Raw genomic sequence first — 56,080 nt, 5'->3', positions numbered from 1 at the left:
TTGGTACAAAGCTGCGGCAGATCAAGGTTTATCGGCTGCGCAATTAAATGTAGGTCGTATGTTGGCAGATGGTATTGGCACGAAAAAAGACGAAGTCTTAGCACGTCAATATTTTGAAAAGGCGGCTAGCCGTGGTGATAACCGTGCCAGCTTTAACCTTGCCATGATGGAAGAACAAAAGAAAAACTATATGGGTGCGTATCAGTGGTATGAGTTATCTACCCGTGATGGCATGCTCGACAATAAAGTAATTTCTTTGTCTGAAGGTAAGAAAACCGCTTTGGCAGCTAACTTAACTCAAGAACAAATTCGTCAAGCACGTGACCGCGCAGACCAATGGATTCAAGCGCAATAAATTTAACTACGTTTGAAGTGATCTCAAAGCACCTTCGGGTGCTTTTTGTTTTATCCGAAATAAACTGCCTGCATGGCCTGTAGCAGTTCAGGACTGAATTCTTCTACTGCAGCAGAACCTAATACCGCATCTATACCACAATGCGGACAAATTGCGGTTTGCTCATCATCACACCAATCTTCAATTTCGCTATAAGCAAAAGTTTCCAGACAGTAAAAACAGCCAGAACGCTCACTTTGCTGCAATAATGTACGGTGCTGACTCGAATAACGGTAGATCTCTGAAATTTTGCTCATCATGATTCCCCTATTTTTTATATCTCAGCATAATTGGTATGTATTAAAACAAATCTATCTAAGATTAAACTTTTAAGTCTGCAAAATCCGTTAAAATATCCAAGATTATTTTGAATTAAGATCTGAATTATGGCTGCAACTGATTGGCGTGCTCAAGGTACTTTGGTTTTAGCAAGCAATAACAAGGGAAAAATTGCAGAATTTGAAACCCTGTTTGCGCAATTAGACTTGCCTGTGCAAGTGATTCCGCAAGGTCAACTAAATATTGAAGATGCTGTTGAAGATGGTTTGAGCTTTGTTGAAAATGCCATTTTAAAAGCACGCCATGCCGCAAAAATTTCAGGAAAGCCTGCCATTGCAGATGACTCTGGTTTATGTGTGCCTATTTTAGGCGGCGCACCGGGGATTTATTCTGCACGTTTTGCAGGCGAACATGGCAATGATGCAGCCAACAATGAAAAACTTTTGAATAAACTCAAACCACTACGTCAAGACGGCGCAGCAATTGAAGGTATGTTTGTTTGTGTTTTGGCTTTGGTTGAACATGCCGATGATCCATTACCACAAATTTTCCAAGGTATTTGGAAAGGCGAGATTTTAGCAGAAGCTCGTGGTGAAAATGGTTTTGGCTATGACCCGCTCTTTTGGTTTCCTGAATTGGGAGTGTCGAGCGCAGAAATGTCGAAAGCAGAAAAGAATAAAATCAGTCACCGTGGTCAGGCGATGCAACTGTTTAAGGCAAGTTTACAAGCTTAGATTTAACAGATGTGATTGATCTTACAGCCCGTTTTCAAACACGGGCTGTTTTATTTTCAAGCTTTACAAATCAGGTCAAACATCCCTTGTCGTCAAATCGCAACACATTCGTCACCGCATTGTCATACAGACCTGTTGAGATAGGCTCAACTATTGAGAGGTCTAAATCATGGCAGGATTATCTATTTGGCACGTGCTAATTTTTGCAATTGTGGTCATTTTATTATTTGGTACATCTAAGCTTAAAAACTTAGGTAAAGATGTAGGTGGCGCGGTCAAAGATTTTAAAAAATCAATAAAAGATGATGAGGCAGAAGCGGCGCAACTGAAAGAACCTCGTACGATTGAACATCAAGCCAATAGCAGTGATGTAAATTCGACTGTAAAGCATTAAGGCTGAGGGTTTGAGATTATGCTCAATATTGGAATGACGGAACTGCTGATTTTCGGCATCATTGCATTATTGGTGCTGGGTCCTGAAAAACTCCCTGAAGCAGCGCGTTTTGTCGGCAAGTGGTACGCTAAAATTAAACGTATGGTCAGTAATGTTCAAAATGACATTGACCGCGAATTGCGTTTATCTGAATTACGCGAGCAAATGCAGCAAGAAATGGCGCGTATTCAGGAACTTGAAGCAAAGATGCAAGCACAAATGCATGAAATGCAGCAAGAAAAAATATTTGAAGATACAACTGCAAAAAGCACACATTCCCCGCATGCCGTATCAAAAAATACCTTACAACAGCATCATTACACCTTGGTTTTAAATACTGAAAAAACCTCTGCGGTGTTACTCCCTAAAACTAAAATGACATCACATTCAAATTTATCTGCGCTACAACATACTACAGCGCCCTATACTGAAATGAAGGTTGCAGTATGAGCCAATCAAACGCTTCTGAGCTTTCACATTTGCCTGTGAAGGCAGAGCAAGCCGCATTAGAAGAAATGCCAATTACCAAGCACTTGATGGTGCTGCGTAATCATCTTTTTAAAATTGTAGGGCTTATTCTTGCCTTATTCTTCTGTTTATTGCCCTTTGCCAATAAAACTTATCAAGTATTGTCGGAACCATTACGTGCACAGTTGCCACATACATCAACCATGATTGCGACTGATGTTACCGCAACCTTTATGGCGCCGTTTAAACTAAACTTTTTTGTCGCGCTGTTCATTGCGATGCCATTTATTTTGTATCAGATTTGGGCATTCGTAAAACCAGCGTTATATGAAAAAGAAAAAAGTTTGGCGCTGCCTTTGCTGATCGGCAGTATTTGCTTGTTCTATATCGGAATTAGCTTTGCTTACTTTGTCGCCTTGCCATCCATTCTGCACTTTTTCATTAGCGTTTCCCCTGAAACAGTCGCCCCGATGACCGACATTAATAGCTATCTTACGTTTTGTTTGAAGCTGTTTTTGGTTTTTGGTTTTACCTTTGAGATTCCAATTGTCACACTTTTGCTGATTATGATTGGTGTCGTGTCTACGCAAACTTTGGTTGAAAAACGTCGCTTTATTATTGTTGGCTGTTTTTTTGTGGCCATGTTTGTCACACCGCCAGACGCTTTATCGATGATCATGCTTGCCATTCCGATGTGGATGCTGTTTGAAATTGGTTTGTTTTTTGGCAAATTAATTGAGAAGCGCCGAGTCAGTCACAGCTAATCTAAAATATTGAATTTTAAAAAGAAGCACATGGTTGCTTCTTTTTTTGTGCGTGTAGATCACAACTGAACGGATTTAATCAGTTTGACACATAAGCTTAACCCGCATGTCATGTTTAGCCACTAATTTACATATAACTTTCAAACGACTAAGCAATTTGCTAGGAAAAAAAATGACTGATTTTATGCCTTACAATGAAGATCAAGAGTTGGATAATAACACTTCAGACAATATGCACTTTCGTGACATTCTAGAACAACGCATGAGCCGTCGCAGTTTAATTAAAAAAACTGCAAGCGGTGCAGCAGCTTTAGCTTTAGCTTCTTCTTTATCTGCATGTAGTGATGATGATGAAGATACAAATGTAACACCACCAACAAGTAAAGAAGAACCCAATACCAAGCCTGAAACATTAACATTTAAAGCTGTAGATAAAAATTTAAATGATATTGTTACTGTTCCTGAAGGTTACCAAGCAACTGTATTATATGCTTTAGGTGACTCAATCAATCCTTCTTATAGCAATTGGAATGCAGATGCAGATGTTCCATCTGGCCCAAGTTTCCAATTCCGCTCTGGTGACTGTCACGATGGCATGAGCTATTTTGGCTTAAGTACTAAAACTGGTCGTTATGATGAAAATGCATCAGATCATGGCTTATTGGTTTTGAACCACGAATATATCAACCAAACCTTCTTACATCCAAAAGGCGCAACTAAAAAGGATGGACGTCGCCCAGAAGATGAAGTGATTCGTGAAGTAAATGCACACGGTATTTCAGTCGTTCATATTAAGAAAAATGCTGAAACTCAAGCTGTAGAGATTGTGAAGTCATCACCATTTAACCGTCGTATTACAGCTTCGACTGTCATGGATTTTGCAGGGCCTGTAGCTGGTTCTCCATTACTGCACACAGCATTCTCTCCCGCTGGTCGTCAAACTCGAGGCACACAAAATAACTGTGGTAATGGTTATACACCATGGGGCACTTATTTAACTGCTGAAGAAAATTTTATTGGTTATTTCCAACGCTCAGGTACAGACCAATACTCAGCCCGTAGTGAAGCTGAAAAAATAGCACTTAAACGCTATGGCTTAGGCTTAGAGATCTCTTATCAAACTGAAAAAAATGCAGACGGTAGTGTTAAACGTGATGCGAAAAACAACATCATTTATATTTTAGATGCTGATGGTAAAAAAATTCCAGAACGCGATGAGCAAGATCGCATCGTGTATTTGAATAAATCTTCACGCTATGGTTGGGAAACAGCAGAAGCTGGTTTTGAATCTCAAGACATGTATGATCGTTGGGCTGCTAACGTAACCAAAGAGTCTGCAACTCAAGACTATCGTAATGCGCCAAATACATTTGGCTGGATTGTAGAAATTGATCCATTCGATAGCCGCTCAAACCCAGTAAAACGTACTGCATTAGGTCGTTTTGCTCACGAAGACTGTCGCGCCAGCCGCGCAATTGAAGGGCAAAAATTTGCATTCTATATGGGCGATGACTCGCGCGGTGAGTACATCTACAAATTTGTATCAGATGCAACATGGGATCCTAAAGATGTGAATGGTGGCTATCGAGCTGGCGACAAATATATGAATTCAGGGAAATTCTATGTCGCTAAATTTAATGCATCAGGCACAGGAGAGTGGATTGAACTGGCTTATGGTAAAAATGGCTTAACCGAAACAAACGCTATTTACCCATTTAGCTCACAAGCGGATGTCCTTACTTTTGCTCGTCTTGCAGCAGATGCTGTAGGAGCTACAAAAATGGATCGTCCAGAATGGGTTGCTGTAAACCCTGAAAATGGTGAAGTGTACGTGACTTTAACCAATAACTCGAACCGTGGTTCAAGCTATGCAACAGATCCTGCAAACCCACGTAACTACACCGATCCTGAAGGTGGTAAAGGTAACGTCAATGGTCATATTATCCGCTTTAAAGAAGAGAATACTGCAGCAACATCATTTGAATGGGATATCTATCTATTTGGTGCTGAAGCAAGTATGGATCCGACAATTAACCTTTCTAATTTAAGCGATGCAAACGACTTCTCAAGTCCAGATGGTATGTGGTTTGACCCACGTGGTGTTCTTTGGATTCAAACAGATGATGGCGCATATACAGATGTTACAAACTGTATGATGTTAGCAGCACTACCTGGTCAAGTTGGTGATGGCGGTGTTGTAAAAACTGTTGGTGATCAAAGTACAATTGCTGGTGCTCAAGTCACCGATAAAAACTTACGTCGCTTCCTTGTTGGGCCAAAAGAATGTGAAATTACAGGTGTAACCATGACACCTGACTACAAAGCAATCTTTATTAACGTTCAGCACCCAGGTGAAGATTCAAAGAGTTTTGATGCGCCAAGCAGCCATTGGCCTGCAACACAAACTGACATGAACAATAAAACTGCACGTCCTCGTTCAGCAACGGTTGTCATCACCCGTAAAGACGGCAAAGCAATTGCTGGATAACATCCATAAATTAAAAATGCCGACATCACGTCGGCATTTTTTATGCCTCAATGTTCAACTGTTGCTGCACAATATCTCCCTTTTGCTCACCATATTGTGTTTTTTCCAGCCATGTAAATTGCTGCGCCTGCATACGTAAAAAATTGGAACAACGTGTACCGTAAAGTGGACTTTGAATAAAAGTCGATGACAACAACGCTTCCATCTCCAATGAAATCCCTGTTTGCGGTAACAATTCAGATGCAACTTTGCGTTCATCTTGCAAAATATCCCACGCCGCAGCATTTAGCTCTGCCGTTGCAAGATCAGGCAATTGCAGCATCGGTAAAAACTCCTGCGTAAAGCGTTTGCGTAAGCGTGCAGTTTTCTCCCAAGGGTCACTCATCAATCCATTCGACACCACATAAACGCCTTTAGCTAAAACCTGCGGCGCTTCTCCACGGTTACTCATGTACACCGCTTGAGTGGTGTCACCCACAAATAAATTAAAACCTGCATATTCACATTGCTGTTTTTCTAAGGCTTGCGCAAAACGGATAGGCGTTTGCTCAGATTCTAAAAAAGCCTGAATAATATGCCCACGTGAAGTTGGATATTCACGAACATCATTCGCATCACGATAATTGGTAATCACAGCCCAGCGTCCCGATGGGGTAATGCCCATCCACGTACCGCCCGATTCTAAATCTTGCCCTGCAACAACTGGACTATCAGACCATGCTGCCAGTGCTGCTGTCGGACGCCGATAGAACTCATCTCGATTTGAAATCAAACACAGTGGTGTGTCTGTCAAGACCTGCCAAGCCAATGCCACAATACACATAATTTAAACTCTTGATCTTTACACATTGAATGTACAACATTTTTCATCACATTCAGCTAAAATCTGTGCAAAACAGAATCACAAGGAACAGGAATGCTCACCTATCCAAATATTGACCCCGTTGCTATTTCGCTCGGGCCTTTACAAGTCCATTGGTATGGCTTGATGTATTTACTGGCATTTTTATTTGCATGGGGTTTGGCAACTTACCGTGCCAAACAACGTGGCTGGACACCAGACATGGTTTCCGACCTGATCTTTTACGGCGCTTTGGGCGTGGTGATTGGTGGACGTGTCGGTTATGTGTTTTTCTACGGCTTTGAACAATTTTTGGAAAATCCACTGTGGTTATTCCAAGTCTGGACAGGCGGCATGAGTTTCCATGGCGGCTTTCTGGGCGTGATTTTAGCCATGCTGTTCTGGTGTAAAAAATACAAAATGACGTGGTTTCAAACTTTGGATTTTATTGCCCCATGTGTACCTACAGGTCTAATGTTTGGTCGTATTGGTAACTTTATTGGTGGTGAATTATATGGTCGCCCTGTGACCGATCCGAATTTTGCTTTGGGGATGATTTTCCCGACCGATCCTTTACAATTGGTACGTCATCCATCGCAATTGTATCAAGCCTTATGTGAAGGTCTAATCCTGTTTATTGTACTGTGGTGGTTTAGTTCAAAGCCACGTCCACGCATGGCAGTGTCTGCCCTATTCCTGATTGGTTATGGTTTGGCGCGCTTTGTTGTCGAATTTTTCCGCGAACCCGATCATGGTCAGCTCTTTATTGCATGGATGAGTAAGGGACAATTCCTGAGCTTACCAATGATTTTGGTCGGTTTCTGGATGATGTGGTATGCCTATCAAAAGAAAATTTATGATTGGGGGCCGCAAAAAAACAGCTAAGCTACTACCCATTTAAATGCAGGTTTCATCCATTCAGGCGAAGTCAATCTTCGCCTTTTTTATGCTACAGTGCTATCTATTACTTACACTTTTCAGACATCAATATCTCACATGCTTGAATTTTGGTTTAACCCACAGGTTGCGGTCACAAAGAAAATTGCCCTGCTGATGGTGATCGCGCTGGTCACTGCAGCGGTATACTTCTTAGAACCCTTAAAGCTCGATGCGATTTTAATGTTTCTGGCCACAGGTATTGTTTTTTTAATTTGTCGTTACTGCAAAATTCATTTTACTGCACAACATCCCACAGGTTGGTTGGCACGACTATTGACTTGGATTCCACTGGCGTTGTTACTCGCAATAATTTTCATGCAGATTCAACACGGTGAAATTTTACTGTCGGGTGCACAAGGCATTGGCTTTACCGCTTTGGCCATTTGCCTGTTTTCACCACTGTCATTGCTGCATCAACATCACACTTCCGACTCACAATAAAGTCACAACTTTAAAAACTCTGCTATTATTCTTTGTGATTTAATGGGCATCGAATCGCCCAACCAAAAATATTCACTTTTGCTTGACCAGAGAACGCTATGCGCCAGTATTTAGACCTACTCCAACATATTCTTGACCATGGTGGCGACAAAGGTGACCGTACCGGAACAGGTACGCGTTCTGTATTTGGGCATCAAATGCGTTTTAACCTTGCGCAAGGTTTTCCACTGCTGACCACCAAAAAAGTGCATTTCCGCTCTATCGTGATTGAGCTGTTATGGTTTTTAAAAGGCGATACCAACGTCAAATATCTACAAGAACATAAAGTCAGTATTTGGGATGAATGGTCTACTGCAGAACAAACCGCGCGCTTTGGCCGTCCTGAAGGTGAACTTGGCCCAGTGTATGGACATCAATGGCGTAATTTTGGCGCAACACAAAAAGCCGATGGGTTATATGAGCAAGATGGTTTTGATCAAATTGCATGGCTAATCAATGAAATTAAAACCAATCCAAATTCACGTCGTTTAATCGTGTCAGGCTGGAACCCGAATGAAGCAGGACAAGTGGCTTTACCGCCTTGCCATACTTTATTCCAGTTTTTTGTGCACAACGGCAAACTCTCATGCCAGTTATATCAACGCAGTGCCGATGTGTTTTTAGGTGTACCTTTTAATATTGCCAGCTATGCTTTACTGACCCACATGATCGCACAAGTCTGTGATTTAGAAGTCGGAGATTTTGTATGGACAGGTGGCGATACCCATTTATATACCAACCACTTTGAACAGGCACAGTTACAGCTATGCCGTGAACCATTGGCTTTATGTCAGTTAAAACTCAATCCTGAAATCAAGGATATTTTCGACTTTAAATTTGAAGATATTGAAATTGTAGGCTATGAGTCACATCCTGCAATTAAAGCGCCTGTCGCAGTTTAATTACCTGTTGCTAGATTTAGCATCTCAACATTTAAAGGATCTGAACATCCCTAAAACACTTTGCAGACTAAGAAAATACGAGCCAAATTTATGTCATTTCAAAATTTAGAAGTTGTACACGTGGTGGCGATGGATCAACAGCGCTGCATTGGTCAGGGCAACCAATTGCCGTGGCATATTTCGGCAGACCTCAAACACTTCAAAGAAATTACCCAAGGTGGTGTGGTAGTAATGGGTCGTAAAACCTTGGAGTCGATGGGACGCACTCTACCTAAACGTGTTAATTGGGTAATCACTCGTGACCCAAACTGGGCTTTTGAAGGTACAAAAGTGGCGCACAGCATTGAAGATGCGTTGCAGCAAGCCGTTGCCGATGTTCAAGCCTCAGAAAAACCAAACACTTTATTTATTATTGGTGGTGGTGAAATTTTTAGCCAAACTATGCCGATTGCTGACCGTTTGGAACTGACGCATATTGAACTAGATGTTCAGGGAGATGCGCATTATCCTGCCATTCCTGCCGAGTTTAAAAAAGTGGCCTCAGAACAGCATGTCGATGAAAAATCAGGGATTGCCTTTGAGTTTGCCCGCTATCAAAAATAATGCTGACAGCCTTGGCAATATTTGATTATGATGACTTAAACGGAATTTAACTTTGCCTCAGGAATGGCGGATGCTGCATTTCATCTTCAGTTTAGGTGTCGTTCTTTCTTCTATTTGGCTCAGTATGGCCTTGTGGATTCATCAGCCTTTGGGTTGGTTAATGAGCCGTGTGCTGATTGGGACTTGGCTAGCCTTCACCCTCAGCATTTTGGGCATTTATATCACTCAGCATTTGCTCAGTCGCAATCAGGATATTTTGGTTTATCTTTTGGGTTTTACCTTGGGGCTGTTTTGGTATTTTGGGATGGATGCCAAGCAAGACCGTGACTGGAACCCTGAAGTAGCCCGTATGCTGCATTATGAACAAGTACAAGATCAGGTCACGCTGCACAATGTCCGCAATTTTGACTGGCATGCCGATGGTCGCTATACCGAACGTTGGGAAACCCGCCAATTTAACCTGAAACAGATTACGGGGGTGAATATCATCACCTCTTACTGGATGGGGCCAAAAATTGCGCATACCTTAGTCAGTTTTGACTTTGCCGATCAAGCGCCACTCACCTTTTCCATTGAAATTCGCAAAGAAAAACACGAAGAGTTTTCTGCGATTGGTGGCTTCTTTCGGCAATATGAACTCAGCCTTGTCGCTGCCGATGAAAAAGATATCATCTACACCCGCAGCAATATTCGGGGTGAGCAAGTTTATTTTTTCCCGATCCAGCTCAATCCACAAGAAGCACAAGCACTGTTTCAGGAATATCTGCATAAAGCCGATGCTTTAGCCGCCAAAGCGCGTTGGTATAATACGTTGACCAGTAATTGCACCACGCTGCTGTTTGACATGATTCAGGCAGTATCTCAAAAACGTTTCCCTGCCGACTATCGTCTGTTTGCTTCGGGTTATTTACCCAATTATTTATATGATTTGCATGCGCTGGATCATCGTTGGGATATGCAAACTTGGTATCAACGCGCCCACATTAACCCACGTGTGGAAAACTTAAAAGATATCCACAGTCAAGACTTTTCCGCGCTCATTCGACAAGGCGTGCAGCTCGATTCTTCAGCAAACATCAGCACGCCTTATTCGCATCCGACTTATCAGAACAAAGTGCTGCCCTGACCTATTTTGGTCATTTTGCGCAGATACAATCAATTCAGAGAAAAAACCACACCATATCTTGGAAAAAGTTGCAGCAAACATACAAATTTAACTAGAGCCACGGCGCATAATTTGTTTAGATAGCAACAATTTCAAAAAATTAGAGATCATTCCATGCTAAAAAAATACTTCGGGATCACCTTATTGGGTGCAATGATTGCTTTATCAGGATGTGAAACTATGCCAACTCAAACGAGTGCAAGCCAAATTAGCGCAATCAATCAAGCCAACTTAGTACAACGTACATGGACTGCTACGCAATTGGGCAACAGCATGTTAAAAACAGAAGCAAACCGCCAAAACTTGCCATATTTAAACTTTGATGCCGCCACACAAACAGTCACAGGTTCAGATAGTTGTAACCGACTCAGCGGTAGTTATGTCGCAGGACGTGACACCCTACAATTGGGGCAATTGGCAACCACGCGAATGGCTTGCTTAAATAACAACAACTTAGATCAGAAATTTCATGAAGCCCTAAATAAAGTGACGCATTATCAGGTCTATGGTAAAACCCTGAAATTGCTAGATCGCCATGGAAATTTACTGATTCAATTTGAAACACCAACGGCTGCACGTTAACGGCTAAGCCTAATAATAGACAGGCTTAAAATGGTTTATTCATAAAATATAAGGACAAAATCATGCAACAAGCATTGTTTGGTGGCGGATGTTTCTGGTGTGTCGAAGCCGTATTTTTACAACTGCAAGGCGTAGAAAAAGTCACCAGCGGTTATGCAGGTGGACATACCTTAAACCCAAGCTATGAAGATATTTGCCGTGGCGACAGCGGACATGCAGAAGTCATTTTGATTGATTTTGATGAGCAGCAGATCAGCTATTCACAATTACTTGAGGTGTTTTTTGCCACACACGACCCAACCACATTAAACCGTCAGGGCAATGATGTCGGCACACAATACCGCTCTGTGATTTATTATTTAGATGCTACACAGCAACAAGCTGCCGCCGAGATGATTGCAGCCTTACAAGCTGAAGGTGTGAATGTTGTGACTGAACTCAGTGCAGCACCTGAATTTTACCCTGCAGAAGACTATCATCAGAATTTCTTTGCCAAAAATCCAAATCAGGGCTACTGCAATTTTTCCATTCCACCGAAACTGAATAAATTATGCAGTAAATTTCAGCATTTACTGAAAGTATAACCATTGGATTTAAAAGCAAGTACAAAACGGTGATACTCATCTTTTGATGACATCACCGTTTACACCACTATTTATTTTACAAAAGTCGTCCAGACAAATGCCTGAGTACGTCCTTGTAAGGTCATCTTCAACTGATCGCCCGACTGTAATGCTGCCACCCCTGCAGGTGTACCAGTCATTACCACATCACCAGGTTCTAAACTAAATACTTGGCTAATATCTGCCAACAATGCCGCAATATCAAAAATCAATAAACTGGTATCGCCTTGCTGACGTAATTCATCATTAATGTCCAAACGATATTGCACGTTTTTCCAGTCCTGAATTTCCGATACATCCACCCAATCTGCCAACACACAAGAACCGTCAAACGCTTTGGCTCGTTCCCACGGCTGTCCTTTTTTCTTGAGTTCATCCTGCAATTCACGCAAAGTTAAATCCAAGCCCAAGGTCACTGCACCTACAGCATCCAATACTTTGGCAGGATCTGTGTCTGCATTTAAAGGCTGGTCAATGCGTAAACTCAATTCACATTCATAGTGACAATTGCCCCAGACCTTATTCCACGTAATCCCATCACTTAAACTGCGTAAACTGCTTGGCGGTTTAATAAATAACACAGGATGATCAGGTACAGCATTACCTAATTCTTTGGCATGGTCTGCATAACTGCGACCGACACAGACAATTTTAGATGGACGTGTACTCATGATCATCCTCAAATAACTCGTAAATTGGGAAAATTAGAACTTACTTTTTAAAAGTATTTTCAAAAACCGTTTGTTCTGCAGGCAGATTAAATGCACGTTTCGGTACAATCACCACTGTACGATTTTTTAATTCCAGCATATAGGTGAGTTTACCCACAGCGAAATTTTGCACCTCGTTATAATGAAATACCTGTTTACGACCATTGGCATACAGCTCGGCATAGTCCTGAAATAAATCAATGCCTTGCTCGCTTTTTCCAAATTGGTATTTTACAAACTGGCGTTTAAACATCATTGGCAAAAACCAATAACGCATTAAAGTTTGCAAGATTAAAAAGAAAGCACCGAGTGCAACATAATAGCGACCTACCCCATCGAAGCCCAAATAAAAGCCCCAAGCAATAATCGCCACACTAATCAACGGTGTAATAAAACGGGTAAATTGTTTTTTACCAAAAGTCGCAAGGGCAAAGCCGTCTTGAGATTCTTCTAAATTTAAAAAATAGCGCAAAGACAATGCTGGCTGCGTGTCAGACATAAGCTCATCATCAAGTCATTCAAATTGAGCTAAATCTTACACTAGATTGAGCACTTTCCTTATTTTTTTCGTGTTTATTCGCTCAAAGCCAGACGTAAAACAATGGTCATGCTTTTGACACAGAAATTTCATCATTTTTAGATAGTGTAGATGCAAAAAAACCGCATCAAAAGTGCGGTTTTTTATTTCAAGTTGGTGCGCTCAGAGAGATTCGAACTCCCGACCCCTTAGTTCGTAGCCAAGTGCTCTATCCAGCTGAGCTATGAGCGCGACGACTTGATGGGGTGCATTATACGTGTTTTTTTCTGGCTGTTAAGTATTAATTCATCATTTTGCAATCAAATGCACAGATATTGGACGATTCAAAAGAATTTTAACGTAAAACCATGAGTACGCTATTCTTTTTAATAAACTGATTATTGTTTGAGTTTACTAAATTTCAGGCACAAAAAAACCGCATTTAAGCGGTTGATTGTTCAAGTTGGTGCGCTCAGAGAGATTCGAACTCCCGACCCCTTAGTTCGTAGCCAAGTGCTCTATCCAGCTGAGCTATGAGCGCATTACTTGTGTGCCAATTTAGGCGATACGTTACTGTTCGGTTTACTTATTGGTGCGCTCAGAGAGATTCGAACTCCCGACCCCTTAGTTCGTAGCCAAGTGCTCTATCCAGCTGAGCTATGAGCGCGACATAAGTAAAGCGTGGCGGTGAGAGAGGGATTCGAACCCTCGATACAGTTACCCGTATGCGTCCTTAGCAGGGACGTGGTTTCAGCCACTCACCCATCTCACCGTAACGTGCCGCCATAATACAAATTAAGTGCTAGCACTGCAAGCTTCGATACCACAATTTTTGCATATTTTTGCTCAATTAAATATTTTTTAAACAATTTTCAGGATTCATCACCAGAATTACGCCTGAACTTTTGGCAATCGCTGCACAAAAACTAGAAACATCGTAAAATAACGACAGAAAACACATTATTGCAATCATTTACGTGCAGTCTTTCCGTACATGACTTATGCTAAACCTATCTTCTGACATGAAGTTTATTCCATGATGAAAAATTGGGTCGATCCTGAAGCGAAAGCTGAAGCCGAACGCTACGAAAATCCTATTCCAAGCCGTACCTTAATCTTAGAAACCATTGAAACCTTGCAGGCGGCACAGTCACATGCAGACTTGGTAGAGCATTTTGCGATTGCCGATCAAAAAAGTATTGATGCCCTGAGCCATCGTTTAATTGCCATGGTACGTGATGGTCAGCTCATGAAAGATGGATTCAAGTTCCAGCTGGCTGCAGAACAACCGACTCATGACTCCACGGTTTACATCAACAGTAAAGGTTTAGGCACAGCCAATATTGCAGGTCATGAAGATATTTTATTGCCTGAACGCGAACTACGTTTGGTGTTTAATGGCGATCAAGTCAAAGTCCGCCAGACTTCGGTAGATCGTAAAGGCAAGGCATGGGGCTTTATTACCGAAGTCACCCAGCGTCGTGTCAAACAAATCATTGGTAAATTGTCAGAATACGATGGTGAATATTTTATTCAGCCTGCCCAGCCAAATAGCCATCAACCCATTACCCTTGAAAAAGAATTAATTGAACATGCCCAAGTTAAATTGGGCGATTCCGTGCGCATTGCCATTGACGACTATCCAACCCGCGAAGAATTTGCCACAGGACATATTATTCAGTCGATGGCAGACAAAGCCGAAACTGAAATTATTATTCCGCAAACCATTTTAGAATTTGGTCTGCCGTATGAATTTCCTGAAGATGTCATTCAAGAAGCCGAAAGCTTTCAAGAACCGACAGCCCAAGACCGTGAAGGACGTGTTGATTTACGCGATTTAGCCTTAGTGACTATTGATGGTGAAGATGCCCGCGACTTTGACGATGCGGTATACGCCGAAAAACGTCCAGGCGGTGGTTACCGTGTCGTAGTCGCAATTGCCGATGTCAGCCATTATGTCCGTACAGGCAAACCGTTGGATGATGAAGCTCAGGAACGTGGGACTTCAGTCTATTTCCCGCATTTTGTATTGCCGATGTTGCCTGAAGCTTTATCGAATGGCTTATGTTCGCTGAATCCGCAGGTTGACCGTTTGTGTATGGTCTGCGATTTAAAACTGTCACGCGCAGGTCGGGTCACAGGTTTTGAATTTTATCCATCGGTCATGCATTCCAAAGCACGTTTAACCTATACTCAAGTGGCACAATATTTTGAGGGTGATAGTGCGGCAATTCCAGAAGATCGGGAGGTGCGCAAATCATTAAATACTCTGTTCCAACTGTATCAAGTGCTGAAAGGTTTACGTGCTGAACGTCATGCCATGGAGTTTGAAACCGTTGAAACCTACATGACCTTTGATGAGTTAGGTGGAATTAAAGAAATTTTGCCGCGCAGCCGTAACGATGCGCATAAACTGATCGAAGAATGTATGTTACTCGCCAACGTCGCAGCAGCAGAATATGCACTCAAACATGATGTGCCGATGCTGTACCGTGTGCATGAACCGCCAGAGTTTTCACGTATTCAAAAAGTCCGTGATTTTGTCAAATTACTTGGGCTACATTTTCCAGAACAACCCACTCAGGCCGACTATCAAGCGGTGATTGAAGCCACTAAAGATCGTATTGATGCACCAAGTATTCACGCGGTGTTATTACGCTCAATGATGCAAGCCTATTATGGCGCCAATAATTCAGGTCACTATGGTTTAGCTTACGATGCCTACACGCATTTCACTTCACCAATCCGTCGCTACCCTGACCTATTGTTGCATCGTGCCATTAAAGCGCATTTAAAACAAAAACCATCACCACTTTCGGGCGCAGCTTTAGATGATGCAGGCGAACATTATTCTGCAACTGAACGTCGTGCCGATGAAGCCTCACGCTCTGTCACCACATGGCTAAAATGCCACTATATGCAGCAGCATTTGGGTGAAGAATTTGTGGGCGTAATTTCTGCAGTAGCCGAATTTGGTTTATTTGTTACTCTCAAAGACCTTTATGTCGATGGCATGATTCATGTCAGCCAGTTGGGCGATGACTTCTTTGTATTTGACCAAGCCAGCCAAAGTCTAATTGGACAAGCACGTGGTCAAAGCTTTAGCTTGGGCGATGAAGTTAAAATTAAAGTCGCGGCTGTCAATTTAGAAGATCGCAAAATTGATTTTGAGCTCATGCAGCAACTCACCCATGCAGGTAGTGCTATTCGTATGCGCGCACCGCGCGTGGCAAAACCGTTCAGCCGTGAAGCCACTGAAGAAGTTTTTTCTGAGCGTCCAAGCAAGGCGACTTTAAGTGAAAACGGTGAGCAACCTGTGCCGAAGAAAAAGCCAAAAAGCAAACCGAGCTCTTACGGTAAAAAAACCTCAGCGAAGTCGGAAGCTAAACCGAAAGACAAAGCCAAAAAAAAGACCAAGGTGAAAAAGAAAAAAGCCAATGCCAAGTCTAAATTGGACTAGCATCAACTATTTTCAACTTCTTTCTAACAACTTCAAAAAGAGCTACGGCTCTTTTTGTTTTTGGGGATCGCGTCAAACAGCCGTATTGTGCTGAATTTATCACCTTGATTAGCTAAATCTGCCCTTATGCCTTGATTTCAGCCCTCAAAAGCCCTACATCTATAAATCATGAAAGAAATTTAGATGGCACTCAAAAAATGAAATTACAGCAAGCAACTTTACCTGTTCCACAGTTTGATCAAATTACCCTGGCAGATTTAAAACAAAAAATTGAGCATGCTATTCAGCAGGGACAAAACTTTTTAAATAATCTGACTGCAGTACCTGAAAATACGACGGCGCAATTAAATGTTTTAGAACAGATTGATCAGCTCGAAAATAACATGAGCGAAGCATGGGGCGTGCTGTCACATTTAAATGCGGTCATGAATAATCCTGAAACCCGCGAAGTGTATCAAGCGCTGTTACCAAGTTTAAGCGACTACTACACTCAATTGGGTCAGCACACGGTGTTGTATCAAAGCTATCAACATATTCACGACGCCAACACCTTTAAAGATTTGCCTGCTGCACAACAAAGCGCAATTCAACTGGCATTGCGCGACTTTAAACTGTCAGGTGTGGCCTTAGAAGGTGAAGCTAAAAAACGCTATGCTGAAATTTCAGCGCGTTTATCGCAACTGTCATCAGACTTTTCCAATCATGTGTTGGATGCCACCCAAGCCTATTACAAAGTATTGTCCGAAGATCAGCTCAAAGGTTTACCGCCAAGCAGCGTTGAATTGCTGAAACAATATGGTCAGCAACGCGAATTGGAACAAGCTGTGGCAACACTGGATATTCCTGCCTATTTAGCCATTATGACCTATGCCGATGATCGTGCTTTGCGCGAAACCTTGTATCAGGCATACACTACTCGCGCGTCCGATCAATCAGCCCAGTCTGAATTTGACAACACCCCGATCATGGAAGAAATCTTGCGTTTACGTCAAGAAATGGCGCAATTGCTCGGTTTTAACAACTATGCAGAATTATCCCTTGCCAGCAAAATGGCACCAAGTGTCGAGGCGGTCGATCAATTCCTGCGTGAACTGGCAGAACATGCGCGAGCACCTGCAGAACAAGAAATTGCCGAACTCAAAGCCATTGCCGCCCAAGATGGGATTGATACCTTACAACCGTGGGATACAGGCTACTATTCTGAAAAATTAAAATTACAGCAATTTAACCTTTCACAAGAAATGTTAAAACCATATTTCCCTGCACCGAAAGTGGTTGAAGGTCTATTTAGCATCGTCAAGCGTTTATACGATGTCGATATTATTGAGCGCGCTGCCCCTGTTTGGCATCCTGATGCACGTTATTTTGAACTTGAAGATCAAGGTCAAGTGATTGGTGGTTTTTACTTTGATCTATATGCCCGTACAGGCAAACGCGGCGGCGCATGGATGAGTGGTTTCCGTTCACGCATGCAATTGGCACAAGGTTTACAAAAACCAATTTGCTATATGGTGTGTAACTTTACCCCACCTGTTGCAGACCAACCCGCGCTTTTAACGCATGATGAAGTCATCACCCTATTCCATGAATTTGGACATGGCTTACATCACATGCTAACTGAAGTAGATAATATTGCTGTGGCAGGTACACATGGTGTCGCTTGGGATGCGGTGGAATTACCAAGCCAATTCATGGAATTTTGGACTTGGGATCAAGATAGTTTAGATATGCTGAGTGCGCATATTGAAACCCAAGACACCCTGCCAGAACACCTGCTTAAAGCATTGTTAGATGCACGTTTCTTCCAGTCGGGAATGCAGAGCCTGCGCCAAATTGAATTTGCCCTGTTCGATTTAAGTATTCATCGCAGCAACCCTGCTTTAAATGCGGAACAGATTCAAGCCATGCTAGATGATATTCGTCAAAACTATGCCGTTGCGCCAACTACAGCTTACAACCGCTTCCAGCACAGCTTCAGCCATATTTTCGCAGGCGGCTATGCTGCAGGATATTATTCATACAAATGGGCAGAGGTTTTGGCCAGCGATGCCTTTGATCGCTTTGAAAATGAAGGGCTATTTAACACCGAAACTGGCAAGCAGTTTAGACAGTTTATTCTAGCAGTTGGCGGAAAAGATTCAGCGCTTGACGCATTTATCAATTTCCGCGGACGCGAGCCAAGAATAGACGCACTATTACGTCATCAAGGTTGGACGAACATAGTCAAAAACGCTTAAACTAAGAACTTTAGATGAAGTTAGGGGAGTCGTGATGACCATTAAACGTCGTTTCATTGCAGGCGCAAAATGTCCGAAATGTCAGGCGATGGATCGGGTTGTCATGCTCACCGCTGACGAAGCTGAATGGATCGAATGTATCGAGTGTGATTATACGGAAAACCGTCCAACACATATTGATGAACCTGAAATCCCAGAGGTTTCAGATGAAATTGGGGTGATCCAGTTTAAGCCGCGTCAGTCAAAGTAAAACAATAAGGTTCAACAACGCATGACTGAAGATCAACGACATAACCCTAAGCTTTTATGGGCGATTACGGGTGGGTTAATTATTGTCATTATTGCCGTATTTATCTTTCAATGGATGGGCGATAGCGACAATACTGCGCCTATAGAAACTGCCCCAACTACGGCGTCTGTAGCGAAAGCTGTACCTGCTGAAGCAACGCCATTGCAAGAAGATGAAGCAGCACCAAAACAGTTGGTCACAGAAGATTTACTCAAAGCACCTATATCTGAGAATGCAGCGCTTGCCAAAGAAGAAGTGGCTAAATTAGATGACATTCAAAATCAGCTGAATGATCAACGTGCCTTATTAAAACAGCAACATAACGATGCCGATGAATTTATTAAACTGAAAGAAGAACAAATCAAAATACTGGAAGCCCAACTGGCACAGTAAGCCTCCTCTGCTTCACATCAGTCATTTTAAAATACGATAAAGGGTCAGTGTTGTAGCCAATTTAAGCTAGAATAGCCAGAGGTTATTCTGGCTTTATTTGTATGACATCTTCTGGTTCTGCCCAACAAAATTTGCTCAAAGCAATTATGCTGTTGACCTGCTCTGCCTTTCTGTTTTCACTCATGGGAGTGTGCGTTCGTTACGCATCAGAAACGGTAGATAATGCCACAGTGGTATTTTTCCGTAATTTCATTGGTTTGTTTATTTTTATCCCGCTCATTTTCAATAAAGGCTTGGGCTTTTTTAAAACTGAAAAGTTATGGATGCACACTTGGCGTTCGGTAGTCGGATTAACCGCCATGTATGGTTTTTTCTACGCGATTGCCAATCTAAAACTGTCCAATGCGATGGTCTTCACCTATTCATCGCCTATTTTTATTCCCTTAATTGCATGGCTATTCCTTAAAGAAAAAATCACCAAACCAATGCTATGGGCTGCGTTCATTGGTTTATTTGGCGTGTTATTTGTCGCCAAACCCGATGCAGGTATGTTTAATAGCATGTCCGCAATTGGACTCAGTGCCAGTTTTTTAGCAGCGATGGCTTTTGTCACGGTACGCGCCCTGACTCAAACCGAACCGCCTGAACGCATTGTGTTTTATTTTTGCATGATTGGGACACTCATTTCTGTTGTACCGATGTTCTGGTCATGGCGTCCTTACAACTTAAAAGAATTGAGTTTTTTAATTGGTGCAGGATTGCTGGCCAATATCAGTCAGATCTTTATGTCCAATGCCTACCGTCTTGCCCCTGCTGGGCAAATTGGCCCTGTCAATTACATTGCGATTATTTTTGCAGGGATTTGGGGCTTTAGCTTTTGGCATGAAACGCCAGACTTATTTAGTTTAATTGGCTTTGCCCTAATTTTGCTTGCCATTATTTTGTGCAGTCCACTGTTACAAAAACACCTGAATCATCACTCCCCGCATTCATAATGCTGCTTTGTATTCCCTGCATATCAACCTATTAAAAAAACACCCCGTAGTGAACCACAGGGTGTTTTTAAATAATAAGATGACAGTGATTAAGTATCCATGTGCTTATTCATACCAGCCGAATAGCTTGAACGCATACGGTGCATAGGCAATAATCAACATCGCAGGAAGCATCACAATCATAGGCAAAATCCAACGCTCATAACGATAATAGAACGATTTATGACGAACTTCTGCATCGGCTGCAGCGACTTCTTCATCTCCAATCGACTGCCTTGCCAATAAGTGATTCAGCGCTACAGGTGGCGTCACATAGCCTAATTCAAAACCAATTAGGGTAATCATCCAGAAATGCGCAGGATGTATCCCATATTGATAAGCTACAGGCGCAACCGTTGCAGAAATTAGAATCACCGCACCGAATGGATCCATAATCATGCCCACAAAAATCATCAAGGCAACAATCAGGCTAATCACAATAAAGATGCTGCTAATGTCGGTTGGGAACGCTTCCATAATTTCAATGCGTTCTAAATAGCCACCTACACTGACTGAAAGCGCCATCAAAATTACCAATGCCCCAATATGTCCCACCGTTTCACTGGTCGATAAATGCAGAGCTTTGAAGAAACCATACTGACGCAATGGTGAATCAGGTGCAGTCAATAATGAGCGCTCAGATGAAGCTGCTGTCTGTTGTGCTACAGGCTTGTGATCTAAAGTCTGATCCCACTGCCCCATCGCTGGAATAGGCGCAGGTTCATGGCGCAATTTATCAAACAACACCATCATCAATAAAATAACCGGCATCATTACAGGTGCAGTAAATTCATTCATATTGGTGTCTAAAGCATATTTATAGAACAACCAAATCAACACAAAAATGAGGATATATGGTAGTACAGGGCCAAAAGCACGTAAGGACAATGGCGCAGCTATGTTCGGTGCAGCAATGCGGAATTTATTTTCAGCAAAGAACAACGAAATCACTAAAAACAGGGTTGAAGTCAGTAGGAACACATACAAACCATAGTGATACAGCATATCCGTTGTGACTTCTTTATTCAGCGATGCCACCACAACAATCAATAGGCATGGACGAAGCACGACCCCCATTGAACCCGACATAGCTGTTGCCGCCAGTGCAAACTGACGTCGTCCACCCGCATTCCAAACTTCTTTATAAATGATCGCACCTGCAGCAATGACAAAAATCCCCGATGCACCGGTATAAGCCGTTGGTAATGCAGCGGCAATCAGAATCAGCCAGGTTAAGGTTTCAGGTGCCAAATTCCACGGACGCAGAATATTCAGGAACAAATCCACAATTCGGGTTTGTTTGAGCAACATCCCCGCCCAAATAAACAATGCCAAGTTCAGGAAAATACTGGAGAATTCGACCAGTTGCCCCAAGTAAATCCCTTGCCCCATTGGATAATCCATCAGGATGGTAAAGGAGAAACCTGTACTAATTGCCATATAGGCATACAAAGGCACACTCAGGAAAGCAAGACCTAAACTACCGCCTTCACGGGTCGGTGCAGGTGGCTTAATAAGCTGGAATAAACTAATTAAAGTCAGAGTTGCAAACAGAATCATCCACATCCAGTAAATGATTTGCGTTTCACCACTCATCGGTACGCCTGAATTGAGTACTGAACGATATTGACTGATACTTGACGAGGTTAAGAAACCATTCGCCACCACCATTAAGGTCGAATACACCTTGAAGTCAATTTTGGTCGCAGGGCCACGTAAACCAATGTGATGGGTCTTTAAAGTGGCACTAATTGCAGCAAAGACCACCATCAATACCAATAAAATGGCACGGTTTTCAGTACCAAATTTAAAAATACCAAAAAAAGAGGTTTCAATGGTTCGATAAATTTTCAAGCTTGGATGGGCTTGAATATGCTGAATCGCCTGATCATGAAATTGAAATTTTTCTTCACAAATTTGTTTGGCTGCCAAAATTGAAGCACGGACATCTGACTCAGAGGCAGTACCAAAAATATCGGCAAACTCATCAGCAGCATTGGCTTGCATTTGGGCATGTACTTGTGCATCGATATCGGGGTTGCGTTCGCAGTCAGGTGCAGTGGGTTCGGCACGCAAAAATGAATACTGCATACCCGTTGCAGGGTCACCGTATAGGCGTTCACCCATGCGCAACAACTGACCATGTACCATTTCACCTGTACCAATAATAAGTGTCAGTAGCAACAAGATCAAAATAACGAATGTAGAAATCCATTCTGTCCATATATGTCTGAGCAAAGCCAAGCCAGACCTGCGTTGTCCGTTATTGTGCATATATTTTCCTGTTTTTATTCTATGCAGAAACCGAGACACTCGAATTTCTGTCTGTCCTTATTCAACGGAATATCCATCTTCCATTGAGCATTTTTGTATTCAGTTTAAATGTGAATGAACGTCGTTATTTTTAAAATGACAATATAGATTTTCTTTTAAGTAAAAATGGTCAATTGTGAGATTTCTTGTGAGTCCTTTTTGCCATAATTTTGATGTAATTTTAGTGCGGATCAATGCAATAGGCCCAAATAATATAAGCCAATGCAAAAATTACACCCCAAATCACCCCCAATAAATGTGCCTCAACTAACACAGGACTTCCGATTAATTCTGCTGTACCCAAACTGCCCAAAGTATTTTCCCAGATCAATTTAGATAAAATAAGCAGCAAGACCAATGCGGCAAAACCACGTTCTTTTTTATAGAGCAAATGCACACACGCCACCGCCACATAAGCACCATGCAATACCCCAGAAAGCCCTGCATAGGCATCAACATCGGTAAGCAAGTAAAAGAAACTCAGACTAATGGCAGGCGGTAGTAGCAGCAAAAGCGCCACAAAATGCCCTATTTTGGCATGCGGAAAAATAAAAGGTAAACAGGCAAAGGCGATCATATTGAGTAAATAATGAATCCAACCCACATGCACCCAATGCCCTGTCCATAAACGCCAGAATTCATCCAATAAATGTGTAGACCAATAAATAAAATGCTCTGCAAAAATCTGCAAACATGCCGAAACCGACATACATGCCGCAATAAACACAATTTTTCGACTGAGAAATTGAGATGAATATTGCATAGGCGCTTGCATCCTCCAAATTATTCTTGTTATGTGCTTCGGCAAACGGATTGCCCAATCCTAAAACTTCTTGTCTATATTGAATTGGGCAATCTTGATATTTTTACAATTGAGCTGCCGTATCCTCATTAAATAAATCATCTAATTCAGATGAATCATCTTGCTCATCCCAGAAACGTTGCTGATCACCCGTACGCACACCTGTATGTTCAGTCCAGTAACGGTCTGAAATTCCTTGTACCATGCTTCCCGCCATGGCATCAATCAATTTAAATTGTGGATTTACAGGTTTTTCGTCACTGCGTGCATTAGAAAAGGCTTTGAGTGCATCGCGGATTTTGGCATCTTCACCACTGGCTTGGGCAGCAACCGCATATAAAGCGTGTGATAAACGCACGCCTTTATTTTCACCAATTTGCATCGACTGCTTTAAGGTTTGATACGGATCAGGTTTGCCATCTCCCGCACCTGGAAGCAAAGTCCAAATTACGGCACGTGTAGCCTCTGGTGCGCCCCAGAATTTTTCATTGTTTAAACAGGTCATACCACGTTCAACAATCGCGGCAATATCTTTAGGCACATGCACTGCCCCGCCTGAATTAATATCATTGGTCATGGCTTGCAAGCCACTCAACATCCCCAACATATACACAGTTTGATCAATATCACTGTTCATTTTTGGACAACCTTCGCCCAAAGGTTTCCGATATTTCTTTTCCCAACGATGCTGAAACAATTGATAGCCTGTGTATTGGCGCTGTGCCGCCAAAGCCGCCCAACGTTTTTGCTGAATCCGCGCATCTTGCGCTTCGCCCACTTGCCCTGCTTTTGCTGCACGTAAATAACGCAATTCAGCATCCAAAGCTTTTTCTTCGGCACAAATACCCGCAGCCGAATACATTAGTACCGCAACACGGGTTGGGTCTGCGCCCATATCTTTAGTCGCCATAATGGCAGGGGTTAAGGAATTACCAGAATTACACACCATTTCAGCATCTTCCATCGCTAAAATTGGCGGCACAATATGTTTTTCAGTAAATCCAAGTGCGACATTGGCACCTGTTTTGATCACTTGTGAACAACCTGATAATAATAAACTTGTGATTGCAAATACGGCCACACCCTGGCCTATTTTTTGGACTTGCGACATTTTCCTGTCCTCTATAATTGTGTTTATGTCCATTGCAACAAACATAGCAGAAGCAATATCTGAATAAAAGCGTCTACTTGCTGCTTCAGATGGATAACTTTGCCATGTTTTAAAGTGACTAAAATTGACTGAAATCTGTCATCCGACAAAATTTAGGCAAAAAAAAGTAGCATTGCGACGGTTCAGCACATGCTACTTATTAACTGATGCCCAATTCGGGCTTATCTTAAAAAATCTTTCGACTAAATTTAAATCTGCACATTTCAGGAATCTGATTTGTATTGATCTACACTTGTCTGGAATGAATATAACTGAAAATAGGGATATGTGTAATCTTTTATGCCAATATAAAATGACTGATCAGGACACGAAAAATAGATGATAATTTTATCTTTATGATACTTATAGTTTTTTATTATTATAAAAATATACAGCTGTCTGTAAATTAGAGCATTTTCGCCAATACTTTTAGAGCCTTCCATTCCGCCTTGGAAACCTGATCACACCAAATCACCAGAGGTTTAAAGGCTTGCTGAAATTCCATGACGATATAAATTTGATGATCTATCACTTGACGCAGTTGCACACGCTGAATTTCAATTTGGCGAGCTGTGCTTTTAATCTGTTGTGATACTACACGAGGCGCGAGATAGGAAATTGACCATTCACGGTCATCTAATTGATCTAAACCAACAATTCGGTTTGCACGAACAAATTTAAAATATGTCCAGCCCATAATGACAATACATACAACGCTAAGCCATGGCTTTAACACTTGTAGTAAAAGCCAAACGATGAGTAGAGCGATCATCAGCTGAAACACTATTGCGATGACACTAGGTTTCAGCTGAAACTGCTGCTTAGCCATGCACATAATGCTTTAGTTTACGGATAAAATCTTTCAACTCAGGACGTGGTGGCTCAGACACTTCCATAAACCAATCCAATAAATCTGGGTCTTCCTGCTCAACCAAATCGGCAAACATTTGTTTTTCTTCCGCACTGGCAGTCAAATAATGATTTTTCACATACGGGTCAAAATAGACATCAATTTCCTTTAAACCACGACGGGCACGGTAAATCACTTTGCGTTCTTCTAAGCTGATGTCATCACTCATGCGGTTTCCCCATTAAAATTAAACTCAGGCTAGTTTAACCGACCCCTTTTAAAGTTTCGATGACTTTTATGCAGCATTGACCAAAAGCATCATCTTTCATTTGCAATTGAAACTTTTGCACCTTGTTGCCCCCTATAAATTCTTCTAAGGTGAATTCAAAATAACAACATCAGGAAGATAAAACCATGCAATCTGCCGCAATTCGCCCCATTGCCAATATGTTACCGCGCACCTTATTCAGTGCTGAACACGACAGTTTTCGTGATTTGGTACGAAAATTCTATTTGCAGGAAGTCATCCCCCATACTGAAAAATTTGAAACGCAGCAGCATGTAGACCGTGAGCTATGGCGTAAAGCAGGTACTTTGGGTTTACTGTGTAGCACCATGCCTGAAGAATATTCAGGTTCAGGAGTAGACCGCCTGTACAGCATGATTTTGATTGAAGAACAAGCCTATGCAGGCGACAGTGCCACTGGTTTTTCACTGCATTCAGATATTGTCGCCAATTACATCAATAACTTTGGCACAACTGAACAAAAACAACACTGGTTACCCCGCATGGCCACAGGTGAAGTCATCACCGCGATTGCCATGACCGAACCCGGTACAGGTTCAGACTTACAAGCTGTGCGTACCTCTGCGGTATTGGATGGCGATGAATACGTGATTAATGGTGCTAAAATTTTTATTACCAACGGCTATTTGTGCGACATGGCGATTGTGGTGTGTAAAACTGCAAACACAGACAAAGGTTCAGCTAATCTGTCTTTAATACTGGTAGAAGCAGACCGTGCAGGATTTAGCAAAGGCAAACCACTGAATAAAATTGGCATGAAAGGTCAGGACACTTGTGAATTATTTTTTGATGATGTCCGCGTACCTCGCAGCAATTTATTGGGTGCAGAAGGCATGGGTTTTATCATGCTGATGAAAGAACTGGCATGGGAACGCTTAATTGTGGCGATTATTTGCCAAGCAGGTGCAGAAGCTGCTTTTGCGCATACACTGCAATATACTCAGCAACGTCAAGCCTTTGGCAAAAGTATCCAAAGCTTTCAAAATACGCGCTTTAAACTGGCAGAATTACGCACCGAAATTGATTTCTGTCGTGCTTTTTTAGATCAATGTATGCAGTTACAACTTCAAGATCAGCTTAGTGTCGAAGCTGCTGCAGCTGCAAAATATAAAATCTCTGAGATGTATTCCAAAGTGGTGGATGAATGTCTACAACTACATGGTGGCTATGGCTATATGCTTGAGTATCCAATTGCACGTGCTTACTTAGACAATCGAGCCAATCGCATTTATGCAGGTACCAATGAAATTATGAAAGAGCTGATTTCACGTTCTTTATAAAATTACCACTTCAACATAAAAATGGCGCAAGAGATTTTAAATCCCTTGCGCCATATTATTTTTGCACCCAACGATTTAAGACACTAATTTAGGTTTACGCTGCTGTGCAGGCACAGTCTGTTTGAACTTTAAAATACCATCTTCAAAGCTTGCTTGTTTTAAAGTTTTGCGATCTTCTAAGTAATTGTTAGTGACTCGCCATGGCGCATGTTTGCCTTGCTTTGGCATCACATCAGCAGCACGTGCGATATAGCCCGAACTCAAACTGCCCATCACCGTATCTTCCAATAACTCTGTTTGGTCACCTTGAGGAATTACCTCGTCATAACCTTGTCGATCCATATAATTGAGCAAACGACAAATATAATCCGCAGCCACATCCACTTTAAGCGTCCAAGAGGCATTAATATAGCCAATAATCATCGCCATATTCGGTACATCGCTGATCATCACACCTTGATATAGCATGTGCTTCGAGGTGTCTAAAGGCACACCATCAATTGTGGCTTGAATACCGCCTAGAATCTGAATATTCAAACCTGTCGCAGACACAATAATATCGGCATCCAAATGTTTACCCGATTTTAATTGCACACCTGTTTCAGTAAAACTTGCAATTTGATTGGTTTCAATCGAGGCATGCCCTTCGCGTAAAATCTTAAATAAATCACCATCAGGCACAACACATAAACGCTGATCCCACGGATTATAATGTGGCGTGAAATGCTTCATATCTACCTTGCCCTTGAGCTGCATTTGGATAGATTTCAGCAACAAAGTCCGCAGTAATTTCGGCTGTTTTTGTGCTAAAGCATAAATGGCGCGTTGCATGCCAATATTACGTGCGCGCGTGATTTTGTAAGCAACATCTTCAGGCAAAACTTTACGCATTTGCTGATAAACAAAATCCATTGCAGGCACTGAAGCAATATAAGTCGGCGAGCGTTGTAGCATGGTGACATGCGCTGCACCACCTTTTGACATAGCAGGTACTAAGGTAATGGCGGTTGCACCACTGCCAATAATTAAGACCTTTTTACCACGATAATCTAAATTTTCAGGCCAATGCTGTGGGTGGATAAATGTACCTTTAAATGCCTGCTGATTGGGGAAATCTGGCTGAAAACCTTGATCGTAATTGTAATAGCCTGTGCAACCTAAAACAAAATTAGCCACCCAAGTTTCAATCTGTTGCACTGCATTTTCTATACGTAACGTCCACTTACGTGTTTGAGAGTCATAATTGGCAGATAACACACGATGCTGAAAATGAATTTTTGAGTGTAAGGCTTTTTCTTGAATGACTTCTTCTAGATAGTCTTTGATAGATGCGCCATCGGCAAGTACATTGGTTTTTTTCCAAGGCTTAAAATTATAACCAAAAGTCGACATATCCGAATCTGAACGAATGCCTGGATATTGGAATAAATCCCAAGTGCCACCAAAACTTTGACGACGCTCAATAATTTCAAAAGAACGCTGTGGGCAGTTTTGACTTAAATGTGCTGCTACACCAATGCCCGAAATCCCTGCCCCAATAATTAATATATCAACCTGCTTATCCATGTTTTATTGTCCAGCTTGAATGATGTTTTTTATTAAAGCATAAATTTGACAATACACAATGTCAAGTTTAGCAAAAGTTACTAAAATTTATATCAATTCGGGACAATTTCATCATTTATTGAGATTCAATATATTTTTTTCATAAAAAAAGACCGGTAAAACCGGTCTTTTTCTGAACAACGTGCGTTATTCTTGGCGAAATTATTTAACTTCGCGATCTACAAGCTCAACGTAAGCCATCGGTGCAGCATCACCCGCACGGAAGCCCGCTTTAAGAACACGTAGATAACCACCGTTACGCTCTTTGTAACGAGGGCCAAGAACGGTAAATAATTTACCAACAGTTGCTGCTGAACGAGTACGAGCAAACGCTAAACGACGGTTTGCTACTGTATCGTTTTTAGCTAAAGTGATTAAAGGCTCAGCAACACGACGTAATTCTTTTGCTTTAGGAACAGTTGTTTTGATTAACTCGTGTTCGAACAAAGAATTAGCCAAGTTTTGGAACATCGCTTTGCGATGGCTGCTTGTACGGCCTAATTTCACACCACTATTACGATGACGCATGGTGATAGTCCTACTTAATTAACGGCTACGATAGGCGAAACGATCGTCCATACGGAGACTAGCCGGTGGCCAGTTCTCTAAACGCATGCCGAGCTGTAAGCCTTTAGAAGCCAGAACATCTTTGATCTCTGTAAGCGATTTTTTACCCAAGTTAGGCGTTTTAAGTAGCTCAACTTCAGTACGCTGTACAAGATCACCAATGTAGTAAATATTTTCTGCTTTCAAACAGTTAGCAGAACGAACAGTAAGCTCTAGATCATCTACTGGACGAAGCAAGATTGGGTCAACTTCTTCACGAGGCTCTTGAGCAACAGGAGCTTGATCTTTCTGAAGATCAACAAAAATTGCAATTTGTTGTTGCAAGATTGTTGCCGCTTTGCGGATCGCTTCTTCTGGATCTACAGTTCCGTTGGTTTCAAGATCAATGACCAACTTGTCAAGGTCAGTACGTTGTTCTACACGCGCATTTTCTACGATGTAAGACACACGTTTGATTGGGCTATAAGAAGCATCTAACTGCAAACGACCTACAGGGCGAGTTTCGCCTTCTGGGAAACGTGAGTCAGATGTTTCATAACCACGGCCTTGAGCAACTTTCAGGCGCATTTTTAAATTGCCTGTAGCACTTAAAGTGCCAATCAAGTGTTCAGGGTTAACCACTTCAACATTATGCGGTAAACGAAGGTCTGCAGCTGTTACATCGCCTGGACCTTGTTTTTCCAATGTCAAATAAGCTTCATTTTGATCGAACAGCTTAATAGACAATCCTTTCAGGTTCAGCAAGAGCTCGACGATGTCCTGCTGCAAGCCTTCCAAAGTACTGTACTCGTGCTCGACACCTTCAATTTCAACTTCTACCACAGCTGCGCCAGGTAAAGAAGAAAGAAGGATGCGACGTAAAGCATTACCAAGAGTGTGACCAAAGCCACGCTCTAATGGTTCTAGAATAACTTTTGCCGAGGTCCCGCTTGCCGCTTCGACCTTGATCGCTTGCGGAGTAAGAAACTCATTTGCAGTACGCGTCATTATTGCTACCTCAAGGATTATTTAGAATACAATTCTACAATCAAGCTTTCGTTGATTTCAGCAGGTAAATCAGAACGATCTGGTGCAGCTTTAAACGTACCTTCAAATTTAGAATGGTCAACTTCCATCCATGAAGGGATACCACGTTGAGCAGCCAATTCAATTGCGTTTTTAATACGTAATTGTTGTTTTGCACCTTCGTGAACTGCAATTACATCACCAGCTTTAACTTGAATAGACGCAATGTTAACACGACGACCATTTAAAGTAATGCTACGGTGAGATACAAGCTGACGAGCTTCTGCACGTGTAGAACCAAAACCCATGCGATAAACAACGTTATCAAGACGGCTTTCGAGCAATTTCAACAAGTTTTCACCTGTTGCGCCTTTCACACGAGCAGCTTCTTTATAGTAGTTACTAAATTGACGCTCTAAAACACCGTACATACGACGTACTTTTTGTTTTTCACGTAATTGTAGTGAGTACTCAGATTGCTTACCACCACGAGCCCCGCCATGTTGGCCAGGAGCTTTAGCGTGTTTTTTAGTTTTGACGTCAAATGGTTTAACGCCAGATTTTAGTTGCAGGTCTGTCCCTTCGCGGCGAGAGAGTTTGCATTTTGGACCAATATAACGAGCCATGAATGTTTCTCCTTACACGCGACGTTTTTTAGGTGGACGGCAACCGTTGTGAGGGATTGGAGTCACATCGGTAATGCTGTTAATTTTATAACCCACTGCACCTAATGCACGAACCGCAGACTCACGACCTGGACCAGGACCTTTAACAAGGACGTCCAAGTTTTTCAAACCGTAATCTAAAGCAGCTTTACCAGCAACTTCAGCAGCTACCTGAGCAGCGAACGGAGTTGATTTACGTGATCCACGGAAGCCTTGTCCACCTGAGGTAGCCCAAGCCAGTGCATTACCTTGACGATCGGTAATGGTCACAATGGTGTTATTAAAAGAAGCGTGAATGTGTGCAACACCTTCAGAGACGGTACGAGTGACCTTCTTGCGTGTGCGAGTATCTTTAGCCATCTTTTAGCTTCCAGAAATCTTATTTCTTAATCGGTTTGCGCGGACCTTTACGGGTACGTGCGTTAGTTTTGGTGCGTTGACCACGGACAGGCAAGCTGCGACGATGACGAAGACCGCGGTAGCAGCCTAAATCCATTAAACGTTTAATGTTCATGGAAATTTCGCGACGTAAGTCACCTTCGGTCGGAACCTTAGCAACTTCTGCACGAATCGCATCAAGCTGAGCGTCATCTAATTCACGGATCTTTGTTGTTGGTGCGATACCAGCAGCAGCTAAGATAGTCTTAGCAGTGTGGCGACCAATACCAAAGATATAAGTGAGAGAGATAACAGCGTGCTTGTTATCCGGAATGTTTACACCGGCAATACGAGCCATTCAATTTTCTCCAAAAAGGCAGTTAAGATAATCAACCGCCCCACAAAAATCTTGAGGGGCGGATAATAACCTAATTAGCCTACTGAAATCAACAGGTCTTAATCAAATTAACCTTGACGCTGCTTATGACGAGGTTCTGCGCTGCAAATTACGCGAATAACCCCATTACGACGGATAACTTTGCAGCTACCACAAATTTTCTTTACAGAAGCTTGTACTTTCATGATGAAACCTCTAAGTGCGCTTATCCCTTAGGATGAGCAGTCGTTTTTCTCATTAACGTTTGATTATCGTACTGGTGCGAGGTGAGATGTGCTTGAAGCTGAGCCATAAAGTCCATCACAACCACTACAACGATTAATAATGATGTACCACCTAAGCTAAATGGAATTCCAAATGAGCTTTGTAGAATCATCGGCATTAAGCAGACTACAGTGATGTAAATCGCGCCAATAAAGGTCAAACGACTGAGAATATGATCTAAGTAACGAGCAGTTTGCTCACCTGGGCGAATACCAGGCACATAAGCTCCGCTGCGTTTCAAGTTTTCCGAAACTTCTTTAGGACTGAAAACCAGCGCAGTGTAGAAGTAACAGAAAAAGATAATTAACGCACCAAAGAGCACCAAATACAACGGTTGTCCAGGCGACAATACCAATGCCAAGTCTTGTAGACTACGCTTGATTAATCCAGCACTAGGATCCGCACTGCCGACCCATTGACCTAAGCTCGCTGGGAACAAAAGCAATGAACTGGCAAAAATTGCTGGAATCACACCTGCCATATTAATTTTTAATGGCAAATGCGTTTGCTGAGCAGTAAATACACGACGACCTTGTTGTTTTTGAGCATAGTTTACTGGAATACGACGCTGCGCCTTCTCAATAAACACAATCGCTGCAAGTACACCTAAAGACAATAAACCAAAAATTGCCAAACCAATCAGGCTTGACTGACCACTGTCAATAGATGTGAAGGATTGCATAATTAAATTAGGCAAGCCTGCAACAATACCTGCGAAAATGATCATGGAAATACCATTACCCACTCCGCGTTCGGTAATTTGTTCACCCAACCACATTAGGAACATTGTGCCTGCAACCAAAGAGGTCACAGCTGGAACGTAAAAAGCCAGACCTGAAGTTAAGGTAATCCCTTGACTAATCAGACCTGCACACATCCCAATCGCTTGCACAAGTGCAAGAAACAATGTGCCTTGGCGCGTATATTGATTAATTTTGCGTTTACCTTGCTCGCCTTCTTTTTTCAAAGCTTCAAGCGAAGGAACCACGGTAGACATTAACTGTACGATAATCGAAGCAGAAATGTATGGCATGATCCCTAAAGCAAGAATCGACATCCGCTCTAATGCACCACCCGAAAACATGTTAAACAAACCAAGAATTGTACCTTGGTTTGCATTAAACAATTGTTCAAGTGCGGCATTATTAATGCCTGGTACTGGAATATGCGCTCCTAGTCGAAATACCAATAACGCACCAATGAGAAACATCATTCGGCGTATAATTTCACGGTATTTCACGTGAAATGGTTGGCCTTTCATCATGTGAACATGACCTGAAGAACTAGGAGACATAGACACTGGGGATTACTCCTCGACTTTACCGCCAGCCGCTTCAACAGCAGCTTTAGCGCCTTTAGTCACAGCAACACCTTGAATAGTGAATGCGCGAGTAATTTCACCAGAAAGTACGATACGAGCACGAGCCATATCTTTACGTACAACGTTCGCTGCTTTTAAAGTTTCAAGGCTAACGATGTCGCCTTCCACTTTAGCAAGCTCAGATAAACGTACTTCAGCAGTTTTCAAAGCGATTTGGCTAGTGAAACCGAATTTAGGTAAACGACGATATAACGCAGTTTGACCACCTTCGAATCCAGGACGTGTACCACCGCTCTTACGTGAGTTTTGACCTTTGATACCACGACCACCAGTCTTACCAACGCCAGAACCGATACCACGGCCTAAACGACGGGCTTCACGCTTAGCACCTTCTGCAGGTGCAAGTTCATTTAAACGCAGAGTCATGGCTTATTCCTCTACACTAACCATATAGTAGACTTGGTTGATCATACCACGGTTAGAAGGCGTATCTTGCACTTCTACAGTATGACCAATACGACGCAGACCTAAACCTTTAAGGCTAAGCTTGTGATTTTTCAAGCGGTGCGATGCAGATTTAGTCTGGGTAACTTTAATCGTTTTCATGATTGATTACCCTTGAATTTGTTCTACTGAAAGACCACGTTTCGCAGCAACCTTTTCAGGAGTTGTCATGTCACGCAAACCGTTAAAAGTTGCGTTCACTACGTTTGCAGCGTTAGTAGAACCACGGCATTTAGTCAATACGTTACGTACACCTGCAGCTTCTAAAACTGCACGCATAGAACCACCCGCAATTACACCAGTACCTTCAGATGCTGGTTGCATGTAAACACGGCTTGCACCATGACGCGCATGAATCGGGTGTTGTAAAGTACCATCTGCCAATTCGATAGTGATCATGTTACGACGTGCAGCTTCAAGTGCTTTAGAAATAGCAGCTGGAACTTCACGTGCTTTACCACGACCAAAACCTACGCGACCATTACCATCACCCACAACAGTTAATGCTGTGAAAGAGAAGATACGACCACCTTTAACAACTTTGGCTACGCGATCAACGGCAACCAGCTTTTCAACAAGACCTTCGTTTTGTTCAACTTTAGCCATGATTAGAACTCCAAGCCGTTTTCACGAGCAGCATCAGCCAAGGCTTTGATACGACCATGATATTTAAAACCAGAACGGTCAAACGCAACTTTAGTTACGCCAGCTGCTTTCGCGCGTTCTGCAATTAAAGCACCTACTTTTTGAGCTGCTTCAACGTTACCAGTTGTACCAGCACGTAAAGTAGCATCTAAAGTTGAAGCTTGCGCTAAAACTTTGCCACCATCTGCTGAAATAACTTGAGCATAGATGTGACGCGGCGTGCGGTTTACACACAAACGAGTCGCACCCAATGCACGGATGTGCAAGCGTGTGCTTTTCGCACGACGCAAACGGGATTGTTTCTTTTCGTTCATAAGAACCTCGCGCCTTATTTCTTCTTAGCTTCTTTACGAAGAACAACTTCATCCGAATAACGAACACCTTTACCTTTATATGGCTCTGGTGGACGGTATCCACGGATATCCGCAGCAACTTGACCTAAAGCTGCTTTATCAGCAGATTTAAGGATAATTTCAGTTGCAGTTGGAGTTTCTGCAGTCACACCTTCAGGAAGGGTGTAATCGATTGGGTGTGAAAAACCAAGGTTAAGGTTAACAACGTTACCTTTTACCGCAGCTTTATAACCAACACCAATCAATTGCAACTTACGTTCGAAGCCTTCGCTCACACCTTTTACAAGGTTGTTAAGCACAGCGCGAGCAGTACCAGCTTGCATCCAAGCGTCTTTCGACTCAGCTTTAGGAGCAATAGCTAAAATACCGTCTTCCTGTTTTAGCTCGACCAGCGCATGCAGGTTGAAAGACAATGTACCTTTGCTGCCTTTCACTTCGACCTGCCGGCCGTTCTGAGTAACTGTAACACCGTTAGGTACAGTTACTGGGGCTTTAGCCACACGAGACATGAGGAATCACCTATTATTAAGAAACAAAAGCAATAACTTCACCACCGATACCTGCAGCACGTGCAGCGCGATCAGTCATGATGCCTTTGCTTGTAGAAACGATTGCAATACCTAAACCTTGCTTAACGCTTGGAAGTGCATCTTTACCGCGATACTGACGTAGACCTGGACGGCTTACGCGTTTCACAGTTTCGATAACTGGTTTGCCTTCATAGTATTTTAAAGTAATCGTTAATGTAGGTTTGCCTTCGTTGTCAGCCACTTCTACATTTGCGATATAACCTTCTTGTTGAAGTACGTTTGCAATAGCAACCTTCAACTTAGAATTAGGCATAGAAACAGTTTGTTTCTTTGCCATTTGAGCGTTACGAACACGCGTTAGCATGTCGGCAACGGTATCTTGCATACTCATTTATAGTGCTCCTTACCAGCTTGCCTTAACAACGCCCGGTACATCACCTTGCATTACTGTGTCACGTAATTTGTTACGGCTTAAACCGAACTTACGGAAGTAACCATGAGGACGACCAGTTAAACCACAACGGTTACGAAGACGTACTGGAGACGCATTACGTGGTAATGCTTGTAATTTCATCATCGCTTCGAAACGCTCTTCGTCGCTTGCATTTACGTTTGCAATCGTTGCTTTTAATTCAGCACGTTTTGCAGCGTATTTAGCAACAGTAGCTTCGCGTTTCAATTCGCGATTAATCATACCTTTCTTAGCCATATCGACCTCTTATTTGAACGGGAAGCCGAATGCACGCATAAGCGCACGGCCTTCGTCATCGGTGCGAGCAGTCGTAGTAATGGTGATGTCCATACCACGAATTTGATCAATCTTATCGAAATCGATTTCAGGGAACATGATTTGTTCCTTGAGACCCATAGAGTAGTTACCACGACCATCAAATGATTTCGAAGAGAAACCACGGAAGTCACGGATACGAGGGATCGCGATAGAGATCAAACGGTCTAAGAATTCGTACATACGTTCGCCGCGTAAAGTAACTTTACAACCAATCGGCCAACCATCACGGATTTTAAAACCAGCGATTGATTTACGAGCTAATGTTAAAACTGGTTTTTGACCAGCAATAGCTTGCATATCAGAAAGAGCGCCATCTAACAATTTCTTGTCAGCAGCTGCAGCACCAACACCCATGTTGATGGTAATTTTAGTGATGCGAGGGATCTCCATCACATTCTTAACGCCCAATTGTTCTTGTAATTGAGCCTTAAGTTCGTCGTTGTAACGTGTTTTAAGTCTGGCCATTGCCTATTTCAACCTATTACTTCGCCACCGCCACTGATTCACCATTCGATTTATAAACGCGAGTTTTCACGCCATCAATCGTTTGGTAACCAACACGGTCAGCCTTTTGGGTTGTAGCATTAAAAATTGCCACGTTTGAGATATGAAGCGAAGCTTCCTGCGTTACGATACCGCCTTCAGCGCCCGTAGCACGGTTTGGCTTCTGGTGCTTCTTAACCAAGTTAAGACCTTCGACCTTAACACGGTCATTAGAAACTGACAGAACAGTACCCTGTTTGCCTTTTTCTTTACCTGCGATCACAATTACTTGATCGCCTTTTTTAATCTTAGCCATGATTGCCTCTTATAGAACTTCAGGAGCCAATGAAATGATTTTCATGAACTGTTCAGTACGAAGTTCACGAGTCACTGGTCCGAAAATACGAGTTGCAATCGGTGCTTTGTTGTTATTCAAAATAACAGCAGCGTTATCATCAAAACGGATCACAGAACCGTCTGGACGACGAATACCGAACTTTGTACGTACAACAACAGCATTCATCACGTCACCTTTTTTAACACGTGCGCGTGGAATAGCTTCTTTTACAGTAACTTTAATAATGTCGCCAACAGAAGCATAACGACGATGTGAACCACCTAGTACTTTAATACATTGTACGCGGCGAGCACCACTGTTGTCAGCTACGTCAAGCATCGTTTCGGTTTGAATCATTGCCCTACTCCAAAACCGAGCATCACCGGTCACAATTTCGAAAGGCTCAAAGAGTACTCGAAATTGACCGATGATGCAACAAGAACGTTAATTACTCAGCAGCAGCTTCAACAACTTCAACTAAAGTCCATGACTTAGTTTTAGACATTGGGCGGCTTTCTTTGATGGTTACAACATCACCAATCTTGGCTGTATTGTTCTCATCATGAGCGTGTAATTTGGTTGAACGGCGAATCAATTTGCCATACAACGGGTGTTGAACTTGGCGTTCAATAAGGACAACAATAGATTTTTCCATTTTGTCGCTTACAACTTTGCCAGTTAACGTGCGGACTGTATTTTGACTCATTGCCCGTTCCCCTGTTTTTCGGTAAGGAGGGTCTTGATGCGTGCAATAGTTTTACGAGTAAGCGCAACTTCATGCGACTTACCCAATTGACCAGTTGCTTTCGCCATACGAAGACGGAATTGGTTAAGCTGTTGCTCATCAAGCAAAGCTGTCAACTCTTCTACCGACTTTTCACGTAGATCTTTAGTTTTCATTACATTACCGTCCGAGTCACGATAGTGGTTTTAAACGGAAGTTTAGCAGCAGCAAGCGTAAATGCTTCACGTGCCAATTCTTCGTTCACACCATCAATTTCGTACAAGACTTTACCTGGTTTGATTTGACAAACCCAATATTCCACAGAACCTTTACCTTTACCCATACGCACTTCAAGAGGCTTAGAAGTAATTGGTTTGTCTGGGAATACACGGATAAAGATCTTACCACCACGCTTAATACGACGGCTGATTGTACGACGTGCCGCTTCAATTTGACGCGCAGTCATTTGACCACGTTCAACTGATTTAAGAGCGATAGTACCGAAAGATACTGAGCTACCACGGTGCGCTAAGCCAGTGTTACGGCCTTTTTGCACCTTACGGAATTTAGTACGTTTAGGTTGCAACATGGATTATTCTCCTTTTTCAGCAGAACGATCATTGCGACGACCACGACGCTCTTGACCTTCACCACGACCGCGACCGCGTTTAGCTGGACGTTCTTCAGCAGGTGCTGGGTTCATGACTTGTTTCATGCCACCCAAGATTTCACCACGGAATACCCAAACTTTAACGCCAATCGTACCGTAAGTAGTTTCAGCACGCATAGTTGCATAGTCGATGTCCGCACGAAGTGTATGCAAAGGTACACGACCTTCACGATACCATTCAGTACGTGCAATCTCTGCACCACCTAAACGACCAGAAACCTCAACTTTGATACCTTTAGCACCAGCACGCATAGAGTTCTGTACCGCACGCTTCATAGCACGACGGAACATTACACGCTTTTCTAATTGAGAAGCGATTGCTTCAGCAACTAAACGTGCATCTAAGTCTGGACGGTCAATTTCGTTGATGCTTACTTGCGCAGGAACACCCATAATAGATGTTAATTCGCGTTGTAATTTCTCAATGTCTTCGCCTTTTTTACCGATTACGATACCAGGACGCGCAGTGCTAATTGTTACTTTAGCAGCACCCGTTGGACGTTCGATAAGAATATTGCTTACCATTGCGTTCTTAAGTTTTTTAGTTAAAAACTCACGAACTTGAAGGTCTTTAAGCAAGTATTCAGCGTATTGTTTCGGATTCGCATACCAGTTAGCGTTATGACGTTTCACAACACCTAGGCGGATACCGATTGGATGAACCTTCTGACCCATATCAAACCCCTACCTTAACGGTGATGTGACAAGTACGCTTAGTAATACGATCTGCACGGCCTTTAGCACGTGGCATAATACGTTTAAGGCTCATGCCTTCGTCAACGTAAATCGTAGATACTTTAAGGTCGTCTACATCTAAACTGTTATTGTGTTCAGCATTTGCAATTGCAGATTCCAATGCTTTCTTAACTAAAACAGCAGCTTTTTTGTTGCTGAAGTTTAAAATGTTAAGTGCATGCGCAACAGATTTGCCGCGGATAAGATCTGCAACCAAACGTGCTTTTTGTGCCGAGATAGCGGCACCGCGTAATTTAGCAGTTACTTCCATCATAGCACCTATTAACGTTTAGACTTCTTGTCAACACCGTGACCACGATAGGTACGAGTTGGCGCGAATTCACCGAGTTTATGACCAACCATGTGTTCAGAGATAATCACTGGAACATGGTTACGACCATTGTGAACAGAAATTGTTAAACCAACAAAATCTGGGAGGATCATCGAACGACGCGACCAAGTTTTGATCGGCTTACGGTTATTAGCCGCGATTGCCGCTTCAACCTTAGCGAACAAGTGCGCATCGACGAATGGGCCTTTTTTCAGAGAACGAGGCATTGTCAGATTCCTTTACTTGTTACTTAACGCGACGGTCGCGAATAATCATCTTAGTCGTACGCTTGTTGGTACGTGTCTTGTACCCTTTAGCTTTTTGACCCCATGGGCTTACAGGTTGGATACCTTTAGTACGCCCTTCACCACCACCGTGCGGGTGATCAACCGGGTTCATTGCCATACCACGAACGGTAGGACGAACACCACGCCAGCGCGAAGCACCTGCTTTACCAAGTGAACGAAGGTTGCTTTCTGAGTTAGATACTTCACCTAACACAGCGCGACATTCAACGTGCACTTTACGCATTTCGCCTGAACGTAGACGAACGATAGCGTATGAACCGTCACGACCCAACAATTGAACTGAAGTACCAGCAGAACGCGCTAATTGAGCACCTTTACCGATTTTAAGTTCGATGTTGTGAAGAGTAGCACCGATTGGCATGTTACGAAGTGGCAAGCAGTTACCTGGGCGGATTGGAGCATCGTTACCAGATTGAACTTGATCACCAGCACGTAAACCTTTAGGCGCAATAATATAACGACGTTCACCGTCAGCATACTTCAACAATGCGATGTGTGCAGTACGGTTTGGATCGTATTCAATACGCTCTACAACAGCAGGAATGCCATCTTTGTTACGTTTGAAGTCTACGATACGGTAGTGTTGCTTATGACCACCACCAACGTGACGTGTAGTAATGTGACCGTTGTTGTTACGACCACCAGTACGTTTTTTAGCTTCTACCAACGGCGCATAAGGCGCACCTTTGTGAAGATGGTCGTGAACGACTTTCTCTACAAAGCGACGTCCTGGAGACGTTGGCTTACATTTTTGAATCGGCATAAATTTCGTCCTTATTCCGCTGCGCTTTCAGCGGTATCGCCCAAGTCAGCCATTTCAACATCTTGGCCAGCTTTCAGGGTGACGTATGCTTTTTTAACATCAGAACGGCGTCCTAATGTACGACCAAAGCGCTTAGTCTTACCTTTAGTGATAGTCGTGTTAACTTTAACAACTTCCACACCAAATAATTGCTCAACTGCTTTTTTGATTTCAAGTTTGTTTGCATTTAATGCAACTTTGAATACTTGAACACCAGCAGTTTCGCCTAAAACTTGTGCTTTTTCTGAAAATACAGGTCCTTGTAGGACTTGATATAAACGTTCGTTGTTCATCCGAGTTCTACCTCAATTTTCTTAGCAGCAGCAACAGACATTACAACTTTGTCGAACGCGATCAAGCTAACAGGATCGATTGCAGTAGCATCAACCACATCAACGTGTGGAAGGTTACGCGCTGCAAGATATAGATTCTCATCTACAGCTTCAGTTACGATCAATGCGCGAGTTGCATTCAAGTCGTTAAGTTTTGCAAGCAACTCTTTAGTTTTAGGAGCTTCAACAGCAAACTCTTCAACCAATACAAGACGATCTTGGCGAACAAGTTCAGCTAAGATACATTGCATTGCACCGCGGTACATTTTGCGGTTAACTTTTTGAGACCAATCTTGTGGACGAGCAGCAAAAGTTTTACCACCACCAACCCAGATTGGGCTACGAATAGAACCAGCACGAGCGCGGCCAGTACCTTTTTGACGGAATGGTTTTTTACCACCGCCAGCAACGTCTGCACGTGATTTCTGAGCTTTAGAGCCTTGACGACCACCAGCTAAGTAAGCTGTAACAACTTGGTGTACAAGTGCTTCATTGAATTCACGACCGAACGCAACTTCAGATAACTCAACAGCAGAGCCGGAAACAGTATTTAAATTCACGTTATTTCCCCTCAAGCCTTGATCGTAGGACGTACAGTTACGTCACCACCAGTCGCACCAGGAATCGCACCTTTAACAACAAGAACTGAACGCTCTGTGTCGATAGATACAATTTCAAGACCCTGTACAGTTACGCGTTCAGCACCTAAATGGCCAGCCATTTTTTTGCCTTTGAATACGCGACCAGGAGTCTGGTTTTGACCTGTAGAACCTAGAACACGGTGAGAAACAGAGTTACCGTGAGTAGCGTCTTGAGTACGGAAGTTCCAACGCTTAACACCACCCTGGAAACCCTTACCTTTAGACTGACCAGTTACGTCAACGATCTGACCTACTGTGAACAAATCTACACCGATAGTTCCGCCAACTTCACGACCTTCAAGGTCAGCTTCTGTAGCACGGAATTCTTGAACTAAACGACCAGCAGCAACACCCGCTTTAGCGAAGTGACCTTTCTGAGCGTTAGTTACGCGAGATTCGCGACGTTCACCAGTAGTAACCTGAATTGCTTGATAACCATCTGTTTCAAGCGTTTTGATTTGAGTGATGCGGTTAGGATCAACCTCAATCACTGTAACAGGTACAGAAACACCAGCATCTGTAAAGATACGGGTCATACCGCACTTGCGACCGACTAAACCAATAGCCATGTGCATAAACCTCTAAAAAAGCGGCCTAATTAACTTAGAGTGTTAATTAACCGAAAGCCTTAACCCAATGCAATCTGAACATCAACACCAGCTGCTAGATCTAATTTCATCAACGCATCAACAGTTTTATCTGTAGGTTGAACAATGTCGATCAAACGCTTGTAAGTACGGATTTCATACTGGTCGCGTGCATCTTTGTTTACGTGTGGTGATGTTAAAACGTTGAAGCGTTCGATGCGAGTTGGCATCGGGATTGGACCACAAACTTGTGCGCCAGTACGCTTAGCGGTTTCTACGATTTCTTGAGCAGATTGATCAATCAAACGATGATCAAAAGACTTCAAACGGATACGAATTCTCTGGTTAGACATACCAGTTAACTCCAAGCCAAATATATAAAGAATCACCCTTGACGCATCTCACCCCACTAATTTAAGGCAAGTGTCAAAGGCAGTGAATTATCACTAAGGTCATGATCGATGCCATGACTGTCACGATGTTAACTACTTTCTTCGCAGTTAACCCCCTTGCATAAAGGGTCGCCCATTATAACGATTGTTTAATGCATAAGCAAATCTCTTTTTGGCTTTATTGCTTTATTTTTCACGCTCTGCCGATTTCTCTTTTTAAAATATACGATTAGCACTTTATATATGAGTTAAGCAGCATTCCTATCCATTTATTGAGTGTAAATTTAGACAATCTGCATTTTGACCATTCCAACCATCCCTGACAGCAGAAATCGTCATCGCCCTGACCTAACTTTCTTTTCTGTGTTTGCGCCACAATCCATGACTTTATTCTCGAAGTTTGCTTTGTGCTAAAACATAATCTATTGCACGATTCATTAATTGGTTGCCTGCCTGAAATTGTGACGCAGACATCTGTTTTAATTCATGCGCGGGTTGTACATACATGCCCGAAAATGCTGGTTTCATTTCGGCATTGTCTAAAAACAACTGCAAAGCTTGTGGGGTAATTTCTGGATGGAATTGGAATCCTAGTACATTTTTCCCAATTTGATAGAGTTGATTAGCGCAGGCGGCATTACTGGCAAGTCTTACCGCGCCCTTTGGTAATTCAAAAGTTTCACCATGCCACTGCATCACTGTGATTTGATCAGGTATTTGAAAGCAGGTTTCTGGTGTATTTTCGACTTTATAGACTGGATGCCAACCACGCTCTTGTTCTGGATTACGACTGACCGCTGCACCCAACGCATTGGCAATTAACTGCCCACCCAAACACAAGCCAATAGCAGGCTTGCCTGAAGCCAAATAACGTCGAATCCAGCGCTTTTCAATTTTTAGCCAGGGATAGTTCGCCTCATCATTGACACTCATGGCGCCGCCCATCACAATCAATAAATCGACATCTTCGACCCGTGGCAAAGCTTCAATTTCAATATTTTGTTCGGGTGGCAAAGCAAAAAATTCGGTGGCACTGATGTGTGCCTGCATTTGTTTCAGGTAGCTATAGCAACTCCCAAAACCTTCTTCGGCAATATGTTGAAAATAATGCACTCTTAATGGCGCTTGCATCTTAATCATCCTGAGTTATGTCTACACTTGAGCTTCTGCAAAAATAACGCCAACTTCAAGACTCATCTTGTATTTTTAAAGCGTTCAGCTTTTTATAGCTTTAAGCCTGTGTTTCTCTTAATCTAAAGCCAATATGGTTTTATTTTCTGAGTGAACCTGTGAAGAAAAATGCTCAAACTGCTTTAATTCATGCACCAAGACGTGCCCCACAATATATTCAAACGGTACAGCCTCCCCTATTTCGTGCATCGACCATTATCTTTGAAAACACAGATGCACTGTTTAATCGACACTGGACTGATGCTTATGATTATAGCTATGGCACACATGGCACACCGACTACATTCACACTCGCTGATCAGATTGCGCAATTAGAAGGTGGTGAATACTGCTTACTCGCACCAAGCGGACTATCAGCAATTAATTTGGTGAATTCCTGCTTTTTAAGTCAAGGCGATGAAGTTTGGGTGGCTGACAATATTTACGGCCCAAACATGGAGCATTTACGCAATTTAGAGCAGCGTTACGGCATCACCGTTCAAGTCTACAATCCAATTTATGTCGATAGCTTTCAACCTTCTGCCCAAGCCAAACTGATTTGGCTGGAAGCGGCAGGTTCGGTCACACTAGAGTTTCCAAACCTAACTACATTAGTCAAAAAAGCCAAATCACATCACATGCTCACAGCCTTAGATAACACTTGGGGTGCAGGACTTGCGTTTAATGCTTTCGATTTTGGTGATGAACATTTAAGTGTCGATATAAGCGTCCATGCCCTGACCAAATACCCAAGTGGTGGTGGTGACATTTTAATGGGATCTGTCGTGACCCGTGATCAACACTTACATCATCAACTGTTTCGTATGCATGCCATTCAAGGTATTTGCGTATCGGGGGATGATGTCGCGCAAGTACAACGCAGTTTGGCTTCGATGCAACTACGTTATGAGCACCAAGCAAAAAGCACAATTGAATTACTCAACTGGCTGAAACTACAACCACAATTTGCTCAGGTGTTGCACCCTGCCGATGCCACATCTGCGGGGCATGCGTATTGGAAAGAAATTTGCCGCGATGGACACAGCGCAGGTTTGGTCAGTGTGATTTTTAAGCCTGAATATGATTTAGCCGCTGTACGCCAATTCTGTGATGCACTATCTTTATTTAAACTCGGCTTTAGCTGGGGCGGCCCCGTAAGTTTAGTGATGCTTTACGATCTCAAGTCCATGCGTACCCTAGAGCACTCTCACTTGGCTGAAGGATTATTGGTGCGTTTTTGTATTGGGCTAGAACATCCTGCAGATTTAATTCAAGATATTCAAAATGCCTTACAAAGCTTCAGCGACTAATGCAGCACAGATCATCATTTTAACAATAGCTATATAAATCAGGATAAAAATATGAGTACAGCAATCGTTATTGGTAAAAAAACTGCCGACGTTCAACAAGACGTGGTTTTACATTCACAGTTTGCCAACCGCCACGGTTTAATTGCAGGTGCAACAGGTACAGGTAAAACCGTCACCTTAAAAGTCTTGGCAGAAAGCTTTTCACGAATTGGTGTACCCGTATTTTTAGCCGATGCCAAAGGCGATGTTTCCAGTCTAGCCAAAGCAGGCAGCAGCAGCCCAAAGTTTGATGCACGTATTAAGAGCTTAGGTATCGAAAGCATTCCGTTTGCAGCATCTCCTGTGGTGTTTTGGGATTTATTTGCCGAACAAGGTCATCCGATTCGTACCACCATTTCTGAAATTGGCCCGTTATTATTGGCGCAAATGCTGAACCTGAATGACACCCAAGAGGGCGTGTTGTCTGCGGTATTCCGTATTGCCGATGATCAGGGTTTATTACTGATTGATTTTAAAGATTTAAAAGCCATGCTGACCTATGTCAGCGAACACGCCAGTGAATTTAAAGCTGAGTATGGCAATCTTTCTCCAGCCAGTTTGGGTGCGATTCAGCGCAATTTACTGGCTTTAGCTGATCAGGGCGGTGATAAATTCTTTGGTGAGCCGAGTTTGGATATTTTGGATTTTATTCAAACTGACAGTCAGGGACGCGGCAATATTAATGTTTTGGCTGCAGACAAACTCATGAACACGCCAAAACTGTACGCCACCTTTTTATTATGGATGTTATCAGAACTGTTTGAACAATTGCCTGAAGTGGGCGATATGGACAAGCCAAAGTTAGTGTTCTTTTTTGATGAAGCACACTTGTTATTTGACAATGCCAGCAGCGCGCTACAAGAAAAAATTGAACAAGTGGTACGTTTGATTCGCTCTAAAGGCGTGGGGATTTATTTTGTGACCCAAAACCCGCTGGACTTGCCTGAAAGTGTATTGGGACAATTGGGTAACCGTGTTCAGCATGCCTTACGTGCTTTTACACCCAAAGACCAAAAAGCGGTAAAAACTGCCGCAGATACATTCCGTGCCAACCCAGACTTTAAAGTTGAACAAGCCATTACCGAACTTGCGGTAGGTGAAGCCTTAATTAGTTGCTTAGATGAACAAGGCACACCGCAAATTGTAGAACGTGCTTGGGTAATGCCGCCCTACTCATCGTTTAGCCCAATTAGCACAGAAGAACGTCAAGCCTGTATCAGCCAGAGTGTTATTGCAGGTGTGTATGAGCAGCAATTAGATCGTGAAAGTGCTTATGAAATGCTGCAACAAAAAGTTGAACAACGTCAGCAACTAGCCGCAGCAGCAGAACAAGCTAAAATTGAAGCCAAAGAAGCTGAAGCACGCGCCAAGCAAGAGGCTAAAGAAGCCGAAGCACTCGCCAAACAACAAGCGCGCGAGCAAGAACGTCTAGCCCGCGAACAGCAAAAAGAAGCAGAACGCGCTGCCAAACAGCGTGAAAAACTGACTCAGGATATTGTGGGTACCTTTGCCAAAAGCGCAGCACGCAGCTTAGGCGGTTCTACTGGGCAGAAAATTGTACGAGGTTTGTTAGGGTCATTATTTGGTAAGAAATAGCATGTTATAAACGATGAGGTTTGTATAGATTTCATTCATGGATGCACCATCCAAAACCTAAATGAACACTTACAAACCTCTCGCTGTCACATCTACAAACCCCATAAAAACTTTAAAAATAATGGGATATTTTTATAATCCATATTTTTTTTAAGGTTTCACAAAAAAATGTTTGCAATCCTTATTTATAAGATGTATTTTGAATACATCTTATAAATAACAGCCATGAGAGATCGAACATGACTCCACAGCAAATTGACCTTGTAAAAGCAACTGTTCCTGTACTCCGTGAAAATGGTGTCGCACTGACTGGTTATTTCTATAACCGCATGTTGGGGAATAATCCTGATCTAAAAGAAACCTTTAACATGGGTCACCAACGTAGTGGTGCGCAGGCTCAAGCGCTTGCAGGTGCTGTATTAGCTTATGCTGAAAACATTGAAGATCCTTCTGTGCTTGCGCCTGTGATTGAATTGATTGCCCACAAACACGTGAGCTTAAACATTCAAGCACCTGACTATAATATTGTGGGCGAAAACCTACTTCACTCTATTAGCGAAGTATTAAATATTTCAATGGAAGATCCTCTAATTGATGCATGGGCAGCTGCTTATGGTCAGTTAGCAGAAGTGTTTATTAATGCTGAACGTGCAATCTACGAACAACACGAACAAACTAAAGGCAGCTGGTTAGGCTGGCGTAATTTCAAAATTGCCAAGAAAGTTGTAGAAAGTGACGAAATCACTTCAATCTACTTCGAGCCAGTAGATGGTAGCGATTTACCAAAATACGAAGCAGGTCAATATATTTCAGTACGCGTATTTGTACCTGAACTTGGCTTGAAGCAACCACGTCAATACACGCTATCGACTAGCCCACAACAAGATTACTTACGTATTTCTGTAAAACGTGAGCCAGGCAATGGTGCAGATAAAGTTGCAGGTTGGGTATCGAACGTATTGCACCAATTACCAGAAGGTTCTGAAGTTGAAGTATCTGCACCAACAGGTAACTTCTTCCTCATCGACAGCAACAAACGCAATGTCTTCATTAGTGGCGGCGTTGGCTTAACACCAATGATTGCAATGTTGAATCAATTGGTGACTTTAGATGTGCCACAACCTGTGACATTTATTCACGCATGTCGTAGCAAACAAGTACATGCCATGAAACAGCATCTCCAAGACTTAACTGCAAAATGTCCACGTATTCATACGTTGACTGCGTATGAGTTCCCGAACGAAGGTGATGTACTGGGTCAAGATTACGATGTTGCAGGTCGTTTAGACCTCAGCACTGTAGATGCAGCGCTGTTACCAGCCGATGCAGATTACTACTTATGTGGTCCAATGCCATTCATGGCAGAACAGCGTAAAGCTTTACTTGCGCGTGGCATCAAAGATGAGCAAATCCATAGCGAAGCGTTTGGTACAGGTGGTGTTCGCCACTAATCTAAAGCGTTAAAAGCTAATAGGTAAGGCTAGTCTAGTTATGCTAGACTAGCCTTAATTTATTTGTATTTTAAAAAAACATCTGTGCGATCATGCAATTAAATAAATTCACCGACTATGCGCTGCGTATTTTAATGTATATCTCGCGTCCTCGAGATGTACCCTATACCATTGCGGAAATTGCACAGGATTTGCATGTTTCCCAGAACCATCTGGTAAAAATCGTTCACTTTATGGGTAAGCAAGGATGGCTAATTACCACTCGTGGTAAAGGTGGCGGGATTCGCTTGCATCCTGAAGCATTGCCTTTGCGTTTAGGTCATGTGGTGAGAATCCTGCAAGGTGAAAATCAAATTGTAGAGTGTAATACCCCGCCCTGCGTGCTGCGTGCGCAATGTGGACTAAAAGGCATTCTCAATCAGGCAATGGAACAGTTTTATCAAAGCTTAGATCAATACAGCTTGGGTGAAGTGCTACAGCCTGTACCCAATTTACAGTTCAGTACACAATCTCCAATCCCGCTGATTCATCTTTAAAGTAACTTAAACGGTCAAAGCAATATCATCCTAGATGTTGCTTTTTTCGGGCATTCAGGGCGCAAAGGTCGCTTGCCTGTATGACTTGCTTTATAATGCCTGTTTGTAGACCATGAATTGAAGTTAAGTTATGCACCATAGCAGAGGAAAATCGAAAAACAGTAAGGCAGCAGCACAGCCACGGCAGAAAATTAGCTACGAGAAAAAAGTAGACCCTGCCATTACTGAATACTCTGTTCGCGCCTTAAACTGGCTGCGTAAAGCCGAGTTTTTAATGAGTGCGCCTAAACTGAATTTATGTGTAGAAGATACTGGCTACGAAGTGGCTTTTGCAGGACGCTCCAACGCAGGTAAGTCCAGTGCAATTAATGCTTTAACCAATCAAAAACAATTGGCACGTGCTTCTAAAAAACCGGGTCGTACTCAAATGATCAACTTCTTTAGTTTGGGCAACCCCGAACAGCGTTTGGTCGATTTACCCGGTTATGGTTATGCAGCCGTACCTGAAGCCATGAAAATTGTGTGGCAAAAAGAACTCGAAAATTATTTGATTCATCGTAAAAGTTTACAAGGCTTGGTGTTACTGATGGATATTCGCCATCCCTTACAGCACTTTGATGTGATGATGCTGGAATGGGCGTATTCGCGTAAATTGTTCGTGCATGTATTGCTCACCAAATCGGACAAACTCAACCGCGGCCCTGCCAATAAAGTATTGCTTGAAGTCAAACAGCAGTTGAAAAAGATGAAACTAGATTTCTCGATTCAATTGTTTTCATCACTCAATAAGCAAGGTTTGGAAGAACTTGCGAGTGTGATGGGCGGACGTTTGAACTTTACCTTAGAACAAGCGCATCAATTTGATTTAGACAGCATTCCAGAAGCGACTGGCGATGATGTTGATGTTGATCAGCCTGAATTTTTAGAAACTGACGATTTAACCGCATCTGATACCGAAACCAAATAGTCCGTTAAATTACTGACTATTGGTCTATAATATAAAGTCCTATTCGCTCAATCTCGAATAGGACTTTTTATTTGTATGTCCACTTTCAGTTTTACGCCGTAATCACAATCTCCCTCTCCACCAAAGTTGCACTTTACAACGCAGCCAGAAATGCCCTACTGTCAAGATCATAACAATTAAACGTTTAAACAATTACATAAGATAAGGAGATCAAACATGCAGGCACACATTTCAGTGATTACCTTAGCGGTAGAAGATTTACAACGTGCACTCGATTTTTACCGCGACGGCTTAGGACTTGTAACTGAAGGCATTATTGGACAGGAATTTGAACAAGGTGCGGTGGTCTTTTTTGAACTGCAAGCAGGCTTAAAACTGGCTTTATGGTCTAAACAAAGTTTACAACAAGATACAGGCTTAACAGGTACAGCCAGCAGTGCTGCACAAATCACTTTAGGACATAATGTACATAGCCCACTCGAGGTCGATCAGGTATTGAAACAAGCAAAAAATGCAGGTGCGAAAATTTTAAAACCTGCACAGAGCACCTTTTACGGCGGTTATGCAGGTTATTTTCAGGACTTAGATGGTCATATTTGGGAAGTGGCCTACAGCCCATGTTGGGATTAATCTGCTTTGGCTCATGTCTTTACATAGCACAATAAAACAGGATGATGCTGAAAACTTGATTCGATTTTAAACCCATTATCAGGAATGCAGTGCAGGGTCATCACGAGTATGCCGATCGACCACCACACTAATCATCATATCGCCCTGCACATTGACCACAGTACGCACAGTATCCAACAAACGGTCGATCGGCAATAAAATCGCAATCGCTTCTGCAGGCAAGCCCACCGATTGTAATACCATAATCATCGTCACCATACCTGCGCTTGGAATACCAGGCGCGCCCAAAGAAGCGATCATGGCTGTGGCACAGACAATTAATTGCTGTCCTAAACTTAAATCCAGCCCCATTAAATTGGCAACAAACAAAGCCGCTGCAGCTTCATACAATGCCGTTCCATCCATATTCAGTTGTGTACCTAACGGGATCACAAAGCCTGCAGTTTGCGGACGCACACCTAAATTTTCCTGCGCACATTTCATCGAAAGTGGCATAGTGGCAGAACTGGAACTGGTGGCAAAAGCCGTAATTAAGGCAGCACGTGTGCCTTTAAAAAAGGTGATCGGATCCATTTTGCCAAATATCCACAACAGCAAAGGCAAGACCACCACACCATGAAAAATCGTGGTGCCCGTGACCACTGCAGCAAACTCTGCCAAACGACTCAGGACTGAAATATCTTCGGTTGCAACCAACTTAGCCAATAAAGCAAAAATCCCCAAAGGTGCCAGTTTCATTACCCAGCCAATCATCAACATCATAATTTCAAAAAATTGCTGACTGAGTTTACGTACCGTTTTAAAGTGCTCCCCGCCTTTGACCAGCGCCACACCCACCAATAAGGCAAATATCACCACTGCCAAAACATTACCCTCGGCAAAAGCTTTAAACGGATTGATTAAGGTGTTTTGAATGAAATTGGTAAAAAACGAAGACGGCGTAAGCGTGTCTGGGCTTTGATGCTGCGCCATAGCATCTTGAAACATCACAATATCTACGCCTTTACCCACTGCAAATAAATGCGCACACGCCAAACCTAAAATTAAAGCCAAAGTCGTGGTGGTGACACAACACGCCAACGTAATTTTCCAGACTCGACTCAATTGCCCTACAGCCTGTAAGTTCGACACACCGACCACAATTGAGCTAAAAATTAGTGGGATCAGCAGCATTTTCAGTAAACCAATAAAAATACTGCTCATTAAACCAATGCCATACAAACTGGCGCTAAAAAATGTGCTGTCTGGAAATAGATTCAGAATAAAACCAAACACCACACCCAAAATTGCGGCAATTAGAATTTGTGTATTGAGGCTCATACGCAATTGAGTTTTTTAATGTGATGTGTGGACTATGCCATGTGGCTGAAATTGAATCGAGTATTATTTTTCTAGCGCACTTTGATTAGGTTCAGATCGTGCTTCAGGATGTAAAAAAGCCGACATGAATGTCGGCTGATGAATGTAGATTTTAAAGGCTATATTTTATTGCGTTTCGATTTCACGTAAACGAATCAAGCCTTCCTGACTGGTGCTACACACCAATTCACCATTTTGCCACATGCGCCCAAAGTTCAAACCACGCGAACTAGTGCTAATGGTGGCTTCCATGTCGTACAGCATCCAGTCATCCACACGGAACGGTTTATGGAAATACATGGCATGGTCAATACTGGCACACTGTAAACTTGGTGATAAATAGCTCAAACCATGCGGACGCAGTGCTGTGGTCATTAACGTGAAGTCTGAATAAAATGCCGCAATTGCCTGATGCAAAGACACTTCATCCACCTCTGGTGAAATGCTGTCATGGGTACGAATGTAGTGCGCATAAACAGGCGCTTCAGGCTGGGGTAAAAAAGGATTGCTCGGGTTAATTGGACGAATTTCAACATGACGATCACGCATAAAACTGGCGCGAACGTTTTCAGGTACAAATTCAACAATATGCTGTTTTAATTCAGCTTCATTTTTTAAAAGTTCAGCGGCGGGATAATTCGGCTCTGAAATTTGATAGTTCAAGCCTTCTTCCAATGGCGCAAACGACACTATTGCCGTAAAAATAGTACGTCCATGCTGAATGGCACGCACCTGACGGCTAGAAAAACTTTTACCATCTCGTAAGCGGTCAACCTCATAAATAATGGGTGCGTTGACATCTCCACCAAACAAGAAATAAGCATGTAAGGAGTGCGCAGGACGATCAGTGGTATAAGATGCAGCACGTAAAGCCTGTCCCAAAACCTGTCCACCAAAAACACGTTTACCCACCAAGTTACGACTGATACCTCGGTAGATATTTTCTTCTAACTTTTCTAAACAAAGAAGTTCAACCAGCTCTTGTGTGAGTGCGTTCATAACTAACCTATGTATGGCGGAAATTGGGGATGCGGGATCGAAGTCGATGAAAAAATAAATCGTCAAAATAAACTGACTATTTTAAGCCTGCTATTTTGCCATAGATTCTGCATCTTTTACCCATCAAAGACTGACCGCTGTGTCACAACTTAGCCGATCAATTTTGCTAAAAATACGATTTTTAACGATAAAATCTAACAATATTCATGCAAATTATCTAAAAATGCAGCGCGATTATTAGATACAATGACGCAAAATAAATTCCCTACTGGCTAGGGACTTAGGTGATGAAGTAGGAGTGAATATGTCCAAGCGTGGTTTTGGTCAAATGTATCGTCAGCTTTCTGGTAAGCTGCTTGACCTTGTGGTGACACCGCATGTTTTGGGTGAAGTCCCTGTCAAGGATGCGCAAAGTGTAGACTCAAATGCCACTCGCACCAAGATAACTTGCTACGTATTGCAAAATCACTCACGCAGCAATGCCTTGGTGGTCGATGGCGAAACACGTCGCTTAAAACTCACGCCTGCGCTTGATCCATTGGTGATGGGTTCACATAAAGAAAAAGCCTCGATTCTGTTTTTACAGCATCACGATGAGAACAACCTACTCAATCCACCACCTTATGCTTTTCCGCCACGCTTGTTACGTTTAATTGAACAATTAGAACAACACCCAGAACTTGATATTGAATTGGTACCTGTGACCGTGTTGTGGGGACGTTCTCCAGACAAAGAGGATTCGTGGTTTAAACTACTGTTTACCGATACGTGGGCAACGCCTGGCACAGTCAAGCAGTTAATGAATATTGGGGTGCATGGTCGTCAGTCTTATTTGGAATTTCACGAGCCACAATCATTACGCGCTTTAATTGAACATGCCAAAACTGAGCATCCGAACCTGTCGCCTGCGACCTTTATTGTTAACACTCTAAATAATTACTTAGATGGACAACGTGAAGTCGTACTTGGCCCAGACTTGTCTGACCGCCGCAATGTCATGCTCAGTCTGATTAAATCTCCCGATGTGCAAGATGCCATTCGTCGTGAAAGTTTACGCAGTAAAATTAGCGTGATTGAAGCCGAGCGTCGTGCGATTGGTTATTTAAATGAAATCGTGTCGGACTACTCTCATGCAGCGGTACGCTTTGCCGATATGGCACTGACCCGCTTATGGACACAATTGTACGATGGCGTGGAAGTGCATAATTTTAGTACCGTGCGCGAACTGGCCAAAGACTATGAAATTATCTATACCCCATGTCACCGCAGTCATATCGACTATTTATTGCTGTCTTATGTGATTTACAAACGCGGCATGATGGTGCCGTACATTGCTGCGGGCGATAACCTGAATATGCCATTTGTAGGTCAATTGCTTCGTGGTGGCGGTGCGTTTTTTATCCGTCGTACTTTCCGTGGCAACGGCTTATACACAACCGTCTTTAAAGAATATTTATTCAGTATTTTGTCGCGTAACACGCCGCTTGAATACTTTATTGAAGGTGGACGTTCACGTACAGGCCGCTTGTTGCCACCAAAGACAGGCATGCTCGCCATGACCATTCACAGTCATTTGCGTGGTCGTGCTAAACCGATTGCTTTTGTGCCAACTTATATTGGTTATGAACGCCTGATGGAAGGTTCAACCTATGTCGGTGAAATGCAAGGCAAGCCAAAAGAATCTGAATCGCTAATGGGCATTTTAAAAACCATGCGCAAGATTGAACGGATTTTTGGCAAGGTGCATGTCAATTTTGGCGAACCTGTGTTTTTAGATGATGTTCTAAAACAACACGATGCCGAACACATCAGCATTGAAAAAAATGATGATCCTATTCCACCACAAGTGTCAGATGCAGTGAATACTTCAGCACATGCGATTTTGGAAAACATTAACCGTGCTGCGGTAATTAACCCGGTATCTTTGTTATCGCTGATTTTACTGGCAACACCAAAACATACCTTGGATGAAGAAATTTGTGTGAAGCAGTTAGACACTTACCGTAATCTGCTCACTGCCCTGCCTTATGATGAGCGCACTCAAGTCACACCATTATCAGGTAAAGAAATTATTGCCTACGGCTTAAAACTCAAACTGATTAAACGAGTGCAGCACGTTTTGGGCGATATTATCGCGATTGAAGACCATCAGGCGGTGTTACTCACCTACTTCCGCAACAATATTTTGCATGCCTTTGTCTTACCATCTTTAATTGCCGCGTTGGTAAAACATAATGGTTCGATTCGCCGTGGCGATTTAATCAACGTCATCCGCACCTTATATCCGTTCCTGAAAGCCGAGTTGTTCTTAAAATGGCAAGATCAGGAACTCAAAGAACGAATTTGTGCCTATGTAGAAGCGTTAATTCAGGCCAAATTGATTTCTGAAGATGCGGAAGGCAACTTAATTTCACCTGCACCAAATAGTGAAGATCACAACCAATTGGTAGTATTGGCTGCACCTGTAATGCAGAGTTTAGAGCGTTATTACATGACGCTGGCGCTGATTACACAACGCGGCTCAGGCAATATTTCGGCACGTCAGGTCGAAGAGTTGAGCCATTTGGTCGGTCAGCGTTTGTCGGTGCTGTATGAATTCAATTCACCTGAATTCTTTGACAAAGCCTTATTCCAAAGCTTTATTAAAGTTTTGACTCAGCAAGGTTATATCAGCACCAACAGTGACAATGCGATTGTGTTTGATGACAACTTTAAAAACGTCGCGCAATACGCCAATTTGGTGTTGGATGATGTGACTTTGCAGATGCTGCAACACATCACCACCTTTAGTGATGAAGAATTGCGTGAGGCTTTGGAGGCACTTGCTGCACAACAAGCGAAGAAACGCTTGAAACGTAAGAAGAAGTAGTTTTCACACAAAAAAGCATAGCGATCTGTATAACAATGGGTCGCTATGCTTTAAATTGAATATAGAACAAAATTTATAGCATTGATAAAATCATCCACCTAAGCGCATTAATTTCTCTTGAATTGCATCACTCACAAATGCATTCAAAGAACTATCTTCCGAAGCTAAAACAGCTTTGCGATGTAACTCAGGACTGATACGAACATTAAATGTTCCCTTGAATGGCTGATCGGGTTTCTTCCCTAATTCTGCACAAGAACCTAAATATCCATCTACCGATTCCTGAAAAGCTTGCTCAAGTGTTTTTAAGGTTTCAGCCTCATAAGTAATAAGATCTCGAATGAACGCCAATTTTCCAAACAACTCACCTGTTTCAAGGTCTGGTTCAATCGTCCCGAGATAACCTTTGTATTTAAAATAACTCATAAAAAACCCTCCTGCTTGAGTGCTTGCTTTACAGCTTTCAATGCCCCACCTTTGATTTCATTTTCAGGGTGAGGTCGATGCAGTAAAATCATGTGCTCGGTTTTGAGGTTTTGACATCCTCCCCCCTTAAAAGAGGGTGATTCCTACAGCTAGACGCTTATGCCCAAGCGCAAGAATGTTTAGAGCTTATATCTCGATCATGAGCTGTACCACAGCTCATGCACTCCCATTCTCTTATTCCAAGATCTGTACTACCTTTGGGACTACTTGAGGTGATCTCACCGCAGCACGAACAGATTTGGGTGGTATAGGCTTCTTGGACTTC

The 56,080-nt window shown here is 42.6% G+C and carries 67 protein-coding genes, 4 tRNA genes and 2 pseudogenes (1 of these 73 cut by a window edge); 26 read left to right on the top strand and 47 right to left on the bottom strand.

All coding sequences use genetic code 11. From position 1 onward, the window contains the following. Positions 1-355, top strand: the 3' portion of a protein-coding gene (locus tag CF596_RS04695) for a tetratricopeptide repeat protein (RefSeq protein ID WP_096901383.1). Its footprint begins 236 nt before the window's first position; the window shows 355 of its 591 coding nt (coding positions 237-591); the start codon falls outside the window, past its left edge; its stop codon occupies positions 353-355. A 50-nt stretch (positions 356-405) separates the two neighbouring features. Here CF596_RS04695 and CF596_RS04690 read toward each other — a convergent pair whose 3' ends face one another. After that, complete coding sequence (locus tag CF596_RS04690; RefSeq protein WP_225530414.1) at positions 406-651, bottom strand: cytoplasmic protein; 246 nt, start codon at positions 649-651, stop codon at positions 406-408. 129 nt (positions 652-780) lie between these two features. Here CF596_RS04690 and rdgB point away from each other — a divergent pair, with 129 nt between their 5' ends. From rdgB to CF596_RS04665, 5 genes are all read left to right on the top strand, one after another. Further along, positions 781-1,407, top strand: a complete 627-nt coding sequence (rdgB, locus tag CF596_RS04685; protein WP_096901382.1) for an RdgB/HAM1 family non-canonical purine NTP pyrophosphatase — start codon at positions 781-783, stop codon at positions 1,405-1,407. Between the two features lie 169 nt (positions 1,408-1,576). Next, positions 1,577-1,801 (top strand): Sec-independent protein translocase subunit TatA, encoded by a 225-nt coding sequence (gene tatA / locus CF596_RS04680; RefSeq protein WP_004974820.1) that lies wholly within the window; start codon positions 1,577-1,579, stop codon positions 1,799-1,801. 18 nt (positions 1,802-1,819) lie between these two features. Beyond that, positions 1,820-2,290 (top strand): Sec-independent protein translocase protein TatB, encoded by a 471-nt coding sequence (tatB, locus tag CF596_RS04675; protein WP_019836836.1) that lies wholly within the window; start codon positions 1,820-1,822, stop codon positions 2,288-2,290. Continuing rightward, positions 2,287-3,072: a twin-arginine translocase subunit TatC gene (tatC, locus tag CF596_RS04670; RefSeq protein ID WP_004974811.1), complete on the top strand. Its 786-nt coding sequence runs from the start codon at positions 2,287-2,289 to the stop codon at positions 3,070-3,072. Before tatB ends, tatC begins: the two co-directional genes overlap by 4 nt. Positions 3,073-3,244: 172 nt before the next feature. Beyond that, on the top strand, positions 3,245-5,560 hold the full coding sequence (locus CF596_RS04665; protein WP_096901381.1) for a PhoX family phosphatase: 2,316 nt from the start codon (positions 3,245-3,247) through the stop codon (positions 5,558-5,560). 40 nt (positions 5,561-5,600) lie between these two features. Here the strand turns inward: CF596_RS04665 and CF596_RS04660 are convergent, their stop codons facing one another. Next, the gene (locus tag CF596_RS04660; RefSeq protein ID WP_096901380.1) at positions 5,601-6,383 is read right to left on the bottom strand and encodes an NRDE family protein; all 783 of its coding nucleotides are present in this window, start codon (positions 6,381-6,383) and stop codon (positions 5,601-5,603) included. A 93-nt stretch (positions 6,384-6,476) separates the two neighbouring features. On the opposite strand from CF596_RS04660, the gene lgt reads away from it, so the two are divergent. From lgt to msrA, 7 genes are all read left to right on the top strand, one after another. Continuing rightward, positions 6,477-7,286, top strand: a complete 810-nt coding sequence (lgt, locus tag CF596_RS04655; protein ID WP_096901379.1) for a prolipoprotein diacylglyceryl transferase — start codon at positions 6,477-6,479, stop codon at positions 7,284-7,286. 111 nt (positions 7,287-7,397) lie between these two features. Further along, entirely contained in the window at positions 7,398-7,781 is a 384-nt protein-coding gene (locus CF596_RS04650; RefSeq protein WP_096901378.1) for an AzlD domain-containing protein, read from the top strand. A 98-nt stretch (positions 7,782-7,879) separates the two neighbouring features. Further along, positions 7,880-8,722 (top strand): thymidylate synthase, encoded by an 843-nt coding sequence (gene thyA, locus CF596_RS04645; RefSeq protein WP_096901377.1) that lies wholly within the window; start codon positions 7,880-7,882, stop codon positions 8,720-8,722. Between the two features lie 90 nt (positions 8,723-8,812). Then, positions 8,813-9,325 (top strand): dihydrofolate reductase, encoded by a 513-nt coding sequence (locus tag CF596_RS04640; RefSeq protein ID WP_096901376.1) that lies wholly within the window; start codon positions 8,813-8,815, stop codon positions 9,323-9,325. 70 nt (positions 9,326-9,395) lie between these two features. Further along, positions 9,396-10,451, top strand: a complete 1,056-nt coding sequence (locus CF596_RS04635) for a DUF4105 domain-containing protein (RefSeq protein WP_004974789.1) — start codon at positions 9,396-9,398, stop codon at positions 10,449-10,451. Positions 10,452-10,604: 153 nt separating this feature from the next. Then, on the top strand, positions 10,605-11,072 hold the full coding sequence (locus tag CF596_RS04630; RefSeq protein WP_004974787.1) for an META domain-containing protein: 468 nt from the start codon (positions 10,605-10,607) through the stop codon (positions 11,070-11,072). Positions 11,073-11,134: 62 nt separating this feature from the next. Beyond that, entirely contained in the window at positions 11,135-11,656 is a 522-nt protein-coding gene (msrA, locus tag CF596_RS04625; RefSeq protein WP_096901375.1) for a peptide-methionine (S)-S-oxide reductase MsrA, read from the top strand. 71 nt (positions 11,657-11,727) lie between these two features. On the opposite strand, the gene CF596_RS04620 is transcribed toward msrA, so the two are convergent. From CF596_RS04620 to CF596_RS04595, 6 genes are all read right to left on the bottom strand, one after another. Further along, positions 11,728-12,366: a fumarylacetoacetate hydrolase family protein gene (locus CF596_RS04620; protein ID WP_096901374.1), complete on the bottom strand. Its 639-nt coding sequence runs from the start codon at positions 12,364-12,366 to the stop codon at positions 11,728-11,730. A 40-nt stretch (positions 12,367-12,406) separates the two neighbouring features. After that, positions 12,407-12,904 (bottom strand): YcxB family protein, encoded by a 498-nt coding sequence (locus tag CF596_RS04615; RefSeq protein ID WP_096901373.1) that lies wholly within the window; start codon positions 12,902-12,904, stop codon positions 12,407-12,409. 193 nt (positions 12,905-13,097) lie between these two features. Beyond that, positions 13,098-13,174: transfer RNA gene (locus tag CF596_RS04610), tRNA-Arg, on the bottom strand. Between the two features lie 212 nt (positions 13,175-13,386). Then, positions 13,387-13,463: transfer RNA gene (locus CF596_RS04605), tRNA-Arg, on the bottom strand. A 49-nt stretch (positions 13,464-13,512) separates the two neighbouring features. Next, positions 13,513-13,589, bottom strand: a tRNA-Arg gene (locus CF596_RS04600). 15 nt (positions 13,590-13,604) lie between these two features. Then, positions 13,605-13,694: transfer RNA gene (locus CF596_RS04595), tRNA-Ser, on the bottom strand. Positions 13,695-13,958: 264 nt separating this feature from the next. Between CF596_RS04595 and rnr the strand changes: the two genes are divergently transcribed. The 5 genes from rnr (at position 13,959) to CF596_RS04570 (ending at position 20,296) form a co-directional block, all read left to right on the top strand. Next, positions 13,959-16,382 (top strand): ribonuclease R, encoded by a 2,424-nt coding sequence (gene rnr / locus CF596_RS04590; RefSeq protein WP_096901372.1) that lies wholly within the window; start codon positions 13,959-13,961, stop codon positions 16,380-16,382. 197 nt (positions 16,383-16,579) lie between these two features. Then, positions 16,580-18,619 carry a M3 family metallopeptidase gene (locus tag CF596_RS04585; protein WP_096901371.1) on the top strand — a complete coding sequence of 680 codons (2,040 nt, stop codon included), beginning with the start codon at positions 16,580-16,582 and terminating at the stop codon, positions 18,617-18,619. Between the two features lie 40 nt (positions 18,620-18,659). Continuing rightward, positions 18,660-18,869 (top strand): YheV family putative zinc ribbon protein, encoded by a 210-nt coding sequence (locus CF596_RS04580; protein ID WP_171324836.1) that lies wholly within the window; start codon positions 18,660-18,662, stop codon positions 18,867-18,869. Between the two features lie 21 nt (positions 18,870-18,890). Further along, positions 18,891-19,301, top strand: a complete 411-nt coding sequence (locus tag CF596_RS04575; RefSeq protein ID WP_096901369.1) for a hypothetical protein — start codon at positions 18,891-18,893, stop codon at positions 19,299-19,301. A 101-nt stretch (positions 19,302-19,402) separates the two neighbouring features. Beyond that, positions 19,403-20,296, top strand: coding sequence for a DMT family transporter (locus CF596_RS04570; RefSeq protein ID WP_004974770.1), 894 nt, complete (start codon positions 19,403-19,405; stop codon positions 20,294-20,296). Positions 20,297-20,401: 105 nt separating this feature from the next. On the opposite strand, the gene CF596_RS04565 is transcribed toward CF596_RS04570, so the two are convergent. The 5 genes from CF596_RS04565 to CF596_RS04545 all read right to left on the bottom strand — a co-directional run bounded on the left by CF596_RS04565 (position 20,402) and on the right by CF596_RS04545 (position 25,679). Next, complete coding sequence (locus CF596_RS04565; protein ID WP_096901368.1) at positions 20,402-22,609, bottom strand: TRAP transporter large permease subunit; 2,208 nt, start codon at positions 22,607-22,609, stop codon at positions 20,402-20,404. A gap of 220 nt (positions 22,610-22,829) precedes the next feature. After that, positions 22,830-23,411 (bottom strand): rhombosortase, encoded by a 582-nt coding sequence (rrtA, locus tag CF596_RS04560; protein WP_096901405.1) that lies wholly within the window; start codon positions 23,409-23,411, stop codon positions 22,830-22,832. A gap of 103 nt (positions 23,412-23,514) precedes the next feature. Further along, positions 23,515-24,561, bottom strand: coding sequence for a hypothetical protein (locus CF596_RS04555; RefSeq protein ID WP_004974758.1), 1,047 nt, complete (start codon positions 24,559-24,561; stop codon positions 23,515-23,517). 445 nt (positions 24,562-25,006) lie between these two features. Further along, positions 25,007-25,429 carry a protein YgfX gene (locus CF596_RS04550; RefSeq protein ID WP_096901367.1) on the bottom strand — a complete coding sequence of 141 codons (423 nt, stop codon included), beginning with the start codon at positions 25,427-25,429 and terminating at the stop codon, positions 25,007-25,009. Further along, positions 25,422-25,679, bottom strand: coding sequence for a succinate dehydrogenase assembly factor 2 (locus CF596_RS04545; protein WP_004974752.1), 258 nt, complete (start codon positions 25,677-25,679; stop codon positions 25,422-25,424). Before CF596_RS04545 ends, CF596_RS04550 begins: the two co-directional genes overlap by 8 nt. A 185-nt stretch (positions 25,680-25,864) precedes the next feature. Here CF596_RS04545 and CF596_RS04540 point away from each other — a divergent pair, with 185 nt between their 5' ends. Further along, positions 25,865-27,037: an acyl-CoA dehydrogenase family protein gene (locus CF596_RS04540; RefSeq protein ID WP_096901366.1), complete on the top strand. Its 1,173-nt coding sequence runs from the start codon at positions 25,865-25,867 to the stop codon at positions 27,035-27,037. Positions 27,038-27,112: 75 nt separating this feature from the next. Here CF596_RS04540 and CF596_RS04535 read toward each other — a convergent pair whose 3' ends face one another. The 30 genes and pseudogenes from CF596_RS04535 to CF596_RS04390 form a co-directional block, all read right to left on the bottom strand. Then, complete coding sequence (locus CF596_RS04535) at positions 27,113-28,603, bottom strand: NAD(P)/FAD-dependent oxidoreductase (protein WP_096901365.1); 1,491 nt, start codon at positions 28,601-28,603, stop codon at positions 27,113-27,115. Between the two features lie 201 nt (positions 28,604-28,804). After that, on the bottom strand, positions 28,805-29,170 hold the full coding sequence (gene rplQ / locus CF596_RS04530; RefSeq protein WP_004974746.1) for a 50S ribosomal protein L17: 366 nt from the start codon (positions 29,168-29,170) through the stop codon (positions 28,805-28,807). A gap of 18 nt (positions 29,171-29,188) precedes the next feature. Then, on the bottom strand, positions 29,189-30,196 hold the full coding sequence (rpoA, locus tag CF596_RS04525) for a DNA-directed RNA polymerase subunit alpha (protein ID WP_096901364.1): 1,008 nt from the start codon (positions 30,194-30,196) through the stop codon (positions 29,189-29,191). A gap of 17 nt (positions 30,197-30,213) precedes the next feature. Further along, a complete protein-coding gene (rpsD, locus tag CF596_RS04520; RefSeq protein ID WP_004974744.1) occupies positions 30,214-30,840 on the bottom strand; it encodes a 30S ribosomal protein S4 in 627 nt (208 codons plus the stop codon). Positions 30,841-30,852: 12 nt separating this feature from the next. Next, positions 30,853-31,239, bottom strand: coding sequence for a 30S ribosomal protein S11 (gene rpsK, locus CF596_RS04515; protein WP_001040166.1), 387 nt, complete (start codon positions 31,237-31,239; stop codon positions 30,853-30,855). A 19-nt stretch (positions 31,240-31,258) separates the two neighbouring features. Beyond that, positions 31,259-31,615, bottom strand: a complete 357-nt coding sequence (gene rpsM / locus CF596_RS04510) for a 30S ribosomal protein S13 (protein WP_004974734.1) — start codon at positions 31,613-31,615, stop codon at positions 31,259-31,261. Positions 31,616-31,722: 107 nt separating this feature from the next. Next, positions 31,723-31,839: a 50S ribosomal protein L36 gene (rpmJ, locus tag CF596_RS04505; RefSeq protein WP_000867907.1), complete on the bottom strand. Its 117-nt coding sequence runs from the start codon at positions 31,837-31,839 to the stop codon at positions 31,723-31,725. A gap of 20 nt (positions 31,840-31,859) precedes the next feature. Continuing rightward, positions 31,860-33,179, bottom strand: coding sequence for a preprotein translocase subunit SecY (secY, locus tag CF596_RS04500; protein WP_171324833.1), 1,320 nt, complete (start codon positions 33,177-33,179; stop codon positions 31,860-31,862). A 45-nt stretch (positions 33,180-33,224) separates the two neighbouring features. Then, a complete protein-coding gene (gene rplO / locus CF596_RS04495; protein ID WP_004974728.1) occupies positions 33,225-33,665 on the bottom strand; it encodes a 50S ribosomal protein L15 in 441 nt (146 codons plus the stop codon). Positions 33,666-33,668: 3 nt separating this feature from the next. Beyond that, on the bottom strand, positions 33,669-33,845 hold the full coding sequence (gene rpmD / locus CF596_RS04490; protein ID WP_004786899.1) for a 50S ribosomal protein L30: 177 nt from the start codon (positions 33,843-33,845) through the stop codon (positions 33,669-33,671). 6 nt (positions 33,846-33,851) lie between these two features. Next, positions 33,852-34,349 (bottom strand): 30S ribosomal protein S5, encoded by a 498-nt coding sequence (gene rpsE, locus CF596_RS04485; protein ID WP_004974725.1) that lies wholly within the window; start codon positions 34,347-34,349, stop codon positions 33,852-33,854. 2 nt (positions 34,350-34,351) lie between these two features. Further along, entirely contained in the window at positions 34,352-34,702 is a 351-nt protein-coding gene (gene rplR, locus CF596_RS04480) for a 50S ribosomal protein L18 (RefSeq protein ID WP_004281497.1), read from the bottom strand. A gap of 14 nt (positions 34,703-34,716) precedes the next feature. Further along, the gene (gene rplF, locus CF596_RS04475; protein WP_004974722.1) at positions 34,717-35,250 is read right to left on the bottom strand and encodes a 50S ribosomal protein L6; all 534 of its coding nucleotides are present in this window, start codon (positions 35,248-35,250) and stop codon (positions 34,717-34,719) included. Positions 35,251-35,266: 16 nt separating this feature from the next. Further along, positions 35,267-35,662 carry a 30S ribosomal protein S8 gene (gene rpsH, locus CF596_RS04470; protein ID WP_004974720.1) on the bottom strand — a complete coding sequence of 132 codons (396 nt, stop codon included), beginning with the start codon at positions 35,660-35,662 and terminating at the stop codon, positions 35,267-35,269. 12 nt (positions 35,663-35,674) lie between these two features. Next, the gene (gene rpsN, locus CF596_RS04465) at positions 35,675-35,980 is read right to left on the bottom strand and encodes a 30S ribosomal protein S14 (RefSeq protein ID WP_004825185.1); all 306 of its coding nucleotides are present in this window, start codon (positions 35,978-35,980) and stop codon (positions 35,675-35,677) included. 9 nt (positions 35,981-35,989) lie between these two features. Continuing rightward, complete coding sequence (gene rplE, locus CF596_RS04460; protein WP_004974719.1) at positions 35,990-36,526, bottom strand: 50S ribosomal protein L5; 537 nt, start codon at positions 36,524-36,526, stop codon at positions 35,990-35,992. Between the two features lie 16 nt (positions 36,527-36,542). Beyond that, the gene (gene rplX / locus CF596_RS04455) at positions 36,543-36,860 is read right to left on the bottom strand and encodes a 50S ribosomal protein L24 (protein ID WP_004974717.1); all 318 of its coding nucleotides are present in this window, start codon (positions 36,858-36,860) and stop codon (positions 36,543-36,545) included. A 9-nt stretch (positions 36,861-36,869) separates the two neighbouring features. After that, positions 36,870-37,238, bottom strand: coding sequence for a 50S ribosomal protein L14 (gene rplN / locus CF596_RS04450; protein WP_001982634.1), 369 nt, complete (start codon positions 37,236-37,238; stop codon positions 36,870-36,872). 91 nt (positions 37,239-37,329) lie between these two features. After that, a complete protein-coding gene (gene rpsQ / locus CF596_RS04445; RefSeq protein ID WP_004974714.1) occupies positions 37,330-37,587 on the bottom strand; it encodes a 30S ribosomal protein S17 in 258 nt (85 codons plus the stop codon). Next, positions 37,584-37,781: a 50S ribosomal protein L29 gene (gene rpmC, locus CF596_RS04440; RefSeq protein ID WP_004650482.1), complete on the bottom strand. Its 198-nt coding sequence runs from the start codon at positions 37,779-37,781 to the stop codon at positions 37,584-37,586. The genes rpsQ and rpmC overlap by 4 nt, the downstream gene beginning before the upstream one ends. Further along, the gene (rplP, locus tag CF596_RS04435; protein ID WP_004691317.1) at positions 37,781-38,194 is read right to left on the bottom strand and encodes a 50S ribosomal protein L16; all 414 of its coding nucleotides are present in this window, start codon (positions 38,192-38,194) and stop codon (positions 37,781-37,783) included. The genes rpmC and rplP overlap by 1 nt, the downstream gene beginning before the upstream one ends. Beyond that, a pseudogene (gene rpsC / locus CF596_RS04430) lies at positions 38,134-38,950 on the bottom strand (30S ribosomal protein S3). The gene rplP and the pseudogene rpsC overlap by 61 nt, the downstream one beginning before the upstream one ends. Position 38,951: 1 nt before the next feature. After that, positions 38,952-39,281 carry a 50S ribosomal protein L22 gene (gene rplV / locus CF596_RS04425; RefSeq protein ID WP_001982638.1) on the bottom strand — a complete coding sequence of 110 codons (330 nt, stop codon included), beginning with the start codon at positions 39,279-39,281 and terminating at the stop codon, positions 38,952-38,954. An 11-nt stretch (positions 39,282-39,292) separates the two neighbouring features. Further along, positions 39,293-39,568 carry a 30S ribosomal protein S19 gene (gene rpsS / locus CF596_RS04420; protein ID WP_004673001.1) on the bottom strand — a complete coding sequence of 92 codons (276 nt, stop codon included), beginning with the start codon at positions 39,566-39,568 and terminating at the stop codon, positions 39,293-39,295. Positions 39,569-39,587: 19 nt separating this feature from the next. Continuing rightward, positions 39,588-40,412 (bottom strand): 50S ribosomal protein L2, encoded by an 825-nt coding sequence (gene rplB, locus CF596_RS04415; RefSeq protein WP_004974706.1) that lies wholly within the window; start codon positions 40,410-40,412, stop codon positions 39,588-39,590. An 11-nt stretch (positions 40,413-40,423) separates the two neighbouring features. After that, positions 40,424-40,744, bottom strand: a complete 321-nt coding sequence (gene rplW, locus CF596_RS04410) for a 50S ribosomal protein L23 (RefSeq protein WP_004974703.1) — start codon at positions 40,742-40,744, stop codon at positions 40,424-40,426. Continuing rightward, positions 40,741-41,343, bottom strand: coding sequence for a 50S ribosomal protein L4 (gene rplD / locus CF596_RS04405; protein ID WP_004974702.1), 603 nt, complete (start codon positions 41,341-41,343; stop codon positions 40,741-40,743). The genes rplW and rplD overlap by 4 nt, the downstream gene beginning before the upstream one ends. Positions 41,344-41,354: 11 nt before the next feature. Next, positions 41,355-41,993: a 50S ribosomal protein L3 gene (rplC, locus tag CF596_RS04400; protein WP_026438075.1), complete on the bottom strand. Its 639-nt coding sequence runs from the start codon at positions 41,991-41,993 to the stop codon at positions 41,355-41,357. A gap of 59 nt (positions 41,994-42,052) precedes the next feature. After that, the gene (gene rpsJ, locus CF596_RS04395; RefSeq protein WP_000070912.1) at positions 42,053-42,364 is read right to left on the bottom strand and encodes a 30S ribosomal protein S10; all 312 of its coding nucleotides are present in this window, start codon (positions 42,362-42,364) and stop codon (positions 42,053-42,055) included. A gap of 426 nt (positions 42,365-42,790) precedes the next feature. Continuing rightward, positions 42,791-43,534 (bottom strand): type 1 glutamine amidotransferase, encoded by a 744-nt coding sequence (locus CF596_RS04390; protein WP_096901362.1) that lies wholly within the window; start codon positions 43,532-43,534, stop codon positions 42,791-42,793. Between the two features lie 158 nt (positions 43,535-43,692). Here CF596_RS04390 and CF596_RS04385 point away from each other — a divergent pair, with 158 nt between their 5' ends. The 6 genes from CF596_RS04385 (at position 43,693) to CF596_RS04360 (ending at position 50,102) form a co-directional block, all read left to right on the top strand. Further along, the gene (locus CF596_RS04385; protein ID WP_096901361.1) at positions 43,693-44,883 is read left to right on the top strand and encodes a PLP-dependent transferase; all 1,191 of its coding nucleotides are present in this window, start codon (positions 43,693-43,695) and stop codon (positions 44,881-44,883) included. 51 nt (positions 44,884-44,934) lie between these two features. Next, the gene (locus CF596_RS04380; RefSeq protein ID WP_096901360.1) at positions 44,935-46,518 is read left to right on the top strand and encodes a helicase HerA-like domain-containing protein; all 1,584 of its coding nucleotides are present in this window, start codon (positions 44,935-44,937) and stop codon (positions 46,516-46,518) included. A gap of 239 nt (positions 46,519-46,757) precedes the next feature. Continuing rightward, the gene (gene hmpA, locus CF596_RS04375) at positions 46,758-47,969 is read left to right on the top strand and encodes an NO-inducible flavohemoprotein (protein ID WP_096901359.1); all 1,212 of its coding nucleotides are present in this window, start codon (positions 46,758-46,760) and stop codon (positions 47,967-47,969) included. A gap of 92 nt (positions 47,970-48,061) precedes the next feature. Beyond that, positions 48,062-48,505 (top strand): Rrf2 family transcriptional regulator, encoded by a 444-nt coding sequence (locus tag CF596_RS04370; protein WP_004974689.1) that lies wholly within the window; start codon positions 48,062-48,064, stop codon positions 48,503-48,505. A 130-nt stretch (positions 48,506-48,635) separates the two neighbouring features. Beyond that, entirely contained in the window at positions 48,636-49,472 is an 837-nt protein-coding gene (yihA, locus tag CF596_RS04365; protein WP_096901358.1) for a ribosome biogenesis GTP-binding protein YihA/YsxC, read from the top strand. A 216-nt stretch (positions 49,473-49,688) separates the two neighbouring features. Then, positions 49,689-50,102 (top strand): VOC family protein, encoded by a 414-nt coding sequence (locus CF596_RS04360; RefSeq protein WP_019836869.1) that lies wholly within the window; start codon positions 49,689-49,691, stop codon positions 50,100-50,102. Between the two features lie 78 nt (positions 50,103-50,180). Here CF596_RS04360 and CF596_RS04355 read toward each other — a convergent pair whose 3' ends face one another. Further along, a complete protein-coding gene (locus tag CF596_RS04355) occupies positions 50,181-51,422 on the bottom strand; it encodes a dicarboxylate/amino acid:cation symporter (protein ID WP_004974680.1) in 1,242 nt (413 codons plus the stop codon). A gap of 165 nt (positions 51,423-51,587) precedes the next feature. Next, positions 51,588-52,460, bottom strand: a complete 873-nt coding sequence (locus CF596_RS04350) for an acyl-CoA thioesterase II (protein ID WP_096901357.1) — start codon at positions 52,458-52,460, stop codon at positions 51,588-51,590. A 304-nt stretch (positions 52,461-52,764) separates the two neighbouring features. Here CF596_RS04350 and plsB point away from each other — a divergent pair, with 304 nt between their 5' ends. Then, the gene (gene plsB / locus CF596_RS04345; RefSeq protein WP_004974675.1) at positions 52,765-55,329 is read left to right on the top strand and encodes a glycerol-3-phosphate 1-O-acyltransferase PlsB; all 2,565 of its coding nucleotides are present in this window, start codon (positions 52,765-52,767) and stop codon (positions 55,327-55,329) included. Between the two features lie 90 nt (positions 55,330-55,419). On the opposite strand, the gene CF596_RS04340 is transcribed toward plsB, so the two are convergent. Next, positions 55,420-55,755 (bottom strand): type II toxin-antitoxin system HicB family antitoxin, encoded by a 336-nt coding sequence (locus CF596_RS04340; protein WP_096901356.1) that lies wholly within the window; start codon positions 55,753-55,755, stop codon positions 55,420-55,422. 126 nt (positions 55,756-55,881) lie between these two features. Continuing rightward, positions 55,882-56,080 (bottom strand): annotated as a pseudogene (locus tag CF596_RS04330) (zinc ribbon domain-containing protein); the annotation flags it as partial.

It is taken from the genome of Acinetobacter sp. YT-02, from assembly GCF_002412355.1.
Taxonomy (GTDB): domain Bacteria; phylum Pseudomonadota; class Gammaproteobacteria; order Pseudomonadales; family Moraxellaceae; genus Acinetobacter; species Acinetobacter towneri.
The sequence above is the reverse complement of the archived record's forward strand: the minus strand, read 5'-3'. Positions and strand labels throughout refer to the sequence as shown.

Coding starts and splice junctions, on each gene's coding strand:
- CF596_RS04690 (WP_225530414.1), bottom strand. CDS start 651: ATGAGCAAAATTTCAGAGATCTACCGTTATTCGAGTCAGCACCGTACA.
- rdgB (WP_096901382.1), top strand. CDS start 781: ATGGCTGCAACTGATTGGCGTGCTCAAGGTACTTTGGTTTTAGCAAGC.
- tatA (WP_004974820.1), top strand. CDS start 1,577: ATGGCAGGATTATCTATTTGGCACGTGCTAATTTTTGCAATTGTGGTC.
- tatB (WP_019836836.1), top strand. CDS start 1,820: ATGCTCAATATTGGAATGACGGAACTGCTGATTTTCGGCATCATTGCA.
- tatC (WP_004974811.1), top strand. CDS start 2,287: ATGAGCCAATCAAACGCTTCTGAGCTTTCACATTTGCCTGTGAAGGCA.
- CF596_RS04665 (WP_096901381.1), top strand. CDS start 3,245: ATGACTGATTTTATGCCTTACAATGAAGATCAAGAGTTGGATAATAAC.
- CF596_RS04660 (WP_096901380.1), bottom strand. CDS start 6,383: ATGTGTATTGTGGCATTGGCTTGGCAGGTCTTGACAGACACACCACTG.
- lgt (WP_096901379.1), top strand. CDS start 6,477: ATGCTCACCTATCCAAATATTGACCCCGTTGCTATTTCGCTCGGGCCT.
- CF596_RS04650 (WP_096901378.1), top strand. CDS start 7,398: ATGCTTGAATTTTGGTTTAACCCACAGGTTGCGGTCACAAAGAAAATT.
- thyA (WP_096901377.1), top strand. CDS start 7,880: ATGCGCCAGTATTTAGACCTACTCCAACATATTCTTGACCATGGTGGC.
- CF596_RS04640 (WP_096901376.1), top strand. CDS start 8,813: ATGTCATTTCAAAATTTAGAAGTTGTACACGTGGTGGCGATGGATCAA.
- CF596_RS04635 (WP_004974789.1), top strand. CDS start 9,396: ATGCTGCATTTCATCTTCAGTTTAGGTGTCGTTCTTTCTTCTATTTGG.
- CF596_RS04630 (WP_004974787.1), top strand. CDS start 10,605: ATGCTAAAAAAATACTTCGGGATCACCTTATTGGGTGCAATGATTGCT.
- msrA (WP_096901375.1), top strand. CDS start 11,135: ATGCAACAAGCATTGTTTGGTGGCGGATGTTTCTGGTGTGTCGAAGCC.
- CF596_RS04620 (WP_096901374.1), bottom strand. CDS start 12,366: ATGAGTACACGTCCATCTAAAATTGTCTGTGTCGGTCGCAGTTATGCA.
- CF596_RS04615 (WP_096901373.1), bottom strand. CDS start 12,904: ATGTCTGACACGCAGCCAGCATTGTCTTTGCGCTATTTTTTAAATTTA.
- rnr (WP_096901372.1), top strand. CDS start 13,959: ATGATGAAAAATTGGGTCGATCCTGAAGCGAAAGCTGAAGCCGAACGC.
- CF596_RS04585 (WP_096901371.1), top strand. CDS start 16,580: ATGAAATTACAGCAAGCAACTTTACCTGTTCCACAGTTTGATCAAATT.
- CF596_RS04575 (WP_096901369.1), top strand. CDS start 18,891: ATGACTGAAGATCAACGACATAACCCTAAGCTTTTATGGGCGATTACG.
- CF596_RS04570 (WP_004974770.1), top strand. CDS start 19,403: ATGACATCTTCTGGTTCTGCCCAACAAAATTTGCTCAAAGCAATTATG.
- CF596_RS04565 (WP_096901368.1), bottom strand. CDS start 22,609: ATGCACAATAACGGACAACGCAGGTCTGGCTTGGCTTTGCTCAGACAT.
- rrtA (WP_096901405.1), bottom strand. CDS start 23,411: ATGCAATATTCATCTCAATTTCTCAGTCGAAAAATTGTGTTTATTGCG.
- CF596_RS04555 (WP_004974758.1), bottom strand. CDS start 24,561: ATGTCGCAAGTCCAAAAAATAGGCCAGGGTGTGGCCGTATTTGCAATC.
- CF596_RS04550 (WP_096901367.1), bottom strand. CDS start 25,429: ATGGCTAAGCAGCAGTTTCAGCTGAAACCTAGTGTCATCGCAATAGTG.
- CF596_RS04545 (WP_004974752.1), bottom strand. CDS start 25,679: ATGAGTGATGACATCAGCTTAGAAGAACGCAAAGTGATTTACCGTGCC.
- CF596_RS04540 (WP_096901366.1), top strand. CDS start 25,865: ATGCAATCTGCCGCAATTCGCCCCATTGCCAATATGTTACCGCGCACC.
- CF596_RS04535 (WP_096901365.1), bottom strand. CDS start 28,603: ATGGATAAGCAGGTTGATATATTAATTATTGGGGCAGGGATTTCGGGC.
- rplQ (WP_004974746.1), bottom strand. CDS start 29,170: ATGCGTCATCGTAATAGTGGTGTGAAATTAGGCCGTACAAGCAGCCAT.
- rpoA (WP_096901364.1), bottom strand. CDS start 30,196: ATGACGCGTACTGCAAATGAGTTTCTTACTCCGCAAGCGATCAAGGTC.
- rpsD (WP_004974744.1), bottom strand. CDS start 30,840: ATGGCTCGTTATATTGGTCCAAAATGCAAACTCTCTCGCCGCGAAGGG.
- rpsK (WP_001040166.1), bottom strand. CDS start 31,239: ATGGCTAAAGATACTCGCACACGCAAGAAGGTCACTCGTACCGTCTCT.
- rpsM (WP_004974734.1), bottom strand. CDS start 31,615: ATGGCTCGTATTGCCGGTGTAAACATTCCGGATAACAAGCACGCTGTT.
- rpmJ (WP_000867907.1), bottom strand. CDS start 31,839: ATGAAAGTACAAGCTTCTGTAAAGAAAATTTGTGGTAGCTGCAAAGTT.
- secY (WP_171324833.1), bottom strand. CDS start 33,179: ATGAAAGGCCAACCATTTCACGTGAAATACCGTGAAATTATACGCCGA.
- rplO (WP_004974728.1), bottom strand. CDS start 33,665: ATGACTCTGCGTTTAAATGAACTTGCACCTGCAGAAGGTGCTAAGCGT.
- rpmD (WP_004786899.1), bottom strand. CDS start 33,845: ATGAAAACGATTAAAGTTACCCAGACTAAATCTGCATCGCACCGCTTG.
- rpsE (WP_004974725.1), bottom strand. CDS start 34,349: ATGGCTAAAGTTGAACAAAACGAAGGTCTTGTTGAAAAGCTGGTTGCC.
- rplR (WP_004281497.1), bottom strand. CDS start 34,702: ATGAACGAAAAGAAACAATCCCGTTTGCGTCGTGCGAAAAGCACACGC.
- rplF (WP_004974722.1), bottom strand. CDS start 35,250: ATGTCTCGTGTGGCTAAAGCCCCAGTAACTGTACCTAACGGTGTTACA.
- rpsH (WP_004974720.1), bottom strand. CDS start 35,662: ATGAGTATGCAAGATACCGTTGCCGACATGCTAACGCGTGTTCGTAAC.
- rpsN (WP_004825185.1), bottom strand. CDS start 35,980: ATGGCTAAGAAAGGTATGATTAATCGCGAATTGAAACGCGAAGCTACT.
- rplE (WP_004974719.1), bottom strand. CDS start 36,526: ATGGCCAGACTTAAAACACGTTACAACGACGAACTTAAGGCTCAATTA.
- rplX (WP_004974717.1), bottom strand. CDS start 36,860: ATGGCTAAGATTAAAAAAGGCGATCAAGTAATTGTGATCGCAGGTAAA.
- rplN (WP_001982634.1), bottom strand. CDS start 37,238: ATGATTCAAACCGAAACGATGCTTGACGTAGCTGACAACAGTGGTGCT.
- rpsQ (WP_004974714.1), bottom strand. CDS start 37,587: ATGAGTCAAAATACAGTCCGCACGTTAACTGGCAAAGTTGTAAGCGAC.
- rpmC (WP_004650482.1), bottom strand. CDS start 37,781: ATGAAAACTAAAGATCTACGTGAAAAGTCGGTAGAAGAGTTGACAGCT.
- rplP (WP_004691317.1), bottom strand. CDS start 38,194: ATGTTGCAACCTAAACGTACTAAATTCCGTAAGGTGCAAAAAGGCCGT.
- rplV (WP_001982638.1), bottom strand. CDS start 39,281: ATGGAAGTAACTGCTAAATTACGCGGTGCCGCTATCTCGGCACAAAAA.
- rpsS (WP_004673001.1), bottom strand. CDS start 39,568: ATGCCTCGTTCTCTGAAAAAAGGCCCATTCGTCGATGCGCACTTGTTC.
- rplB (WP_004974706.1), bottom strand. CDS start 40,412: ATGCCGATTCAAAAATGTAAGCCAACGTCTCCAGGACGTCGCTTTGTA.
- rplW (WP_004974703.1), bottom strand. CDS start 40,744: ATGAACAACGAACGTTTATATCAAGTCCTACAAGGACCTGTATTTTCA.
- rplC (WP_026438075.1), bottom strand. CDS start 41,993: ATGGCTATTGGTTTAGTCGGTCGCAAGTGCGGTATGACCCGTATCTTT.
- rpsJ (WP_000070912.1), bottom strand. CDS start 42,364: ATGTCTAACCAGAGAATTCGTATCCGTTTGAAGTCTTTTGATCATCGT.
- CF596_RS04390 (WP_096901362.1), bottom strand. CDS start 43,534: ATGCAAGCGCCATTAAGAGTGCATTATTTTCAACATATTGCCGAAGAA.
- CF596_RS04380 (WP_096901360.1), top strand. CDS start 44,935: ATGAGTACAGCAATCGTTATTGGTAAAAAAACTGCCGACGTTCAACAA.
- hmpA (WP_096901359.1), top strand. CDS start 46,758: ATGACTCCACAGCAAATTGACCTTGTAAAAGCAACTGTTCCTGTACTC.
- CF596_RS04370 (WP_004974689.1), top strand. CDS start 48,062: ATGCAATTAAATAAATTCACCGACTATGCGCTGCGTATTTTAATGTAT.
- yihA (WP_096901358.1), top strand. CDS start 48,636: ATGCACCATAGCAGAGGAAAATCGAAAAACAGTAAGGCAGCAGCACAG.
- CF596_RS04360 (WP_019836869.1), top strand. CDS start 49,689: ATGCAGGCACACATTTCAGTGATTACCTTAGCGGTAGAAGATTTACAA.
- CF596_RS04355 (WP_004974680.1), bottom strand. CDS start 51,422: ATGAGCCTCAATACACAAATTCTAATTGCCGCAATTTTGGGTGTGGTG.
- CF596_RS04350 (WP_096901357.1), bottom strand. CDS start 52,460: ATGAACGCACTCACACAAGAGCTGGTTGAACTTCTTTGTTTAGAAAAG.
- plsB (WP_004974675.1), top strand. CDS start 52,765: ATGTCCAAGCGTGGTTTTGGTCAAATGTATCGTCAGCTTTCTGGTAAG.
- CF596_RS04340 (WP_096901356.1), bottom strand. CDS start 55,755: ATGAGTTATTTTAAATACAAAGGTTATCTCGGGACGATTGAACCAGAC.